Here is a 56038-nt window from a genome sequence, read left to right on the forward strand (position 1 = left end):
CCGGGGCGTCGCGAAGCTGCGGGCACAGGGCGCGCGCCCTGGCGATCAGGGCGTCGATCCGGTCGTCGGGATCCAGGTGGCCGTAGTCGTTTTCCGAGGTTGATCCGACCGCCACCGTTCCGTCCGCATGGGGCACGATATGCAGCCCGTCGGCGAAGACCTGCGGCGCGTCGGGGGCGGCGTGGCGCAACAGCGCCGACTGGCCCTTGACGCCCTTGCCGACCGGGCGGCCAAGCGCGCGCGACAGGTCCGCAAGCCCCGGCGTGCCGGTGGCCCAGAGAACCGGGCCGGTGAGCAAGCCAGGTTGCTGGCCTTCGACGATCTCTCCGCCCCGGTTGCGGATTGCGACGGCAAGCGCCGCGCCCGCCGCGCGGGGGGACAGGCGCGCGGTCAATCCGTCGAACAGCCACAGGCCCGAGGGGCTGACGGGGATCAGATCCCCGGCCGGCGTGTCGGTCAGGCGCAGGGCGCAGCCGTCAAGCCAGCGGGCGGCGGCGGCGGCGATGCGGTCTTGCAGGCGGTCGGCGGCGGCGACGGGTTGCAGGCGGCCGGTGCGGGCATAGCCGCTGGGCAGGCCCGAGGCGGCCTCGACCGCCGCCCAAAAGGCCGGGGCCATCAGCAGGCTGTCCAGCTGGAACTGCTTCTTGGCGTTCCAGTTTTCCGGCGCGTGCGGGGCCAGGGCGCCGACATGACCGCCCGATGATCCCGCGCCGATCCGCGCGGCCTCGAACAGGCGGACGGGGGCGCCGCGCCGGGTCATCTCCCACGCGCAGGCCAGGCCGAAGATGCCGCCGCCGATGATCGTGACGCTTGTCAAGGCCCCTGCCTTTCCCCTAGCTACTGTCATGAGCGCGTTACCCGATCCCGATCCCGCCCGCCACCCGCAGCTTGACTGGCGCGAGGGCGGCGTGCCGGTGTCCACCCGTTTCGACGATCCCTATTTCAGCCTTGCGGGCGGGCTGGCCGAGACCCGGCACGTCTTCCTGGACGGCAACGCGCTGCCCGCGCGGCTGCGGCCTGGGTTCCATGCGGCGGAACTGGGATTCGGGACCGGGCTGAACTGCCTTGCGCTGGCGCAGGTGGCGGCGGTGCCGGTGGTGATGACCAGTTTCGAGGCCTGGCCGATGACCGTTGCGCAGCTGGAACAGGCCCATGCGGCCTTCCCCGAACTGGCCGATCTGGCGGCGCAGTTGCGAGCGGGCTGGGGCGGCGAGGTGATCCGCGTGGGGCAGGTGGAACTGCATCTGCGGATCGGCGACGTGGCGCGGACCCTGCCCGCGTGGCAGGGTGGGGCGGATGCCTGGTTCCTGGACGGCTTTTCGCCCGCCAAGAACCCCGAGATGTGGCGCGACGAGATCATGGCGCATGTCGGGCGCTGCACCGCGCCGGGGGGCAGCTTCGCCACCTATACGGCGGCGGGCGGAGTGCGGCGCGCCCTGGCCGAGGCCGGGTTCCGGGTCGAGCGCCGCCCCGGCTTCGGCCGCAAGCGGCACATGAGCGTCGGCGTCAAACCCTAGCGCCCGACCGGCGGGATGCGGGTCGGGGCATAGACGGCCTCGGGGTGGGGCGGGTGGCCATGGGTGCGCGCCCAGAACCCCGGCCCGCCCAGCCGCAGGAAACGGGGCAGGGCCAGCAGCGCCCCGGCCACGAAGCCTCCGGCATGGGCCCAATAGGCCACCCCGCCCTGATCGCCCGGCGTGGCATAGCCGCCGAAGATCTGGATCGCCAGCCAGACGCCCAGGACGATCCAGGCGGGCAGGGTGAAGACCTTGAAGAAGACGATGAAGATCGCGACGATATCGACCTTTGCCCGGGGAAACAGCAGCAGATAGCCGCCCATCACCCCGGCGATCGCCCCCGATGCGCCGACCATCGGAATGGGCGACAGCGGCTCGGCCAGGGTCTGCGCCGCCGCCGCCGCAAGACCCGCTGCCAGGTAGAAGGCCAGAAAGCCGACATGGCCCAGCTGTTCCTCCATGTTGTCGCCGAAGATCCACAGGAACAGCATGTTGCCCGCAAGATGCAGGAGTCCGCCATGCAGGAACATATGCGTCAGCAGGCCCCACAGCAGTTCGCCATGCGTCACCGCCAGGGGATAGAGCGCCAGCCGCGCCCACAGCATCTCGCCTCCTGTCAGGGGCGAGGTCAGCAGGAACAGCGCGATATTGGCCGCGATCAGCCCACAGGTGACCCAGGGGGTTTGCTGCGACGGGTTGTGGTCGCGGATCGGGAACACCGGGTCAGGTGCCGCTGGACGGGATCAGGGCGATGCGGACCTTGCCCTCGGGGTCGATCAGGGCAATGCCGTCCGCCGTGCCGCGCGCGGCGGTGATGCTGCTCAGGGCGGTGGCGAAGCGCGTCTCGGCCAGGTTGCGGTCGGCCTCGACGCAGGCCATGCGCGTCATCACCATGCCGCTGACGGCCATCGCCCCGCCGCTTTCGGTCAACTGGCCGCTGTAGCGGTTGCAGGGCGCGCGGCCGCTGACGCGTCCATCCGCGCCCACGTCCAGCGTGACGCCTGCGGGGGCGGTTGCGCCGTCGATGCGGGCGACGGTGAAGCTGCTGCCGGGCTGCAGCATGGCCACCGACCGTTCGCCCGCGTCCTGGCAGGCGGCAAGGCTGGCGATGGCGGCAAGGCCGGCGATCGTTCGGGCGAAGGGCATCGGGAACCTCCTTGGTCGGGGCAAGCATCGCGCGGCCCGCCCCCGGACGCAAGCCGGGCCTGTTCGGGGCGCGGCCGCTGCGCTAGCATCCCGCGAACCGCAAGGGGGGATTCCGATGACCAGCATGACCGACCGCAAGAACGCCGCCATTTCCCGCGGCGTTAGCATGACGACGCAGATCTATGCCGACCGCGCCGAGAATGCCGAGATCTGGGACAGGGACGGCAACCGCTATATCGACTTTGCCGCCGGAATTGCGGTGGTGAACACCGGCCACCGCCATCCCAAGGTGATCCAGGCCGTGCGCGCGCAGCTGGACCGCTTCACCCATACCTGCCACCAGGTCGTGCCTTATGAAAACTATGTCGCCCTGGCGGAACGTCTGAACGCGCTTGTGCCGGGCGATTTCGACAAGAAGACCATCTTCGCCACCACCGGGGCCGAGGCGGTGGAAAACGCCGTCAAGATCGCCCGCCATTACACCGGCCGTCCCGGCATCGTCAGCTTCGCGGGCGGCTTTCACGGGCGGACCTTCATGGGCATGGCGCTGACCGGCAAGGTCCAGCCCTACAAGGCGGGCTTCGGGCCGATGATGCCCGATGTCTGGCATCTGCCCTTCCCGAACCCGCTGCACGGCGTCAGCAAGGAAGACGCGCTGAAGGCGCTGCAACAGCTGTTCAAGGCCGATCTGGAGCCCGCCCGCGTCGCCGCGATCATCGTCGAGCCGGTGCAGGGCGAAGGCGGCTTCTACGAGGTGCCGCCCGGCTTTATGGCCGAGTTGCGCGCGCTGTGCGACCATCATGGGATGCTGCTGATCGCGGACGAGGTTCAGACCGGCTTCGCCCGCACCGGCAAGCTGTTCGCGATGGAGCATCACGGCGTCGCCGCCGACCTGGTGACCATGGCCAAGGGACTGGGCGGCGGGCTGCCGATCAGCGCCGTCACGGGCCGGGCCGAGGTGATGGACAGCCCCGACCCCGGCGGCCTGGGCGGCACCTATGCGGGCAATCCGCTGGGGGTGGCGGCGGCCCATGCCGTCCTGGACGTGATCGAGGACGAGGGTCTTTGCGACCGCGCCACCCGCCTGGGCCAGCGGCTGAAGCAGCGGCTGGCCGCCGCGCGCGACCGGATCCCGCAGATCGCCGACATCCGCGGCCCCGGCTTCATGAACGCGGTCGAATTCACCCTGCCCGGCAGCGACAGCCCCAATCCCGACTTCACCAACCGTGTCCGGGAAGAGGCGTTGAGGCGCGGCCTGATCCTGCTGACCTGCGGGGTCTACGGCAACGTGGTCCGCTTCCTGGCGCCGCTGACGATCCCGGACGCGGTGTTCGAGGAGGCGCTGGACATCCTGGACGAAAGCCTGTTGGCGGCACGGGGATAGTCACGCGGCCAGCGACATCGCCGCCCCCGCCCCCGCCGCCAGCGGTACCACCGCCCAGGACGGAGCCTTCCATAGGGTCAGCGCCAGAAAGCAGGTCAGGGCCAGGGCGAAATCGGCCCGGCCCGCGATGGCGCTGACGAAGACCGGATCATAGAGCGCCAGACCCAGGATCCCCACGACCGCCGCGTTGGCGCCCGCCATCGCCGCCTGCGCGCCCGGTTGCCGACGCAGCCGGTCCCAGAAGGGCAGGGCGGCGGTCAGGATCAGGAAGCCCGGCAGGAACAGCGCCAGAAGCGCGATGACCGCCCCCGCGACGCCGTTGGGCGGAACGGCCATCAGCGCGCCCAGCCAGGCGGCGAAAGTGAACAGCGGGCCGGGAACCGCCTGCGCCAGGCCGTATCCGGCCAGGAAAGCGTCGGGGGCGATCCAGCCGGTCGCGACCGTCCCGGCCTCCAGCAGCGGCAGGACGACATGGCCGCCGCCGAAGACCAGCGACCCGGCACGGAAAAAGCTCTCGGCCAGGGCGAATCCCTGGTCCCAGGGCGCCAGCAGCGGCAGGGCGGCCAGCAGCGCCGCGAACAGGATCAGCGCCGCCAGTCCCGTCCGCCGCGAGACGTGGGCCGCGAAGACCGCCGGGGCCGGGGCGCTGCCCGCGCGGCACAGGACCAGCCCCGCCGCCGCGCCTGCGGCGATGGCGCCCATCATGCCCACCGATCCGGGCAGCAGGATCAGCACCAGGACCGCCGCCAGGGCGATGCCCGCCCGCGTCCGGTCGGGGCAGAGGCTGCGCGCCATGCCCCAGACGGCCTGGGCGACAATGGCGACCGCCACGATCTTCAGCCCGTGGACAAGGCCCGACGCGGCCTCGCCGCCGCCCAGGCCCAGCCCGGTCAGCGCCAGGCCCGCCAGCAGCAGGGCCGAAGGCAGGGTGAAGCCCAGGAACGCCGCCACGGCCCCCGCCCAGCCCGCGCGCATCAGCCCCAGGGCAAAGCCCACCTGGCTTGAGGCCGGTCCGGGCAGGAACTGGCACAGCGCCACCAGATCGCCATAGGCCGCATCCGACAGCCATCGCCGCCGGATCACGAATTCGTCGCGGAAATAGCCCAGATGGGCCACCGGCCCGCCGAAGGATGTCAGGCCCAGCTTCAGGAACACCAGGAAAACCTGGATCGGCGTGCTGCGGGCGGGCATGGGCAGGCTTCCCTTGATCGGCGGCATCGCGGGTTTCTTGCACGGGCGGGCGCGGCAGGGCAATGGGGGGCGCCGGAACAGGAGGGGGCATTTAAGCCTTGTCCTCGGCCCGCGACGATTGTCTTTAGGGCCGAAGCCTTACAGAGCGCGCAAGGAACAGGCGATGGCGGAACGCAAGTGCATCGGGGTGATCCTCGGGTCGATCCGAGAGGGGCGGATCAACGACCGGGTGGCCTTCTGGGTGATCCGCCAGCTTGAGGGGCAGGGCTTCGCCACGCGGACGATCGACCCCGCCGACCCCGACCTGCTGCCGGTGCAGACCGGCGATGCCCAAGCTATCGGGCGGCTGCGGCAGCGGATGGCGGATCTGGACGGCTTCGTCATCGTGACCCCCGAATACAACCATGCCGAACCGGGCCACCTGAAGACGCTGATCGACAGCGTGACCGCCGAATGGTGGGCGCGGCCGGTGGGGCTGATCGGCTATGGCGGCCTTTCGGGCGGGCTGCGCGCGGTCGAGGCGCTGCGCATCATCCTGGCGGAACTGCACACGGTCACCCTGCGCGACACGGTCAGTTTCGCCTCGCCCTGGCGGCGGTTCGACGAGTTGGGCCATATCACCGACCCGAACGAGGCCGCGGCGGCCGAAGCGGCAATGGCGGTCTTTGCGCATCGGCTGGAATGGTGGGTCGACGCGCTGGCCGATGCCCGCCGCGCCCGCCCCTATCATCCCCGGGACGACGGCTGATGGACCGGCTGCTGGCCGATCCGCGAAGCTGGGGGCTGATGCTGGCCGCGACGCTGACGGTGATGTCGAACGCGACGATCACTCCGTCCCTGCCGGGGCTGGAGGCCGCTTTCGCCGATGATCCGCTGGCGCCCACCATCACCCGGCTGCTGATCACCGCGCCGTCGCTGCTGGTCGCGGTGGTGGCGCCGCTGGCCGGGGTTCTGGCCGACCGCCTGGGCCGCCGCCGTCCGCTGCTGTGGGGGCTGGCGATCTATGCCGTGGCGGGAACGGCGGGGCTGTATCTGCCGACGCTGGAGACGATCCTGGCCAGCCGCCTGGCGCTTGGCCTGGGGGTGGCGCTGATCATGACGGCGCAGGCGGCGTTGGTCGGCGATTACTTCGACGGTCCGGCGCGCGGGCGGCTGATGGGATACCAGATGGCCGCGACCAACCTGGGCGGGCTGGCTTTCGTCACGACCGCGGGGCTGTTGGCCGCCAGCGATCCCCGGCTGCCCTTCGCGATCTATGGCCTGGCCGTGCCGCTGTTCCCGCTGCTGTGGCGCATCCTGCCCGAACCGCCCCGCCACGGATCCGCGCGCGGCCCTGCGGCCGCCCCGGATCTGCCCGCCGATCCCGGCTGGCGGATGGTCGCCGGGGTCATGGCCGGGGCCGCCGGGCTGACCTTCGTGATCTTCTATGCGGTGCCCACGCAACTGCCCTATCACCTGCGGGGAATCGGGCTGGAGGATCCGCGCCATGCGGGCACGGTGATGGGGGCGATGATGGCCTCGGCCGCCGTGATGTCGGTGATCTCGGGCCTGGTCCGGCTGGGCCGGATCGCTACGCCGGTCCTGGGCTATCTGATGCTGGCCCTGGGCTTCGCCGCGATCGCCCTGGCGCATGGGCTGGCGATGGCGATGGCGGGCGCGGCGCTGATCGGGGCGGGGCTTGGCTTCTGCATGCCGACCTTCATCACCACGGCGCTGAACGCCGCCCCCGCGCGCTATCGCGGGCTGGTGTCGGGGCTGATCACCTCGGCCATTTTCCTGGGGCAGTTCCTGTCGCCCCTGGCATCGACGCCCCTGGTCGCTCATCTGGGCTATGCGGGGGCCTTCCTGACCGGGGCGGCGGGCTTCGGTCTGCTGGCCGTGGCGCTGGTCGCGATCCTGCGGCGGCAGGCCCCCGCGCTGCATGTGAAAAGGACTGCCGAATGACCGCGATCATCCAGATCGACAACCTGTCCAAGCAATACGACAGCGGCACCCGCGCGCTGAGCGATGTGTCGCTGGACATCCACGAAGGCGAGATCATCGCCCTGCTGGGTCCGAACGGCGCGGGCAAGACGACGCTGATCTCGATCATCTGCGGGCTGGTGGTGCCGACCGGCGGCACGGTCCGCGTGGACGGGCACGACATCCGCACCGACTGGCGCGCGGCGCGCAAGCTGATCGGCCTCGTGCCCCAGGAAATCGCGCTGGAACCGTTCGAGAAGGTGATCACCGCAGTCCGCTTCACGCGCGGCCTTTACGGCGAAGGCCCCGACGAGGCCTATATCGAAAAGGTGCTGCGCAGCCTGGCGCTGTGGGACAAGCGCGACGCCATGACCCGCGAATTGTCCGGCGGCATGAAGCGGCGCGTGCTGATCGCCAAGGCCCTGGCGCACCGGCCCAAGGTCTTGTTCCTGGACGAACCCACGGCGGGCGTGGACGTGGCGCTGCGCCGCGAGATGTGGGAGGTCGTGGACCAGCTTCGCCGCGACGGCGTGACCATCATCCTGACCACCCATTACCTGGAAGAGGCCGAGGAAATGGCCGACCGCGTGGGCGTCATCAACAAGGGCCGGCTGCTGCTGGTCAAGCCCACGCACGAGTTGATGGGCGAATTCGGCAAGAAGACCCTGACCATCGAACTGTCCGAGCCTTTGACCATGATCCCCGACGAACTGACCGGCCGGGGTCTGCGGCTGTCGCTGGACGGCCGGGCGCTGACCTATGAATACGACACGCGGGCGGAACGCACCGGCATCGCGCATCTGCTGGGCGATCTGGCCGCGCAGGGGATCATGGTGCGCGACGTATCGACCCGGCAGTCCAGCCTGGAAGAGGTGTTCATCGCCCTGGTCAGCGAACCCCGGCAAGAGGTGACGGCATGAGCGCGATCAACTGGCCCGGCGTCTGGGCGATCTTCCATCACGAGATGACGCGCTTCTTCCGCACCGTCATGCAGTCGCTGCTGTCGCCGGTCCTGTCCACGGTGCTGTATTTCGTGGTCTTCGGCGCCGCCATCGGCGGGCGCATCCAGTCGGTCGAGGGCGTGGCATACGGGGCCTTCATCGTCCCCGGCCTGATGATGCTGACGATCCTCCAGCAATCGGTCAGCAATGCCAGCTTCGGCATCTATTTCCCGAAATTCAGCGGCACGATCTATGAATACCTGGTGTCCCCGGTCGGCTGGATCGAGGTGACGCTGGGCTTCGTCGGCGCCGCCGCCATGAAGGCCGTGCTGATCGCCCTGGTGATCCTGCTGACCAGCTTCTTCTTCGTGGGCGTCCATATCCTGTACCCGTTCTGGATGCTGGCATTCCTGGTGCTGACCGCCACCGGCTTCAGCCTGCTGGGCTTCATCATCGGGCTGTGGGCCAAGTCGTTCGAGCAGTTGCAGATCGTGCCGATGATGGTCATCACGCCGCTGGTTTTCCTAGGCGGCGCCTTCTATTCGTCCGACATGCTGCCGCCCTTCTGGGAGGCGGTGGCCAAGCTGAACCCGGTGCTCTATCTGGTGTCGGGCTTCCGCTGGTCGTTCTTCGGGCTGGCCGACGTGCCGGTCGGGGTGTCGCTGGTGGCCGTCAGCCTGATGATCCTGGCCTGCTGCCTGGCGATCCGCTGGATCTTCGCGACCGGCTGGCGGCTGCGGGAATGATCAGCCGCAGATCTTCGTCTGCGGATCCAGCCGCACATAGTCGCGCGCCGACAGCACGGTCATCTTCATCGATCGGTTCCAGCCGCCGAACCAGCGGTCGCGGATGCCGCCGCGATAGAAATTGCCCATGATCTCGTCCACCAGAGGCGGGATGAACTGGGTGTTCGGAATGCGCGGCGCGTGAAAGCCGATGCGCGCGTCGGGAAACAGGCAGGCATTCGGCATGGTGGTCAGGATCGTGCAGGCCGACCGGCAATAGCCCCGGATCCGCACGGTCTTGCCGGACCGCGCCAGCCTTTCGCGCAACTGCACGGTCTGGATGACATTGCCGCCGCGATGGTCGTTCACGTCGATGAAGCGGCCGCGATCGACGATTTCGGCCTGGCTGGCGAAAGGCAGGGCGGCCAGAAGGGCGGCGGCAAGGATCGGGAAAAATCGGGTCATGCGCCCATCTTGCCGATTGGCCGGGGCGAAGGAAATCACGTTCCGGCGAAGCCGCCGTCAGGCCAGGGCGGCCTGCTGTGCCATGGCCATGTCCGCCATGATCATCGACCCCAAGACCAGGGCCACCACGATCCATCCGACAATCTTTTTCATGGCCCTAAGGGTGGGGTGACAAAGGGATTTTGAAAACCCCCGCGCAGGCCCGCTCGCGCGATTGTCAGGGGCGGGGCGTCTCTGCTCTTTTCCGGCGGCTGCGAATCGCCTATTTGCGGCGGATGCACATGAACCCGCCCGATCTGCGCCCCGACCTGGCCCGCGCCCGCATCCCCGAGGAGCGGCGCGATGGCCAGCCGACCATCGGCATGGTCAGCCTGGGCTGTCCCAAGGCGCTTGTGGACAGCGAACGCATCCTGACCCGCCTGCGGGCCGAGGGCTATGCGATCAGCCCCGACTACAAGGGCGCGGACGCGGTGATCGTGAACACCTGCGGCTTCCTGGACAGCGCCAAGGCCGAATCGCTGGACGCCATCGGCGAGGCGCTGCGCGAGAACGGCAAGGTTCTGGTCACCGGCTGCCTGGGCGCGGAACCCGAATACATCACCGGCGCCCATCCCAAGGTTCTGGCCGTCACCGGCCCGCATCAATACGAAGCCGTGCTGGACGCCGTCCATGCCGCCGTGCCGCCCCAGCCCGATCCCTTCATCGACCTGCTGCCCGCATCGGGCGTCAGCCTGACGCCGCGCCACTACAGCTATCTGAAGATTTCGGAAGGCTGCAATCACAAGTGCAGGTTCTGCATCATCCCCGACATGCGCGGGAAACTGGTCAGCCGCCCCGCCCATGCCGTGATGCGCGAGGCTGAAAAGCTGGTGCAGGCGGGGGTGCGCGAACTGCTGGTCATTTCGCAGGACACCTCGGCCTATGGGCTGGACCGCCGCCATGAAACCGAACGCGGCCACCGCGCGCATATCACCGATCTGGCCCGCGATCTGGGCGGGCTTGGGGCCTGGGTGCGGCTGCATTACGTGTATCCTTATCCGCATGTCCGCGACCTGATCCCGCTGATGGCCGAGGGGTTGGTGCTGCCCTATCTGGACATCCCCTTCCAGCACGCCCATCCCGATACGCTGCGCCGCATGGCCCGCCCCGCCGCCGCCGCCCGCACCCTGGACGAGATCGCCGCCTGGCGCGCCGTCTGCCCCGACATCACCCTGCGGTCCACCTTCATCGTGGGCTATCCCGGCGAGACCGAGGCCGAATTCCAGACCCTTCTGGACTGGCTGGACGAGGCGCAACTGGATCGCGTCGGCGCGTTCCAGTACGAGAACGTCAAGGGCGCACGGGCCAACGACCTGCCCGACCATGTGCCGGACGACGTGAAGCAGGACCGCTTCGACCGCTTCATGGAAAAGGCCCAGGCGATCAGCGAAGCCAAGCTGCAAGCCAAGGTGGGCCGGCGCCTTGAGGTGATCGTGGACAGCGTGGACGACCAGGGCGCCACCTGCCGCACCAAGGCCGACGCGCCCGAGATCGACGGCAACCTGTTCATCGACGAGGGCTTCGAGGGCCTGACCCCCGGCGACATCGTGACCGTGACCGTGGACGAGGCGGGCGAATACGACCTTTGGGGCCGTTTGTGACGCTGCGCAACCGGCTGCCCGCCTTCATCGCCGATCATTACGAAGTTCACGAATGGCGCCATGCCAGCGCCATCCTGGCCCATGACTTTCCCGACGAATGGCGCGACATCATCGACGTGCTGACCGCCTTCCGCCTGCGGCGCGAATGGATCGAGGTGGCGGGCGGCAACAAGTCGCGCGTCTCGGCCTTCATCGACGGATTCCTGGACAGGCGCGGCTGGCGCGAACGGCAGTTCCGCACCGGCATCGTGGTCGATGACGCGCTGAAGGAAAGCCCCACCCACAAGGTCGACTGCTTCAAGAACGGCATCGGGCTGGAGATCGAGTGGAACAACAAGGATCCCTTCTACGACCGGGATCTCAACAATTTCCGCCTGCTGTTCGACCTGCGCGCGCTGTCCGTGGGCGTGATCGTCACCCGCGCCGACGAATTGCAGCAGATCTTCCGCCAGCTTGGGCGCGGTTCGTCCTATGGCGAATCCACCACGCATATGTCGAAGCTGCTGCCGCGAATTGAAGGTGGCGGCGGGGCGGGCTGTCCGCTATTGGTGTTCGGGATCACCAAAGCCCTTTACCTGGACACCGGAGGCCCCGTTGAGCAGCGCGTCTGACGATCTTCTGGCCACCGCGGGCGCGGTCAAGTTCGGCACCATCCTGGCCGATCCGCCCTGGCAGTTCCAGAACCGCACCGGCAAGATGGCCCCCGAACACAAGCGCTTGTCGCGCTATCCGACCATGGGCCTGGACGAGATCTGCGACCTGCCGGTCGAGGCCATCGCGGATGCCCGGTCCCATCTTTACCTGTGGGTGCCCAACGCCCTTCTGCCCGAAGGGCTGAAGGTGATGGAGCATTGGGGCTTCAAGTACAAATCCAACCTGATCTGGTACAAGGTCCGCAAGGACGGCGGCCCCGACCGGCGCGGCGTCGGCTTTTATTTCCGCAACGTGACCGAGATTCTGCTGTTCGGTGTGCGCGGCAAGGATGTGCGCACGCTGGATCCGGGCCGGACCCAGGAAAACATCATCGCCACGCAGAAGCGCGAGCATTCGCGCAAGCCGGACGAGCAATACGGCCTGATCGAGTCCTGTTCCTGGGGGCCGCGGCTGGAGATGTTCGCCCGCGGCCCGCGCCAGGGCTGGACCGTCTGGGGCAACCAGGCCGAGGAATACGAACCCGACTGGCCGACCTATTCCAACCATTCCCAAAGCAATGTCGTCAAGCTGCGGGGCGACTGAGCCGGCGGCCGGGCGCATCCTGTCGCTGATCACCGTCAGCCCGGCCTTCGACCCCAACGGCCGGCCCCGCAAGCCCGGCGCGCTGTGCATCGGCGCCCAGAAGGCGGGAACAAGCTGGCTGGCGCAGATGCTGGGCCAGCACCCGCAGGTCTGGATCCCTCCGTTCAAGGAGGTCCAGTTCTTCAACCACCGCTTCATTCCCGGCCATCGCCAGTGGATCGGCTGGCATTACCGCAACAAGCCCGACGAGATCCGCGCCCGGCACAAGGCGCGCGGGTTGCCGATGCCGCCGGAACTGGACGCGTATCTGGACGGGCTGACGCGCGGACAGATGTTTCACAACCATTGGTACAAGCGCGTCTTCGCCCCGGCGCCCGCCCAAGCCATGCCGATGGACTTTACCCCCGAATATGCGTCCCTGCCGGACGATGGCGTCGATTTCGTGGCAAACGTCCTGCCCAGGGCGCGGGTGATCTATCTGGTCCGCCACCCGGTGGACCGCGCGGTGTCGCAACTGCGCATGAACCTGCGCCGCGAGGGGCGCAATCCCCAGACGCTGGCCGACTGGCTGGCCGAGATCGACAACCCCGTGCTGCACGAGCGGGGCGATTACGCCCGCTATCTGCCCCGCTGGCAGGCGCGTTTTCCCGACATGCTGGTGCTGCCTTTTGGGCGCATCGCCCGCGATCCGCAGGGTGTGATGGATATGGTCGAAGCCCATCTGGGCATCGGTCCCTGGGCCTATGCCAATATGGCCGAAAAGGTCTTTGCCAACCCCAATCCGGTCCAGCCGCCGCTCGAGGCGATCACGGCGCTGACCGAACGCTTATGCCCGCAGATCGACTTTCTGAACAGCCATCTGGGCACCGATTTCACGGCCCAGACGCGATGAAGCGGCTCTGGTTTGTGATGCAGATTGTCAGCGTCGCCTATGCACTGGCCGTGATTTCAGGCGGCTTGGCTGCGCGGACTCTCGGGTCGTTCAATAGTTCCCGTATCGGCTGCTACTGGACAGACGCCATGTTCGTTTTCGTGGAATGCGGGCCGGACGCCTGGCTGGGGACCATACGGGGGTTTTGGTACAATCTGTGGCTGATCGCCCTGTTCGGGACGGGGCTGCCGTTCAATCTCGATCGCCTCCAGTACTTTTTGCTGCCGTTCCTTTCCACCCTTCTAGCCCTTCTCGGCGTGGTGACGATCCTGTGGCGGGTCTTCCGCTTCTTTCACTCTTTGTTCAAATAACCTACATAGCACCAAAGTTTGCAGGAGATTCCGATGGCGTCCTATCAGTTCGTCTACCACATGGACGGCGTGTCCAAGACCTATCCCGGCGGCAAGAAGGTGTTCGAGAACATCCATCTCAACTTCCTTCCGGGCGTCAAGATCGGTGTCGTCGGCGTGAACGGCGCCGGGAAATCGACGCTGCTCAAGGTGATGGCGGGGATCGACAAGGATTTCCAGGGCGAGGCCTGGGCCGCCAAGGGCGCGCGCGTCGGCTATCTGTCGCAGGAACCCTGGCTGGACCCGCAACTGAACGTGCGCGGCAACGTCATGGAAGGCGTCAAGGCCAAGCAGGCCAAGCTGGACCGCTATAACGAACTGGCGATGAACTACTCGGACGAGACGGCCGAGGAGATGGCGCGGTTGCAGGACGAGATCGACGCCGAGAACCTGTGGGATCTGGACAACCAGGTCGACATCGCGATGGAGGCCCTGCGCTGCCCGCCCGACGACGCCGACGTGGAAACCCTGTCGGGGGGCGAACGCCGCCGCGTGGCCCTGTGCAAGCTGCTGCTGGAAGCGCCCGACATGCTGCTGCTGGACGAGCCGACCAACCACTTGGACGCCGAAACCATCGCCTGGCTGCAAAAGCACCTGATCGAATACAAGGGCACGATCCTGACCGTGACCCACGACCGCTATTTCCTGGACGACATCACCAGCTGGATCCTGGAACTGGAGCGCGGCCGGGGCATCCCGCACGAGGGGAACTATTCCAGCTGGCTGGAAGCCAAGGCCAAGCGCGTGGCCCAGGAAGCGCGCGAGGACAAGGCCAAGCAGAAGGCCATGGAAAAGGAACTGGAATGGATCCGCGCGGGCGCCAAGGCGCGCCAGGCGAAATCCAAGGCCCGGATCTCGGCCTATAACAAGATGGCCGACGAATCGGTCAAGGAACTGGTCGGCAAGGCGCAGATCGTCATCCCGCACGGCCCCCGCCTGGGCGGCAAGGTGCTGGAGGTCGAGGGCCTGAAGAAGCACATGGGCGACAAGCTGCTGATCGAGGATCTGTCCTTCAGCCTGCCGCCCGGCGGCATCATCGGCGTGATCGGCCCGAACGGCGCGGGCAAGTCGACCCTGTTCAAGATGATCACCGGGCAAGAGGCCCCCGACGAAGGCACCATCACCATCGGCGAGACGGTGAAGATGTCCTATGTCGACCAGTCGCGCGACAGCCTGGACCCGGAAAAGACCGTGTGGGAGGAGATCTCGGGCGGTGCCGAGGTGATCGAACTGGGCGACGCGCAGGTCAACAGCCGCAACTATGTGGGATCGTTCAACTTCAAGGGCGGCGACCAGCAGAAAAAGGTGGGCCTTCTGTCGGGCGGCGAACGCAACCGCGTCCACATGGCCAAGCTGCTGAAATCCGGCGGCAACCTGCTGCTGCTGGACGAACCGACCAACGACCTGGATGTGGAAACCCTGCAAGCCCTGGAAGCCGCCATCGAGAACTTCGCAGGCTGCGCAATCATCATCTCGCACGACCGCTTCTTCCTGGACCGGCTTTGCACGCATATCCTGGCGTTTGAAGGCGATGCCCATGTCGAGTTCTTCGAGGGCAACTTCGAGGATTACGAGAAGGACAAGGTGCGGCGGCTGGGGCCGGACAGCATCGAGCCGAAGCGGGTGAAGTATAAGAAGTTTACGCGGTGAGGTCGAACCAACCAAAGTTTCAGGTCTTGTGTAGCTTTCAACTTTTCGGTTCTAAAGTTGAAAGTTGCATCTGAACCCTAAACTTTGGTTGCCTCATGCGTTACGATACGTTCACCAATCCCGCCGGGCGCTTCGTTCCGACCCTTGACGGCATCAGGGCCTTCGTTCCCAATCCCTTGCCTCCGAACTTGGACATGGCGGCAATCGCCGATTCCCTTGGGGATGCGCGGGCTGCTTTAGGAGAGTTGCGGGGCGCCTGCCGTCGTCTGCAAAACCCCATGATCTTGATCCGGCCCTTGCAGCGACGGGAGGCGCTGACATCGTCAGCTATGGAGGGAACCTATTCCACTGACGATGAACTGGTCCTTGCCGAGGCTGGCCTGGCGCCCGCGCCAAGCGACGATACCCAAGAGGTCGCAAACTTCGTGCGCGCCTTGTCGGGGGCGCTGTTTCGGATCGGCGATGAACCCATCACCAACCGGCTGATCCGGGATGCCCATCGAGTCCTGATGACACGGCTTAGCCGCTATCGCGGGGCGCATCGTCATCCGGGTGAATTCAAGCGCGATCAGAACATGATCTGGGGTGCCGATCTTCGCACCGCCCGCTTCATTCCGCCGCCGCCCCGAGATGCGTTGGACTGCATGACAGATCTGGAACGCTATATTAATCGCGAACCGAAACCTCACGCCGGCGAAGCCCTGCTGGACCTTGCTTTGGTCCATTATCAGTTCGAAACCATTCATCCTTTCGCCGATGGAAATGGACGGGTTGGGCGGATGCTGATTTCGCTGATGGCTGTCAGTACCGGTCTGCTGGACTCGCCCGCGCTATATCTTAGCCCGGCTATCGAGCAGGAGAAAGATGCCTATATCGATGCGATGTATGCCGTGTCGGCCCGCAGCGAATGGACTGCATGGATCGACTTCTTCTGTCAGGCAGTCTGCCGATCCTGTCATCAAACGATCGAGACGATCGACCGGCTGATCGATCTTGAGCAGGATTATCGAAACAGGATTACGGCCATCAAAAGCGGGAATGCAGCAACGATTGTTTCCATGCTGTTCGAATCACCTGCAATCACACCGGGCCGAGTAGCGGAACGGTTGTCCATCAGCGACATGGGCGCGCGCAAACTGCTGTCCCGCATGGCTGAACTGGGACTGATCCAGGAAGTCGCGGGATTGTATCCCAAGGCCTATATTGCGGAAGGGATCATTGCAGCTGCACGTGGACGCTAGGTCACGCTCTCGGCGGTCTTCTTCTGCAAAGACTAACATGCGTGGCAGTCATTATTAAGGCAGCAGCATATACATGCGCAACGCCTTCCGGCGTTGCGCATCCGTCAAGCATTCACCGGCGGCTTGCCGGGGCAGTTGGCCAGCACCACCGGGCCGGTGGCCGTGGTGTCCGGCGCGACGACCGCGCCGGGGGCGGCAAGCACCGGGCCTGCCAGCAGGCAGGCGGTCAGGGTGGTCAGGGCAAGTCTTTTCATGCGCAGTCCTTTCCTGTGGGGACAGCCAAGCCTGACCCGAATCGGTTGAACCGCAAACACACAGCCGCGTTACCGGACCTTGCCCGTCCAGCCCGGCGGGCGCCTGCCCACCCAGTCGAAGAACCGCCGCAGCTCGGGATGGGCGCGCAGGGCCTCGGTCGTGGAGTAGGTGCGGGCCAGTTCCGTCTCGGTCAGGGTCTTGTGGATGGTCTTGTGGCAGACGTGGTGCAGCAGCACCGTTTCGCCGCCCTTGCCGCCGCGCAGCTTCGGGATCAGGTGGTGGCGGCTTTGCGGGACGCCGGGCGGGATCGGGCGCAGGCATAGCGGGCAGATCGGGTCGTCCGCCACGGTGCTCAGCCCTGGGCCAGGATCCGGTCGAAACTGCATAGCGCCATCCCGGCATCGGACAGGTAATCGAAATGCCGGTCGACGGCGCGTGCCACATCGGACCGGCTGGCCTTGGACATGCCGCGCTTGCGCAGGATCTCGGGCGCGTGGCGGGGTGTGTCGTTGTCGCCGCGATGGGTGACGATGTTGGGGAAATGCGGGTCGGTCACGGCCACCAGCCGGGTCGGGATGGCGTAATGGCCATAGTCGAAGACCGTGCGCGACGAATGGCGGATCGCGGCGCCCGCGCTGAAGAACGGGCTGAACCAGTTATAGACCCCCTCGGTGGGGCCGTCCGTGACGCAATAGAAGATCGACGGAAAGCTGACCGCGAAATGGGCGTTGCGCCACAGGCTGGCGGCGTGGCGGCGCAGGCGGCGGATATAGTCGCGCGAGACGCAATCGTCGTCGTCCAGCCGGAATTGCACCGTATCGGCCAGATCCATCCCCAGATCCGCGGACACCTCTTGGATCGCATCCGAGATATGGGTGGGCGGCAAAAACCGCAGGATCGCCTGGTCCACGCCGCGGCAGATATCCTCGAGCCGGGCACGATACGGGTCCGGCATCCGGTCCGAGGACACCACCAGGAACCGGAAATCCGCGTCGCTCTGGTTGGCCAGCGACCGCAGCGTCAGATGTTCGAAGGTCGCCAGCCGCGATTCCAGCCGCCGGGATGCGAACAGATCGCGGGACTGGTCCAGATAGATCGCCTCCAGGGCCTCGTCGGGCTGGTTGCGATAGGCCTTCCAGTCCCCCCGGCCCAGCATGGAAAACCGGCAGACCCCCAGGATCCTGACATCGCGGTCGTTCATTCCATGCCCCCTTGGCCTGCCCGTCAGCGCAGCGGTTTGCGGACCAGATCGACCTCGTGTTTCGACCGGCTGAAGGCCAGGCTGTCGGCCATCTCGGCCTCGGTCGGACCCTGCCAGCCCCTTTTGTCGTCGATGAAACCGTGATCCTGCAAGCCCTGCGCCAGGGTGTCGTGGTCAAGCTCTCCCCAGCTCAGGTGGTTCGAGGCGGCGGCGCCATCCTCGATCCAGTTCGCCGCAAGCGCGTCGATGATGACCGGATCGCGTCCGGTCATGCCGTTGATCTGGGCCGCGATGGAGCGATGGGCGTTGTTGTCGCGGCGCAGGATGAAGGCGATCCGCTTGGACGGATCGGCGACCATGCCCGCGATATGGAAAGCCGAGCTGTCGACGCCCACGATATGGGTGGCGGATTTGTAGAAGCGCAACTGATCCGCCAAGGCCATCCGCTCCGGGTGCATGATCGTATAGCCCCGCGCGGCCATGTTGCGTTCCAGCACCTTTTCGCACAGCACGCCGCCGCGCCCGTTGAAGCGGGTGCGCGAGACATAGATCCGGCGCGGCGTATCCTGGGGCAGGGCCTGAGCCATCCGCGCCATGGTGGCCCGGAATTCCGGGGTTCCCTGGGCGATTCGTCCCAGGCCGAAGCCCTGGCCGGGGATCACCAGCTCCTCGACCCGGATCGGCGTCTGGGCAATGCCTTCCGGGGCCCGGACGCCCAGAAGCGACCAGAAATCCGTCTGGTAGGACTGGAATTTCACCAGCTTGTCGTGCTTCGGGACGAACAGCACGCTGTCGATGCCGGGCTGGTCGAAGCCCCAGCAGCGGGACATGGTCTCGGTCATGAAATGGCCGAAATGGCCGTAATAGAGCCCGCCCCACAGATGCCGCCCCGGCAGAACAGCGGACGGCCTTTCCGCGCTTTCGACGGCTCGTGTCATGCGCACGCCGTCCCGCCAGGTCGAGGCGTGAAGCACGTCCTGCCCGTCCCCGGTCGTAACCCCGCAGAAAGGGCGGCCGACAAGTTCCGTCGGAGGAAAGATCCAGGCGTTCGCCACGGTGACGATCTCTCGGGACCAGCCGCAGCCGGGAAGCGGTTCGCTCATCGCATGTCCTTGCCTGCAAGGGCACGGGCCGCCCTCTGCCTTGCGGCTGTGTTAGCCGCTTGGGCGTGGCGATTGAAGCGGGATCCTTGCGGGGGCCGTCATGCCCAGTCCCAGGGCCGGGTGAATTCGCCCAGCTTCGCCCTGACGGCGTTTTCGTCCACGCTGCCCTCGCGGGCAAGCCGCGCCACCAGGCCGCGCTTCTTGTCCTCGACCACCTCGGCGACATGGGCGCCGGTGCCGGACAGGGCGGCGTCATAGACGCGCTTGATGGCCAGGCGGCGCAGGTCGGGCTTGAAGATCTTGCCCACGGCGGTCTTGGGCAGTTCGGGCAGGATCTCGATATGCTTGGGAATCGCGGCGCGTTCGTGGATATGGGCCTTGGCGTGTTCCAGAAGGTCGGATTCCGTCACCGAGGCGCCCGCCACCAGTTCCACATAGACGCAGGGCAGTTCGCCCGCGAAGCTGTCGGGCTGGCCGATGGCGCCCGCGAAGGCCACGGCGGGATGGGACAGCATCGCCTCCTCGATCTCGGCGGGGTCGATGTTGTGGCCGCCGCGGATGATCAGATCCTTGGCGCGGCCCGTGATCCACAGATAGCCGTCCGCGTCCAGCCGACCCAGGTCGCCGGTGCGCAGATAGATGTCCTCGGCGAACAGGTGGTGGTTCTTGTCGGCCTCGGTATAGGTCGATCCGGGGAACACGCCGGGATTGGCGACGCAGATTTCGCCCACCACATCGGTCGGGCATTCGTGGACGCGGCCGCTGTCGTCATGGTTCAGGATGCGGACATGGCTGTAGGGCAGGGGGATGCCGACGGATCCGACCTTCTTGATGCCGTCCACGGGGTTGCAGCTGACCAGGCAGGTCGCCTCGGTCAGGCCATAGCCTTCGGCGATCTCGACCCCGGTGGCGGATTTGAAGCGGTTGTAAAGCTCGATCGGCAGGGGGGCGGAACCCGAGATGGCGGTTTTCAGCGAGGACACGTCGGCATTGACCGGCCGCTGCATCAGCGCGGAAATGGCGGTCGGCACGGTGATCAGGAAGGTCGCCTGCCAGCGTTCGATCAGTTTCCAGAAATTGTCGAAGACGCCCTCGCCCCGGTATCCGGCCGGGGTCGGCATCACCACATGCGCGCCGGACGCGATGCAGGACATCAGCACCGGATAGGCCGCGAAGACATGGAACATCGGCAGGGGGCACATCAGCACGTCGGTTTCGTCGAAGAGCAGCGTTCCCCCCAGCCAGCCGTTATAGATCATGCCGGAATACTTGTGCTGCGCGACCTTGGGCGTGCCGGTGGTGCCGCCGGTGTGGAAGAAGGCCGCCACGCGGTCCTGCTGCACATCCTCGAAATCCAGGCGGGTGTGCTTCTCGGCACTGGTCGCGGCCTCGAAGTTCAGCACCTTGGCCTTGTGGCGGGGCTTCACGCGCGGGCGGATCAGCGGCACGATGAACCGCTTGAGCCCGCGCAGGTGACGGTTCAGGTCGATCTCGATCACATGGGTGACGCCGGGGGCATTGGCCACGGCCTCGGCGGCCTTCTGGGCGACATCGGTTTTCGGGAAGGCGCGCAGCGTGACCAGCACCTTGGCGCGGGTTTCGCGCAGGATGCCCGCGATCTGCTGGGCGTCCAGCAGGGGATTGATCGGGTTGACGATCCCCGCCGTCGCGCCCGCCAGAAGAACCACCGGGGTTTCGATGCTGTTGGGCAGCAGATAGGCCACCGTGTCGGTGGGGCCGACGCCCAGCTTGCGCAGCAGGTTGGCGGTTTCCGTGACGCGTTCCAGCAATTCGCGCCAGGTCAGGGTGGTGGCGTGGTCGCCCGGACCGGACAGAAGCTGGAAGCTGATCGCGGGCCGGTCGGGAAAACGTTCGGCCGTGCGGGCCAGAAAGCCGTAGATCGTGACCGGAAGATCCCGCGCCTGATACGGCATCTCGGCTTCCAAGGCGTTGCGGTCGTCATAGCTGATGAAACGGGTCATCCATCCTCCCCCAGTCCTGGGACCACCCTCCTGATCCCGCTTTTGCATACCATGGGCCATGGGCGGGAAAGGCGGCAAGAGGCTTGGCGCCCCGCTGCGTCAGGACGCGGCGTCAGGACATGGCCGACGCCGCGTCAGGGTTCTCAGCCTTGCGGGATGCGCAGGGTCTGGCCGGGATAGATCTTGTCGGGATCGGTCAGCATGGGCCGGTTCGCCTCGAAGATGGCGTTGTATTTGCTGGCATTGCCCAGATAGGCCTTGGCGATGGCCGACAGCGTCTCGCCCTTCTTGACGGTGTGGAAGACCGGCGCCTGCCCGGCCTCGGCCCCGGCGCCTGTCTCCGGCAGGTCGGCCTCGACCTTGGCGATGCCCTCGATATTGCCGACGGCCAGCACCAGCTTTTCCAAGGTCTCGCGGTCGGCGCCTTTGCTGTCGATCCTGACGGTATCGCCGCGCAGGGTCAGGTGCACGTCGTCCTTGTCCAGGTTCAGCGCGCGCAGTTCCGCCTTGAGCGCCGCGACCTTGCGGGCCGTGTCGGGATCCTGGGCAGGCTTGCCGGCTGCGGCGGCGGGTTGCGAGGCAGGCTTTGCTTCGGCGGCTTCGGCCTTGCCGAAGACCGATTTCCCGGCGTCCTTGACGAAATCCCAGATGGCCATGCTGCGTCCTTTCAAGCATGTTACGGAACGATTTGAATAAAAACGCGGGCTTTATGCAAGCGTTCCATCTGGTCATTCCGCAATCCCAGACCCATATGACAATCGTGCATTGTTAATCCATTCATAATTTCACCCGTAGGATGCACATCGCTTCGAAAGGTGGAACCCCGATGACACGATTTCCCTTGCTGTCCGCTGCCGCCCTGTGCGGTGCCATCCTGTCCGGCTGCGCGCAAACCGCCCCCGATGCCCGCAGCGGCGATCCCCATGCCATGCAACTGATGTCGGCGGGCCAGGCGACCTGCCTGGCCACCACGCCCGGCCAGAACGAACAGGGCGCGGCGGCCACCAATGCCCTGCGCCGCAGCGCGGGCCTGCCCCCCGTGCGGCCCAGCCCGGTCCTGGCGCAGGTCGCGGCCCGGCACGCCTGCGACATGGCGCAGCGCGGCCGCATGACCCATCTGGGCAGCAAGACGACCGGGCCCGGACCGCGCGTGAAGGCGGCGGGCTATGCCCCTTCGGTCACGGCGGAAAACATCGCCGCCGGGCCGTTCTCGCAAGGCCGCGTGCTTGCGGAATGGAACGGATCCTCCGGGCACCGGGCCAATATCCTGATCCCGCAGGTCCGCGATTACGGGATCGGCCAGGCCATCGGGCCGGACGGCAAGACGCGGTTCTGGGCGGCGGTCTATGCCGCGCCCCGGTAAGCGGTTCGCCGGTCAGGCAGGGTCCGGCAGGGTGGGCATGTCCATGAACTGCATCCGCGCCAGCCGGGCGTAAAGCCCGCCCTCGGCCACCAGGGCGTCGTGGGTACCCTGGGCCACGATCCGGCCGCCGTCGAAGACCACGATGCGGTCGGCCTTCTTCACCGTGGCCAGCCTGTGCGCCACGACGACCGTGGTGCGGCCTTCCGACAGACGGTTGACGGCTGCCTGGACCAGCGATTCGGATTCCGCGTCCAGGGCGCTTGTCGCCTCGTCCAGCAACAGGACCGGGGCGTCGCGCAGGATGGCGCGGGCGATGGCGATGCGCTGGCGCTGCCCGCCCGACAGCATGACGCCGCGTTCACCCAGCGGCGTGTCGTATCCCTGGGGCAGGGTGCTGATGAAGTCATGGGCATGGGCGGCGCGCGCCGCCGCCTGGACTTCGGCGGGCGAGGCGTCGGGGCGACCCAAGCGGATGTTTTCCAGGGCGGTCGTCGCGAAGATCACCGGATCCTGTGGAACCAGGGCGATGGCCTGCCGGAAATCCGCCCGCGCCATGTCGCGCAGGTCGATGCCGTCCAGGGTGACGCGGCCCGACTGCGGATCCCAGAACCGTTGGATTAGCTGAATGACCGTCGTCTTGCCTGCGCCCGACGGGCCGACCAGGGCCACCGTCTCGCCGGGCTGGATCGACAGGCTGACCCCCTCCAAGGCCGAGACATCGGGCCGGGTGGGATAGTGGAAGCCGACCTCTTCCAGGGTGATCCGGCCGCGCACCGGGCGGGGCAGGGGAACAGGGCGCGGGGGATCGGTCAACGCGTCCTCGGCCGCCAGCAGTTCGCCCAAGCGTTCGGTGGCGCCCGCCGCGCGCTGCAACTCGCCCCAGATCTCGGACAGGGCGCCGGTCGATCCGGCAACCAGGATCGCATAGATCACGAACTGCACCAGCTGCCCGGCGGTCATCGCCCCGGCCTGCACGTCGCGCGCGCCGACCCACAGCACGCCGATCACCCCCGCGAAGATCAGGAAGATCACGATGGCCGTCATCAGCGCCCGCGTGCGGATCCGCGTCAGCGCCACGTCGAAGGACCGTTCGGTCACGTCGTCGAAGCGCGCGATGCTGCGGCCTTCATGCGTATAGGCCTGCACCGTCTGCGCGGCCAGCAGCGTCTCGGACGCGGCCCCGGACGACGCGGCGATCCAGTCCTGGGCCTTGCGCGACAGCCCGCGCAACCGGCGGCCCAGCACGATGATCGGCACCAGGATCACCGGGATGATCAGCAGGACCAGCCCCATCAGCTTCAGCGACGTGAAGGCCAGCATCGCCATGCCGCCCGCCAGGATGATCATGTTGCGCAGCGCGATGGACAGCGACGATCCGATCACCGACTGGATCAGCGTGGTGTCGGTGGTGATGCGCGACAGGATCTCTCCGGTCATCACGCGTTCGAAAAAGGCGGGGGACAGGGTGATGACGCGGGCGAAGACCGCCTTGCGGATATCGGCCACGACCCGCTCGCCCAGCCGGGTGACGAAATAGTACCGCGCCGCCGTGCCCAAGGCCAGCAGCGCCACGATGATCAGCGCGGCGCCGAAATATTCGTCCAGCAGCCCGGCGCCGTCGTCGAAATTGTCCACCACCCGGCGCACGGCCAGGGGCAGGACCAGGCTGATCGCCGAGGTCGCGGCCAGCGCGAACAGCGCCAGCACCACCTGCACGCGATAAGGCCGCAGGAACGGCCACAGCGCACCCAGGGCGCCCACGCGCCTGCTGGAGGGCCGGTCGGAGATGATCGTCGTGCCGCGTGCCATGTCTGCCTTGTCCGGTAGCTGCGCCCCCCATGCGTTTAGGGGCTGGCGGCGGTCAGGACAAGCGCGGGGCGCCCGGCATCAGCCGTCCGTCCGCAAGCTGGTCGGCGATCCCGTCCACCGCCAGGGCCAGCTTTTCGTCGATGACATGCAGGTATTGGGTCCAGTCCGACAGGTGCTGCAAATCCGCCGCGCCGTCTGAAATGCCGCGCAATCCGATCAGCGGAACCCCGAAATGCTGGGCCGCGCGCAGATGGGCGAAGGTTTCCATGTCCACCATGTCCTCGGCCACGGAATCATAGGCGGTGCCGCTGACGATATTGGCGCCGGTGGACAGGGTGGCCGTGGCGATCCCGTCGACGCGGTGGGGCAATTCGACGCGGACCGGCAGGTCCAGGAACGGCGTGCGCCCCTTTTCGAATCCCAGGGCCGAGGCGTCCATGTCGCGATAGGCGACTGCGGTGGCCTGATAGACCTCGGCCTGTTCCAGCCGCGCCGACCCCGCCGATCCCAGCGACACGATCAGCCGGGGCAGGGCGGGCATCGCCGCCAGGGCTGCGGTCAGTTGCACCGCGCCCTCGACCGGGCCGATGCCGGTGATCAGCGGGTCGATCCGGGCGCGCAGGGCCGGGCCGTATTCTGCCTTGGCCGCCATCACGAACAGGACGGGAATGTCGGCGATCAGGGTGGGGGTCATGGTCATGGAACCTCTGGCGCTGGCCGGGCAGGGGTGGCACAGGCGGCGGCGCGCGGTCAAGCATTGGGTCTTGCGGGGCGGCGGGCAACCGTGGCAAGGGCGCGCCATGGGCAAGGTCAGCGATCTTTATCGGCAGCGCGTGGCAGAGGGCCGGATCCGCCCCGACGCCGCGCAGCAATCGGTCCTGCCGCACCTGGACCGCGTGCTGGACGATATCGCCGCCGCGCCCGCGCCGGAAAAGCGGTCGGCCTGGCGGGCCTTCCTGGGCGTCGGCAGCCCGCCGCCCGCGCCCGCCGCCCGTGGGCTGTATCTGTGGGGCGGGGTGGGGCGCGGCAAGTCGATGCTGATGGACCTGATGGCCGAGGCGGCGACCGTTCCCGTGCGGCGCGTGCATTTCCACGAATTCATGCAGGAAATCCAGGCCGGGCTGAACCGCGCCCGGTTGCGGGGCGACCGGGACACCGTGCGCCCCGTCGCCATGGAGGTCGCGGCCAAGGTCCGGCTGCTGTGCTTCGACGAGATGCAGATCACCGACATCGCCGATGCGATGATCGTCGGGCGGCTGTTCCAGGTGCTGCTGGAACAGGGGGTGGTGATCGTCACCACCTCGAACCGGGTGCCCGAGGATCTGTACAAGCACGGGCTGAACCGGCAGCTGTTCCTGCCCTTCATCGACCTGATCCGCCAGCGGCTGGAGGTCGTGTGCCTGGACAGCCAGGTCGATCACCGGCAGGGCAGGACGGCGGGCGGGCAGGTGTGGTTCTGTCCCGCCGATGCCGCCGCCAAGGCGGCGATGGACGGGATCTGGGACGAATTGACCGGCGGCGAGGGCGCGCCGCGCCGGATCGAGGTCGGCGGGCGCGGCTTCGACCTGCCGCTGTTCGCGGAGGGCGTCGGGCGCGCCGGTTTCTGGGATCTGTGCGGCAAGCCGCTGGGACCGGCGGATTACCTGGCGCTGTCGCGCGCGGTTCAGGTGCTGATGATCGACGCCATCCCCCGCCTGTCGGCGTCGAATTACAACGAGGCCAAGCGTTTCGTGACCCTGATCGACGCGCTGTACGAGGCCAAGGTGCGCCTGATCGCCAGTGGCGCGGACGAGCCGGAACAGCTTTATAACGAAGGCGAAGGCAGCTTCGAATTCGAACGCACCGCCAGCCGCTTGCGGGAAATGCAGGACGCGGATTGGGGGCAGCAGGCGGACTGACCGCCTTTCCCCTGATCAGCCGTTCTCGCGCAGCACCCGGCCCGCCAGATACAGCGATCCGCAGATCAGGATCCGCGCCTTGGGGTCGCGGCCCGCGATCGCCGCGATCGCCGCCCCCGCATCCGCCGCCACCCCCGAGATCATGCCTACGCTGGCTGCCACCCCCGCCGTTGTCTCGGCCGGCAGGGTGTTCGGTTCGCCCGGAATATCGATGGCGGTGAGGGAACAGGCATGGGCGGCCAGCGGGCGGAGGTAGCCCGCGATGTCCTTGGTGTTGAGCATCCCGCAGACCAGATGCGTGGGGCGCGGCGGCATGGCGGCCAGGGTCGCGGCCAGGGCCTCGCCCCCCGCAGGGTTGTGGCCGCCGTCCAGCCACAGTTCCGCTTGGGGACCGGCCAGATCGACCAGCGGGCCGTGGCGCAACCGCTGCATCCGGGCGGGCCATTCGGCCTGCGTCACCGCCGCGCGGGCCTGGGCGGCCGTCGCGCCCAGCTGACGCAGCGCGGCAAGGGCCGTACCCGCGTTCTGGATCTGGTGCGGGCCGACCAGGTTCGGCAGCGGCAGATCCCACAGGCCATGATCGTCCTGATAGATCATGCCGTCGCGATCCGGCGCGGCCATCCAGTGCTGGCCATGGGCGAAGACCGGCGCGGTCAGGCCGGATGCCCTGGCCTCGATCACCCGCAATGCCTCGTCCTGTTGCGGGCCGACGATCACCGGCACGCCGCGCTTGATGATGCCTGCCTTTTCGGCGGCGATCAGCGGCAGGGTGTCGCCCAGGTATTGGGTGTGGTCGATGCTGATGGGGGTGATCACCGTCAGGCGCGGGGCGTCGACGACATTCGTGGCGTCCAGCCTGCCGCCCAGCCCGACCTCGAGCAAGGTATAGTCGGCGGGGACGCGCGAGAAGGCCAGGAAGGCGGCCGCCGTGGTGATCTCGAAGAAGGTGATCGGCTGGCCTGCGTTGGCCGTTTCGCATTCTTCCAGAATGGCGGCGAGGGCGGCTTCGGTGATCAGATCGCCCGCCAGGCGAATGCGTTCGTGAAAACGCGCCAGATGCGGCGAGGTATAGGCGTGGACCCGGACGCCCCCGGCCTGAAGCCCGGCGCGGATCATCGCCTGGGTGCTGCCCTTGCCGTTGGTGCCCGCGACATGGATCACCGGCGGGATGCGGCGTTCGGGATTGCCGAGCGCCGCCAGCAGCCGGTGCATCCGGTCCAGCGACAGGTCGATGACCTTGGGATGCAGCGACATCAGGCGGTCGAGGATGGCGTCGGAATGGCTCATGCAGCTGAAAGCCGGGGGCCAGCCCCCGGACCCCCTGGGGTATTTGGACAAAGAAGAGGCTATCCGGCCTGCGCGGGTTCGGGCCGGGCGGGTTCCGGGGCGGGCGCGGGCAGGTCGGCGCGGGTCGGGGCGGGCATCCGGCCCACCATCCGCAGGATCGAGATCAGCTCGTCGCGCAGATGCTTGCGATGCGTCACCCGGTCCAGCATCCCGTGTTCCAGCAGATATTCGGCGCGCTGGAAGCCCTCGGGCAGCTTTTCGCGGATGGTCTGTTCGATGACGCGGGGACCGGCGAAGCAGATCAGGGCGTTGGGTTCCGCGATCTGGATGTCGCCCAGCATGGCATAGCTGGCCGTCACGCCGCCCGTCGTGGGATGGGTCAGCACGACGATATAGGGCAGGCCCGCTTCCTTCAGCATTTCGACCGCGACGGTGGTGCGGGGCATCTGCATCAGCGACAGGATGCCTTCCTGCATCCGCGCGCCGCCTGCGGCGGAGAACAGCACCAGGGGCCGCTTGGTCTTCACCGCCCGTTCGGCGGCGGCGATGATGGCGTTGCCGACATACATGCCCATCGACCCGCCCATGAAGCTGAAATCCTGGGCGGCGGCGACGATGGGGGTGCGGCCGATCTCGCCCTCGGCCACCAGCATCGCCTCTTTCTCGCCCGTGGCCTTCTGCGCGGCCTTCATGCGGTCGGGGTATTTCTTCTGGTCGCGGAAGCCCAGCGGGTCGGCGATGGGTTCGGGCACCTTCACTTCGAGGAAGGCGCCGCCGTCGAACAGCGCCGTGAAGCGGTCGCGCGGGCTGATCGCCAGGTGGTGATCGCAATTCGTGCAGACGTTCAGGTTGTCCGACAATTCGCGGTGAAACAGCATCGTCCCGCATTCGGGGCATTTCGTCCACAGGTTCTCGGGCACCTCGCGGCGCGAGAACAGCGAATTGATGCGCGGACGGACATAGTTGGTGATCCAGTTCATTCGCGGGCGGCCCCTGCTGCTTTCAAGCCCCCGAGATAGGCCGCGACGGGGGGAATTGCAATTGCCGCGGCGGGCGGGAATGATGCGCGGCATGTGGGCCTCGTTTCTTGTCATCCTTCACACGACGGTCACGCTGGCCCTGATCGCGCGCGTCCTGATCCGCCCGCGGCTGGACCCCTCGGTGCGGCTGGCCTGGATCATGGTGATCGAGGCGGTGCCCCTGGTCGGCATCCTGGCCTATGTCCTGTTCGGCGAGGTGCGGATGAACCAGGCCGAGGTCCAGCGCATGGCGGACGTGCGCGACCGGCTGACCAACCTGCGCGTCCCCAACCCCGCCGTCATCGCCGAGCCGCCCGATTATGCCCAGCCCGTGGTCGCCGCCAATGCGGCCGTGGGCGGCATGTCGGCGCTGTCGGGCAACCGCATCCACCTGCTGGAGGAAAGCGACGGCGCCATCGACCGGCTGATCGACGCCATCGACCGGGCCAGGGACCATGTCCATATCCTGTTCTACATCTGGCTGCCCGACCATTCCGGCCAGAAGGTCGCCGATGCCGTGGCCCGCGCCGCGCAGCGCGGCGTCGAATGCCGGGTGATCGTCGATGCCCTGGGGTCGCGCCTGCTGGTCCGGTCGCCTCTGTGGACCCGAATGCAGGAGGCCGGGGCCGAATGCGTGACCGCCTTTCCCTGGGGGCTGCCCTTCATCAGCGTGCTGTTCCGCAGGCTGGATCTGCGCAACCACCGCAAGATCCTGGTCGTGGACAACGCCGTTGCCTTTTCGGGCAGCCGCAACTGCGCCGACATGGCCTTTGCCATCAAGCCGCGCTTCGCGCCCTGGGTCGATATCCTGATGTCGGTCGAAGGCCCCGTCGTGCGGCAGTTCCAGTCGGTCTTCCTGGGCGACTGGATGAGCTATACCGGCAAGGATCTGGGCGACATGCTGCAACCCGTGGCGCCGGTCGCCGATCCCGGAGAGGTCGCGCAGGTCATCCCCACCGGACCGGACCGGCGGCAGGGGTCGATTTCCGACTGCCTGGCGGGGATGCTGCACGCGGCGCGCGACCGGGTGGTGATCACCACGCCCTATTACGTGCCCGACGTGGCCCTGGACGCCGCGATCCGCGCCGCCGCGCGGCGGGGGGTCGAGGTGACGATGATCCTGCCCGGCCGCAACGATTCCCTCGTCGTCGGCGCGACCAGCCAGGGCTTCTATTACGGCCTGCTGTCGGCGGGCGCGCGGATCATGCTGTTCCAGGACGGGCTGCTGCATTCCAAGATCCTGACGGTCGACGGCCGCATGGGCATGGTCGGCAGCGCCAACCTGGACCGCCGCAGCTTCGAACTGAACTATGAGGTGAACATGGCCGTCTTCGACCACGAATTCGTCGGCGAACTGGACGCGCGGCAGGACAGCTATGCCGAGCGGTCGCGCGAGATCACCCTGGAGGAGGTGCGCAATTGGTCGATCCTGCGCCGCTTGCGCAACAACCTGCTGGCTCTGGCCTCGCCGCTGCTGTGATCCTGGAACCCGACGACATCGCGCGGCGGCTGGCAGACCGGGACGGCTGGTCGCTGTCGCCGGACGGTAAGGCCATCACCCGGCGCTTCGACTTCAAGGGCTTCGCCAAGGCGGTCGAGATGGCGAACCTGGCCGGCTGGCTGGGCAACAAGCGCGGCCATCACCCCGATGTGGCCTTCGGCTGGGGCTATTGCCAGGTGTCCTTCACCACCCATGACGCGGGCGGGCTGACGGATGCCGATTTCGCCGCCGCCGCGCATCTGGACGCCCTGCTGTCGTAAGGCTTGTCCGCGCCGCGCCCGCAGTCTATCGACGCGGGGCAGGGTTGGGGTTACCTATGGTCACGCGTCTGCTGGATATCTTCGGCCTGAACCGGCGCCGCCCCGACTGGGCGCGTCTGGCCGAGCGGCTGGACCGCAGGCCGCGCCCTGTCGACCCCGCTTTGCGCGACGAGGCGCGGACCCTGCACCGCTGCCTGTCGCGCTTTCTGCACGCCTCGGATCCCTGGATGCTGCGCAAGACCGGGCTGGCGGATGACGACCTGCCCCCCGGCACCGACTGGCACTGGCGGCCGCGCCTGCTGTGCGGGCAGATCAGCCCGCAGGCGGCGGTGTCCCCCGGCACCGGCCATCCGCTGGGCGATGACGCGGCGCTGTGGCACGATTGCCCGCACCGGGCGTTGATCCTGCGCCAGTCGGCGCGCCCGCGTCCGGGCCAGGCCGCCTGCTATGCCCTTCAGATCGAGGTGATGGGCACGTCCTGCGGCTTCCTGTCCCTGGCCCTGGATCTGCCCCAGGATGCCCTGGCGGCCCTGGGCGCCGACCGGATCCTGCAACTGGATGCGGTCCTGGATGCCGAACGGCCGATCACCGTCTATGCCCGCATCAACCTGGTGCAGGGTCCGAATACCGAATCCATGCTGCGCCAGTTGGGTCCCCCGGTCGAGGGGACAAGCGCGCGCCGCCGCGCGGAATTCGATCTGGCCTATGCCGATCTGGCCAGCCGCCCCGTGGAACGGGCCTGGCTGGATCTGATCCTTGAAGCGCCGCGCCTGAACGCGGTCTGCATCAACGACCTGCTGCTGTCGCATCGTGCGCGGGCGCAGGTCTGAAAGGTCGCGCGATGACGTTCGAGGATCACGGCGTAGCGGGCGGTTGCTGGACCGGGGCCTTGCGGGCGGACCGCCAGCCCGACCCGCCCTGCGTGGTCCATCGCGGCGCCGTCGTGGCCCAGGCCCGGCTGCGCGATGCCGGGCCGGGCGTCTGGGCGGTAGAGGCCGACCTGCCCGGCACCGTCATCGACCAAGGCGCGCATGGCCTGCTGTTGGTGGCGGGCGAGCCGGGCGCGCCCGGCTCGCAGGTGCTGGCCCGTCTGACCCTGGTGTCGGGGCAGGTGGCGGGCGACGAGCTGCTGGCCGAGGTCGCGCATCTGCGCGCCGAACTGGATCTGCTGAAACGCGAATTCCGGCGGCTGGCCGCGGGCGGCTGAGCGGCTGTCACCCGGCTGTCACGCTTTCTTGCGAAAAGCCGGGGCCGTGGCTATATCGGCCCTTTCGCTTTCGACCCCAAAGGTTCCGCATGGCCGTGATGCAGACGCCCTTCTACCTGATCGACAAGTCCGCGTTGCGCCGCAACATGGAAAAGGTCGCGCATCTGCGCGAGGCGTCGGGGGCCAAGGCTCTGCTGGCGCTGAAATGCTTCGCCACCTGGTCGGTGTTCGACCTGATGCGCGACTACATGGACGGCACCACGTCCTCGTCGCTGTTCGAACTGCGCCTGGGGCACGAGGAATTCGGCAAGGAAACGCACGCCTATTCCGTCGCCTGGGCCGATCACGAGATCGACGAGGCGATTTCCTATGCCGACAAGATCATCTTCAACAGCCTGGGCCAACTGGACCGTTTCGGCGGCAAGGCGGCGGGGATCACGCGCGGGCTGCGGCTGAACCCGCGCTTTTCGACCAGCGGCTTCGACCTGGCGGATCCGGCCCGCCCCTTCAGCCGGTTGGGCGAATGGGATCTGCCGCGCCTTGAGGCGGCCCTTGACCGCATCAGCGGCGTGATGATCCATTACAACTGCGAGAACCGCGATTTCGACCTGTTCGACCAGCAGTTGACCCGGATCGAGACCGAATTCGGCGCCATCCTGAAGCGGCTGGACTGGGTCTCCCTGGGCGGCGGCATCCATTTCACCGGCGAGGGCTATCCGATCGACCGCCTTGCCGACCGGCTGAAATCCTTCCAGGACCGTTTCGGCGTCCAGGCCTATCTGGAGCCGGGCGAGGCCAGCATCACCGGCACCACCACGCTGGAGGTCAGTGTGCTGGACATCATCGACAACGGCAAGCAGGTCGCCATCGTCGACAGCAGCATCGAGGCGCATATGCTGGATCTGCTGATCTACCGCGAGACCGCCAAGCTGCCGCAATCGGGCGATCATGCCTATCAGATCGCGGGCAAGACCTGCCTTGCGGGCGACATCTTCGGCGAGGCCCGGTTCGACCGCCCGCTGGCCGTCGGCGACCGCATCAGCATCGCCGACGCGGCGGGCTATACGATGGTCAAGAAGAACTGGTTCAACGGCGTCGCCATGCCCGCCATCGCTATCCGGGAAGACGACGGCACCATTCGCACCGTCCGCAGCTTCCCCTATGAAGACTACAAGTCCAGCCTGTCGTAAGGCACCCTCTCTGCAACCCCGGAAAGGATCCGTAATTGGCCAAGAAGAACGTCCTGATCATCGGCGCGGGTGGCGTCGCGCAAGTCGTGGCGCATAAGGTGGCGCAATCGGCCGCCGAATTCGGCGCCCTGCACATCGCCAACCGCACGCAGTCCAAGGCGGATGCGATCATCCAGACCCTGCGCGACAAGGGCCACCGGATGCCCTTCGCCAGCCATGCTCTGGACGCCATGGACCCTGCGGCGGTCGAGGCGCTGATCCGGCAACTGGACGCCGGGATCGTCATCAATGTCGGGACGGCCTTTATCAACATGACGGTGCTGGAAGGCTGCATCCGCGCGGGCGCGGCCTATATCGACACGGCCATCCACGAGGATCCCGCCAGGATCTGCGAAACGCCGCCCTGGTACGGCAATTACGAATGGAAGCGGCGCGATGACGTGGCCAAGGCCGGGATCACCGCGATCCTGGGCGCGGGTTTCGACCCCGGCGTGGTCAACGCCTATGCCCGCCTGGCCGAGGATGAATATTTCGACAAGATCGACAGCATCGACATCGTGGACATCAACGCCGGTTCCCATGGCCGCTGGTTCGCCACGAATTTCGACCCCGAGATCAATTTCCGCGAATTCACCGGCACCGTCTATTCCTGGCAGGGCGGCGAATGGCGCGAGAACAGGATGTTCGAGGTGGGCCGCGAATGGGATCTGCCGGTGGTCGGCAAGCAGAAGGCCTATCTGTCGGGCCATGACGAGGTTCACAGCCTGTCGGCCCGCTATCCCGATGCCGATGTGCGCTTCTGGATGGGCTTCGGGGACCATTATATCAACGTCTTCACCGTCTTGCAGAAGCTGGGCCTGCTGTCCGAACAGCCGGTCAGGACCGCCGAGGGGCTGGAGGTCGTGCCGTTGAAGGTCGTCAAGGCGGTGCTGCCCGATCCGGCCAGCCTTGCGCCGGACTATACCGGCAAGACCTGCATCGGCGATCTGGTCAAGGGCAGCCTGGACGGCAAGCCGGGCGAGGTCTTCATCTACAACGTCGCCGACCACAAGCAGGCCTTCGAGGAGGTCGGATCGCAGGGCATCAGCTATACGGCGGGCGTGCCCCCGGTCGCGGCGGCGATCCTGGTCGCGCGCGGCACCTGGGACGTGAAGAAGATGGCCAATGTCGAGGATCTGCCCGCCCGGCCCTTCCTGGAACTGCTGGGGCGGATGGGCCTGCCGACGCGTGTGATCGACGCGACGGGCGATCACCCGATCTGAACCGCCCGCGTCGCGGTCTTCCCACGGCGGCCCGGAACGACCGGGCCGCCGCTTGCGTTCGGCGCGGTGGCAAGTGCGTGGGGGCGCGGGAATCATGGCCGAGAAATTCAGCTTTCCGCGCTTCCGGCCCGACAGCAGCGGTGCCAGCGGGCGCGCGGCCAACTGGGCCGTCATCGGCATCTTCCTGATTCTGGCCTTTGCCGCCATCGCCGCCGGGCGCGATTTCCTGATGCCGGTCACGCTGGCGGCGCTGTTGTTCTTCGTGTTCACGCCGCTGCGCCGTCTTGCCCGCCGCCGGGGCATCCCCGACGCGCTGACCGCCACGGCCGTCAGCCTGGGGCTGGTGATCGCCATCGCCCTGATCGCGTTGGGCGCCAGCGGGCCGATCAACCAGGCGGCGCAGAACCTGCCCACGATCAAGATCCGGCTTGAGGACAAATTCAGCGACCTGCGCGAATCCTTCGCGGAACTTCAGCAGGCCGCCGAGGAGATCGAGAACGTCCAGTCAGGCGGCGAAGACCCGCCCGCCGTCATCGCGGTCGAACAGGATGGCGACAGTCCGCTGACATCCCTGATGAAATTCACCCCGGCCATCGCGGGCCAGGTGGTCTTCACGCTGTTCCTGCTGTTCTTCATGCTGGCCTCGGGCGATCTGCTGTATCTCAAGATCGTGCAAAGCTTCGATTCCATGGCGGAAAAGCGCAGCGCCTATCTGGCCCTGCGCCAGATCGAGGATTCGCTGGGCAATTACCTGGGCGCCATCACCATCATCAATGCCGGGCTGGGGCTGGCGGTCGGGCTGGCGATGTTCGCCTGGGGAATGCCCGGCGCGCTGCTGTTCGGGATCGGCGCCTTCATCCTGAACTTCATCCCCTATCTGGGCGCGATCATGGGCGTCGCCACCTCGGGCATGGTCGCCCTGGTGGTGATGCCGGGGATCTTCTGGCCGCTGATGGTCGCGGGCAGCTATATGCTGCTGACCTCGCTGGAAGGGCAGGTGATCACGCCCTATTTCGTGTCGCGGCGGTTGCAGATGAACACGGTGGTGGTGTTCCTGGCCGTGGCGCTGTGGGCCTGGCTGTGGTCGGTGATCGGCATGATCATCGCCGTGCCGGTCCTGGTCGTGCTGCGCGTCTTGGCGGAATACGTCCCCGGATGGGAGAAGTTCGGCAACTTCCTGGCAGGCGAAGACCCCCCCGCCATCGAGGACGAGGACGAAGAGGAAGCCCGCGACATCATCGAGGCCGGCAGCGAGGCCGAGGACGAGCCCGCCGCCCGCGAAGTCACCGCCGAGGTGGTGGCCGAGGGGGACGCGAAGCCCTGACCCGAACGCCGCAGCGGATTTTCCAAGCGGCAGAAAATTTTTTCACTCTACTTGGAAACAGGTCCGGCCTGCCGTAAAGCAAGGCGCAAAAGTGTGCGATGGCATACCGTTGCCCGACCCAAGGAGATGATCCAGATGAGCGTGACCCCCTATACCCAAAGGCATGGCCTGGACGTGGCCACCGAGCTTGCGGATTTCGTGGAAAACCGCGTTCTTCCCGGCACCGGGGTGGACGCGGACCGCTTCTGGTCAGGCTATGCGGATCTGCTGGCCGAGTTTGCGCCCGAAAACCGGGCGCTGCTGGATCGCCGCGCCGAATTGCAGGGCCGGATCGACGCCTGGCACAAGGCGCGCGGCAACCAGCCCTGGGATGTGGCGGCCTATCGCGCCTTCCTGACCGAGATCGGCTATCTGGTGCCCGAGCCTGCGCCCTTCGCCATCGAAAACGGCCGGATCGACCCGGAAATCGCCCAGGTCGCAGGCCCGCAACTGGTGGTCCCGGTCAGCAATGCCCGTTTCGCGCTGAACGCCGCCAATGCCCGCTGGGGATCCCTGTATGACGCGCTGTATGGATCCGATGTGCTGGGACCGCCCCCCGCGCCCGGCCCCCTGGACCCCGCGCGCCGCGACGCCGTGGTGGCCCGTGCCGCGCGGTTCCTGGACGAAACCTTCCCCCTGACCACGGGCAGCCATGCCGAGGTGTCGGGCTATCGCGCCGATGCCGACGGTCTGAAGGCGATCCTCGGCGGGGACGAGGCGGCGCTGCGCGATCCCACCGCCTTTGTCGGAACGCATGTCGCGGGCAAGGACACGGGCTTTGTCCTGCGCCATAACGGGCTGCATGTCGAACTGGTCGTCAACCCCGACCATCCCATCGGCGCGGCCTCGCCCTCGGGCCTGCGCGATGTGGTGGTGGAAGCCGCGCTGTCGGCCATCCAGGATTGCGAGGACAGCGTGGCGGCCGTCGATGCCGAGGACAAGGTCGGCGTCTATGCCAACTGGCTGGGGCTGATGAAGGGCGATCTGACCGACAGCTTCGAAAAGAACGGCAAGACGATGACCCGCCGTCTGGCCGCCGACCGTATGGTCACGCGCCCCGACGGCAGCGCCGTCACCCTGCCGGGCCGGGCGCTGCTGCTGGTGCGCAATGTGGGCCTGCTGATGACCACCGACGCGGTGCGCCTGAACGGCCAGGACACGCCCGAGGGGCTGATGGACGCCATGGTCACCGTGGCCTGCGCGATCCATGATCTGCGCAAGACCGACGGCCCCCGCAACAGCCGCGTCGGCGCCATCTATGTCGTCAAGCCCAAGATGCACGGCCCGGACGAGGCTGCGTTCGCCGACCGGACCTTCACCCGCGTCGAGGAAATCCTGGGCCTGCCCGCAAACACCGTCAAGCTGGGCCTGATGGACGAGGAGCGCCGCACAAGCGCCAACCTTGCCGCCTGTATCCAGGCGCTGCGCAACCGGCTGTTCTTCATCAACACGGGTTTCCTGGACCGCACGGGGGACGAGATCCATACCTCGATGCAGGCGGGGGCCTTCGCCGGGCGGGACGCCACGCGCAAGTCGGGCTGGCTGAAAGCATACGAGGACCGCAACGTCCTGATCGGACTGAACGCCGGGCTGCGCGGGCGCGCGCAGATCGGCAAGGGCATGTGGGCCAAACCCGACGCCCTGGCCGAGATGCTGGAGACCAAGATCGCCCATCCGCAGGCGGGCGCCAGTACCGCCTGGGTGCCCAGCCCCACGGCCGCGACCCTGCACGCGCTGCATTACCACGCCGTCGATGTCGCCGCGCGCCAGGACGAACTGGCGGGCCAGCCGGTCCCCGGCCTGGACGCCCTGCTGACCCCGGCCCTGGTCGGCGACACGCCGATCCCGCAGGACGACATCCTGCGCGAACTGGACAACAGCGCGCAGGGGATCCTGGGCTATGTCGTCCGCTGGGTGGACCAGGGCGTCGGCTGTTCGAAGGTGCCCGACATCGACGACGTGCCGCTGATGGAGGATCGCGCCACCTGCCGCATCAGCGCGCAACTGCTGGCGAACTGGCTGGAACAGGGGCTGGTCGGCCGCGATCAGGTCGAGGACGCGCTGCGCCGCATGGCGCTGAAGGTCGATGCGCAGAACGCGGGCGATCCCGGCTATACCCCGATGGCGCCCGGCTTCGATGGCCCGGCCTTCCAGGCCGCCCGCGACCTGGTGCTGACCGGGACCACGCAGCCCTCGGGCTATACCGAACCGGCGCTGCACGCCCGGCGCAGGCAGGCCAAGGCGCTGCGGCGCGGCTGATGACGGAAAACCGCCGGGGCGACGGCTCCGGCGGTTCTTCTTGGGGGCAGGGCGGGATCAGCCCTGCTTCTGGAACTCCAGCTGCCGGACCAGCCACAGCGCCACCACCGTGGCGACCGCGCCCGACAGCAGGTACAGGCCCGCCGCGAACAGCCCCAGCGTGGTCGACAGGAACAGCGCGGTCAGCGGCGCAAGGCCCGCCCCGAACAGCCAGCCCAGGGCCGAGGCGAAGGCGGAATCGGTATAGCGGTTGCGGCTGTTGAACATCGACGCCAGCGCGCCCGAGGACTGGCCGAAGCTGATGCCCAGGATCAGGAAGCCCGCGATCATATAGACCGATTCCCCGGTCTTGCCGCCTTGCAGCAGCAGCGGCGCCATCAGGCTGAAGACGCCGATGGCGACCGCGCCCCATATCAGCACGCGGCGGCGGCCGAACCGATCCGACAGCCAGCCCGACAGCAGAATCGATCCCAGGCCGAAGGCCGCGCTGACCGCCGTGAGGTTCAGGAAGAAGGTCAGCGTCTCGCCGGTATAGAGATACACCCAGGACAGCGGGAACACGGTCACCATGTGGAACATCGCGAAGCTGGCCAGCGGCACGAACGAGGCCAGCCAGATCGCGCGCCAGTCGCTGCGGAAGGTCTGGCGGATCCGGGTGGGCTGCAACTCGCGGGTCTCGAACGCCTCCTGGAACTCGGGCGAGGCGATGATGCGCAGGCGCGCGAACAGCGCCACCACGTTGACCGAGAAGGCCACGAAGAACGGATAGCGCCAGCCCCAGTCCAGGAAGTCCTGTTCCGACATGTTCGAGACCAGGAAGGAAAACAGCAGCGCCGCGACGATCAGCCCGATGGGCGCGCCAAGCTGCGGAACCATGGCGTAGAAGCCGCGCTTCCGTTCCGGCGCGCTCAGCGCCAGCAGGGATGCCAGGCCGTCCCAGCTGCCGCCGATGGCCAGGCCCTGGCCGATGCGCAGGACCGCCATCACCACGATCGCCCATTCGCCCATCACCGCATAGGACGGCACCAGCCCCATCGCCACGGTGGACGTGCCCAGCAGGAACAGCGCCAGCGTCAGCTTGGCCACGCGCCCCTGCTTGCGGTCGACATACATGAAGATCGCCGTGCCGACGGGCCGCGCGACGAAGGCCAGCAGCACCAGCCCGAAGGACAGCAGCGTCCCGGTCAGCGGGTCCGCAAAGGGAAACAGCCGGGCCGGAAAGACGATGACCGCGGCGATGGCGAAGACGAAGAAGTCGAAGAATTCCGACGTGCGCCCGATCACCACGCCCACCGCGATGTCCGAGGGCGAGACGTGGATCTGGTCGGCGTCGTTGCCGGGACCATGACGGGACGGGGTTGCGGTCGATGTCACCATTGCATGAACCACCTCGGGTTGCGCCAGACGGCATGAAGGCAAGGCAGGCGACATCCATCGGGATTCGCTTGGCCCGGACTGCATCTTACAGAATGCCCGAAATGGACACGCGACAAATTGTCTTATGTTTGACTTAAGTCATGGCGGATAATCGAACCGCCTAAATCAGCGTCGCCGTCCGAACAGCCGAAGCGATTCGCGGCCAAACGGGGTCATCACCGACATGACACATCCTTTCAAACGTCTTTGCTGGCTTTCGCCCCTTCTGCCGCTGGCCGGGTGCGAGGCCGTGGTGCTGCGGCCGTCGGGCGACATCGCCGCCCGGCAGGCGCATCTGCTGGTGCAATCGACGCTTCTGATGCTGATCATCATCGTGCCGGTCATGGCGCTGACGGTGTGGTTCGCCTGGCGCTATCGCGCGTCGAACCGCAAGGCGACCTACAATCCCGACTGGGACCATTCGACCAAGCTGGAACTGGTGATCTGGGCGATCCCGCTGCTGATCATCGTCTGCCTGGGCGCGCTGACCTGGGTCGGCACGCATCTGCTGGATCCCTATCGCCCGCTGGACCGGATCAGCGCGGAAACGCCGGTCGACAACCGGCAGCCGTTGCAGGTGCAGGTGGTGGCGATGGACTGGAAATGGCTGTTCATCTATCCCGAACAGGGCGTGGCGGCGGTCAACGAACTGGCCGTGCCGGTCGACCGTCCGGTGGAATTCACGCTGACCTCGACCTCGGTCATGAACGCCTTCTACATCCCGGCGATGGCGGGGATGATCTATGCCATGCCGGGGATGCAGACCACGCTGCACGGCGTCTTCAACGAGGCGGGCGAATACCAGGGTCTTGCCTCGCATTATTCCGGCCACGGTTTTTCGGGGATGCGGTTCAAGGCCCGTGCGCTGGACGACGCGGGCTTCGACGCCTGGGTCGCGCAGGCCCAGGCCGGTGGCGAGGCCCTGGACCGCGCCCGCTATCTGAATCTGGAAAAGCCCAGCGAGAACGTGCCGCCCATGACCTTCGCCCAGGTCGATCCGCAACTGTTCAGCCGCGTCGTGAACATGTGCGTCGAGGAAGGCCGCATGTGCATGGCCGAGATGATGGCCCTGGACGCCCAGGGCGGGCTTGGCCTGCCGGGCATCGCCAATGTCGCGGCGCTGTCCGATCCGGGGCGCGGCACGCCCCGCCCGGTGCTGGGCCTGCCGCCCTTCCAGGTCAGCGGCATCTGCACGGTCGAGGAACTGGACCGGATGCTGGCAAGCGCCCCCGCCGCCCCTCAGCCGCGCGACCCGTCGCCCCTGCGCGGGCGGGGTCTGGATGCGCCCCAGGGCATTTTGGGCCTGGGCCTGATTCCGAACCGACTGACCCAATCCGTGCCGCAGGTCGGCGCCGAGCAGAACCTCTAGAGGCGTTACGATGGCGATCCCTTCCGACATTCCCACCACCTTCCTTCTGGGCCGGCTGGACTGGCACGCGATTCCGGCCGATCCGATCGTCTGGGTGACTGGCGTCGTCGTCGCCATCGGCGGCGCCTGGCTGATGTGGATGCTGATCAAGCACCGGCTGCTGGGCTATCTGTGGCACGAATGGTTCACCTCGGTCGATCACAAGAAGATCGGCATCATGTATGTCGTGCTGGCCTTGGTGATGTTCGTGCGCGGCTTCGCCGACGCGATCATGATGCGGCTGCAACAGGTTCTGGCCTTCAACGGATCCGAGGGCTATCTGAACGCCCATCACTACGACCAGATCTTCTCGGCGCATGGCGTCATCATGATCTTCTTCGTGGCGATGCCCTTCGTCACCGGCCTGATGAACTTCGTCGTGCCCTTGCAGATCGGCGCGCGGGACGTGTCGTTCCCGTTCCTGAACAACTTCAGCTTCTGGATGACGGTCGGCGGCGCGGTGCTGGTGATGATGTCGCTGTTCGTGGGGGAATTCGCGCAAACCGGCTGGCTGGCCTTCCCGCCGCTGTCGGGCATCGGCTACAGCCCCTATGTGGGCGTCGATTACTACATCTGGGGCCTTCAGGTCGCCGGGGTCGGGACCACGCTGTCGGGCATCAACCTGCTGGTGACGATCATCAAGATGCGCGCGCCCGGCATGACCATGATGCGGATGCCGATCTTCACCTGGACGGCGCTGTGCACGAACATCCTGATCGTGGCCTCCTTCCCGGTGCTGACGGCGACGCTGGTATTGCTGTCGCTGGACCGTTACGTCGGCACCAACTTCTTCACCAACGATCTTGGCGGCAACGCCATGATGTATGTGAACCTGATCTGGATCTGGGGCCACCCCGAGGTCTATATCCTGATCCTGCCGCTGTTCGGGGTCTATTCCGAGGTCGTGGCGACCTTCACCGGCAAGCGGCTGTTCGGATACACCTCGATGGTCTATGCGACGGTCTGCATCACCATCCTGTCCTATCTGGTCTGGCTGCACCACTTCTTCACGATGGGGTCTGGGGCGTCCGTCAATTCGTTCTTCGGGATCACCACCATGATCATCTCGGTTCCCACGGGGGCCAAGATTTTCAACTGGCTGTTCACCATGTATCGCAGCCGCATCCGGTTCGAGCTGCCGATGATGTGGACCATCGCCTTCATGCTGACCTTCGTGATCGGCGGCATGACGGGCGTTCTGCTGGCCGTGCCGCCCGCCGACTTCGTGCTGCACAATTCCTTGTTCCTGGTGGCGCATTTCCACAACGTCATCATCGGCGGCGTGCTGTTCGGCCTGTTCGCGGCGGTTTATTACTGGTGGCCCAAGGCCTTCGGTTTCCGGCTGGATCCGTTCTGGGGCAAGGTCAGCTTCTGGTTCTGGGTGGTGGGCTTCTGGGTCGCCTTCGCGCCGCTGTATATCCTGGGCCTGATGGGCGTGACGCGCCGGGTGCGGGTCTTCGACGACCCCAGCTTGCAAATCTGGTTCGGCATCGCCGCCTTCGGCGCCGTGCTGATCGCCATCGGCATCGCCGCGATGTTCATCCAGTTCGGCGTGTCCATCAGGAACCGCGACGCGCTGCGGGACGAAACGGGCGATCCCTGGGACGGGCGTACGCTGGAATGGGCGACCTCCTCTCCGCCGCCCGCCTATAACTTTGCCTTCACGCCGGTCAGCCATGGGCTGGACGCCTGGTGGGACATGAAGCGCTTCGGTCAGACCCGCCCTCGCGCGACCTATGTGCCGATCCACATGCCGAAGAACACCGGGGCAGGGGTCATCATCGCCGGTCTGGCCACCGTCTGCGGCTTCGCGCTGGTCTGGTATATCTGGTGGCTTGCGGCGCTGTCCTTCGCGGGCGTGGTGATCGCGTCCATCGTCCATACCTTCAACTATGCGCGCGATTATCACATCCCGGCCGAGGAGGTGCGCGAGACCGAAGACGCGCGCGACCGCCAGCTGGCAAGCGTGGGGGCCTGATCCATGAGCACCGTTTCCCAACATCCCCCCGGCGATTTCTGGGAGGTCGAGCCGCACCACCATCACGAGGGCGCCTCGACCGGCATCGGCTTCTGGGTCTACCTGATGAGCGACTGCCTGATGTTCGCGGTTCTCTTCGCGGTCTTCGGCGTGCTGGGCAGCAGCTATGCCGCCGGGCCGGGGCCGAAGGATCTGTTCGACCTGGAACTGGTGGCGCTGAACACCGCCTTCCTGCTGCTGTCCTCGATCACCTACGGCTTCGCTATGCTGGCCATGGTCAAGGGCCGCAAGGGCGGCACGCTGGGCTGGCTGGGGGTGACGCTGGTCTTCGGCCTGGCCTTCCTGGCGGTCGAGCTTTACGAATTCCACCACCTGATCCACCTGGGCGCCGGGCCGCAGCGGTCGGCCTTCCTGTCGGCCTTCTTCGCGTTGGTGGGCACCCACGGGCTGCATGTCGCCTTTGGGTGCCTCTGGCTGGTCACGCTGATGATCCAGGTCGGCCAGCGGGGGCTGATCGACGCCAACCGCCGCCGCCTGTCCTGCCTGTCGATGTTCTGGCACTTCCTGGACGTGATCTGGATCGGCGTCTTCACCTTCGTCTATCTGCTGGGGATGATCTGATGAGTTCGATTGAGGCCCAGGGCGACAAGCACCGCGCCGACCGCCGCGCGGATTCGCATGGCGATCGCCATGATGACGGCCACGACCACGGCAGCGTCCGGTCCTATCTGACCGGCTTCGTCCTGTCGGTGGTCCTGACGGCGATCCCCTTCGCGCTGGTGATGGGCGGCGGCTTCGAAAGCCGGCTGCTGACCGCCGCCGTGGTGGTCGGGCTGGCCTTCGTGCAGATCATCGTCCACATGGTCTACTTCCTGCACATGAACACCCGCAGCGACGAAGGCTGGACCATGATGGCGCTGATCTTCACCGTGGTGATCCTGGTCATCGTCCTGGCCGGGTCGCTGTGGGTCATGTATCACATGAACACCAACATGATGCCGCAGATGGATCACGAGGCGCTGGGCCTGGGGTCGTGACCGCCCGCCGCCGCCCCGTCGCGGTTCTGGTCGCCGCGGGGATCGTGTTCGTGATCCTGCTGGGACTCGGCGTCTGGCAGGTCCAGCGGCTGGCCTGGAAGACCGACCTGATCGCCCGCGTGGACGCGCGGGTGGCGGCGGCCCCGGTGGCCGCGCCCGGTCCTGCCGAATGGGATGCGCTGACCGAGGAGAACGCCGAATACCGCCGCGTCACGGTGGCGGGGGATTATCGTCCCGACAGCGACGTGCTGGTGCAGGCGGTGACCGAACGCGGGCCGGGCTTCTGGGTGATGACGCCGCTGCGGACCCAGGATGGCTGGACCGTGCTGGTCAACCGGGGCTTCGTCGCCGCCGACCGCCGCGACGACCGGCCCCTGCCTGCGGGTGCGCAGACCGTGACGGGTCTGTTGCGGCTGTCCCAGCCGGGCGGGGCCTTCCTGCGCGCCAACGATCCTCGGGCGGGCCGCTGGTATTCCCGAGACACCCAGGCCATCGCCGCCACGCTGGGCCTGCCGCGGGCCGCACCCTATTTCATCGACGCCGACCGAGCGGGCGGGGGGCAGCAGCCGGTGGGCGGAATGACGGTGATCGCCTTTCGCAACAACCACCTGTCCTACGCGCTGACCTGGTTCGCGATGGCGGGCCTGCTGGCATTTCTGACCCTGCGCGTGCTGCGCCGCTGACGGGCCTTTGTGCGGGATCATCCCGCGGGGGGCGGGATTTCAGACCAAAGTGGCAGGTAAATTCCCCCTTTTCGGCTGGATTTCAGTCGTTTGCGGCGGCAGTCTGGTCCCGTTCCAGCGCGAGGGAGGAAGCGATGGACGACCTGTCCGAACAATCCCATGCCGTCCGGCGACTGGGGGCCGAGATCGGCGCCACGCTGATCGGCCATGCCGTCCTGGTTGAACGGCTGCTGATCGCGCTGCTGGCCGGGGGCCATGTCCTGATCGAGGGCCCGCCCGGCATCGCCAAGACCCGCGCCGTCAAGGCGCTTGCCGCGCATCTGCCCGGCAGTCATGCGCGAATCCAGTGCACGCCCGACCTGCTGCCCTCGGATCTGACCGGCACGCAGGTGTTCCGGCCGGAAACCGGCGGCTTCGACTTCATCCCCGGCCCGATCTTCCACAGCCTCGTCCTGGTGGACGAAATCAACCGCGCGCCCCCCAAGGTGCAATCCGCCCTGCTGGAGGCCATGGCCGAAGGGCAGGTGACCTCGGGCGGCACCACGCGGCCCTTGCCCGATCCCTTCATGGTGGTGGCGACCCAGAACCCCATCGAACACGAAGGCACGTTCCCGCTGCCCGAGGCGCAGTTGGACCGCTTCCTGCTGCACCTGCGCCTGGACCTGCCGGGGGCCGAGGCAGAGCGCGCCATCCTGGATCTGGTCGAGGCCGAGGCGGTCGCCCCCATCGCTGCGCGCGGCACGATGATCGCGGCCGCTGATCTGGCCCAGGCGCGGGCCGAGGTGGCGCGGATCCATCTTGCCCCCGCGCTCAAGGATTTCATCGTCCGGCTGGTCATGGCGACCCGGCCGGGCGGGGCGGTGGCGGAATGGGTGGAACATCCGGTCTCGCCGCGCGGCACGCTGGCGCTGGCGGCCGGGGTCCGGGCGCGGGCCTGGCTGCACGGCCGCGACCACGGCCTGCCCGAGGATGCCGAGGCCCTGGCCGCCGACGCCCTGTCCCACCGCCTGATCCCCGCCTGGTCGGCCACCGGCGAAGGCCGCACCAGCCGCAGCCTGGTTGCCGACATCCTGCGCGAGGTCCGCCCGTGGTAGCCCTGCCTGCGGGCTTCCCCGACGCTCCGGGCATCCGGCTGACCGCCGCCGAACTGCTGGCCTTGCGCGATCAGGCGACCGGCCGGGGCAAGCATCGGCCCCTGACGCGCCGGGCCGGGGCGGTTCCCGCGCGGATGCCGGGCGCCGGCATGGATCTGCGCGAAATCCGCGCCTATGTCGCGGGCGACGATCCCCGGCGGCTGGATCCGGCGGCGACCGCGCGCACCGGCCATCCGCATATCCGCAGCCTGCACGAGGATCGCGACGACACCGTCCTGCTACTGGCCGATTTCCGCGCGCCGATGCTGTGGGGCACGGGCGCGGCGCTGCGCTCGGTCCGCGCCGCCCGGCATCTGGCGCAGGCGGGCTGGACCGTCGCGCTGCGCGGCGGGTCGGTGGCGGCGCTGATGGCGGGAACGCGGCTGGCGGAACTGCGCGGATCGGGCGGTGACGGGCAGATGGCCGCTGTCTGCCACGCCCTTGCGCGCCAGCACGATCAGGCCCTGGCCGCCCCCGGCCATGCGCCCCTGTCCGAGGCCCTGGCCCGCGCCATGCGCCTGTCGCCCTCGGGCGGGCGGGTGCTGGTCGCGACCTGCTTGGACGGGTTGGAGGGCGCCGAACCGGCCCTGGCGGCGCTGGCCCGGCGCCGGTCGGTCACGCTGGCGCTGATGCTGGACGACGCGGAAATCCGCCCGCCCTTGGGTCCGCTGGCGGTCAGCGACGGACAGCACAGCCGCCTCGCCCGCCTGGCCGCCCCCGACCTGTCCGCCGAAGTGACGCGCCTGCGCGCCCTGGGTGCCACCGTGGCCGAGATCGCGCCATGACCCGCGACGAACTGCTGGCCCGGCTGTCGCCGCCCCGCCTGCCCCTGGACATGGCGGCGCTGGGCTGGCGAGAGATGCTGGCGCTGGCGGGGATCGGGCTGCTGGCAGGGCTGGCCGTTGCGCTGCTGCTGCGCCCGCTGCTGGCGCGCAGGCCGTCGCGGCGCGCGCTGATCCGGGCCACGCGCGGCCAGCCGCCGCAGGACCGCATCCTGGCCATCGCCCGGATCCTGGGGCGGCTGCCCGACCCGCTGCGCCCCGCCGCCTATGGCGCGGCGCCCGCCCCCGACGACGCGACGCTGGAACGCATCGCCCTGCGCCGGGGCCGCAGGTGAGCCTCGCCTGGCCCTGGCTGCTGGCGTTGCTGCCGCTGCCGCTGATCCTGCGGCGCCTGCTGCCGCCCTTGGCCGTGCCCCGTCCCGCGCTGGCGGTGCCCGCCCATCTTCTGCAAGCGGCCCGTCCGGCGGGCGGGCGGATGCGCGCGCCATGGTTGGCGGGGCTGGCCTGGATCGCCCTGGTCCTGGCCCTGGCCGGACCCCGGATCGAGGTCGCCAGCGACGTGATCCCGGCATCGGGCCGCGACATCGTTCTGGTCATCGACCTGTCGGGCAGCATGTTGAAGACGGATTTCTTCCTGGACGGCCAGCCGGTCACGCGGCTGGACGCGGTCAAGCGCACCGCCTCGGCCTTCGTGGCGGCGCGGCGGGGCGACCGGATCGGACTGGTGATCTTTGGCGAGCGCGCCTATTTCGCGGCCCCCCTGACTTTCGACGTGGACGCCGTGGCCCGCGCCATAGACGAGGCGCAGATCGGCATTTCCGGGCGCGGCACCGCGATTTCCGACGGGCTGGGGCTGGCCGCCAAGCGGCTGGCGCGCAGCGATGCGCCGACGCGGGTGATCGTGCTGCTGTCGGACGGGGTGGACACGTCCGGCACCGTGCCTGCGGTCGAGGCCGCGCGGCTGGCCCATGACCACGGCATCCGGGTCCATTCGATCGCCCTCGGCCCCGAGGATCTGGAAAACCAGCCGCAGTCCCGCGATGCGGTGGACGTGGCGACGCTGCGGGCGGTGGCCCAGGTCTCGCAGGGCGAAAGCTTCCGCGTCCGCGATGCCGCCGATTTGCAGGCCATGGCGCGAAGCCTGGACCGGCTGGAGCCGAACCCCTCGGCCCGGCCGCCGATGCGGCTGTGGCAGCCGCTGTGGGTCTGGCCCGCCGCCGTCGCGGCGCTGTGCCTGGCGCTGATCGCAGGGGGGCGGCGCGGATGGACGGGCTGATCCTGCTGCGGCCCTGGTGGCTGCTGGCGCTGCTGCCGCTGGCGGGGCTGATCCTGCTGCGGGCGGCGCGCGCGCCCGATGCGGGCGGCTGGGAACGGGTGATGGGGCGCGACATGCTGCGGGCGATGCAGGCGCTGGGCGCGCTGGGCGGGCGGCAGCCTTTGTGGATGCGGCTGCTGGCGCCGCTGGCGCTGGCGGCGCTGATCTGCGGGCTGGCGGGTCCGGCGGTGCCGCGCAGCGATGCGCCGGTGCTGGCCCAGGCCGATGCGGTGGTGCTGGCGCTGGATCTGTCGCCATCCGTCGCCCAGGGGCCGGGGCTGGACCAGGCCAAGCTGGCGGCGGCGGGCCTGGCGCAGGCGCTGTCGGGCCGTCCCGTGGGCCTTCTGCTGTTCTCGGGCGAGGCGTTCACGGCGGCCGCGCCCACCCTGGACGTGGGCAGCTTGCAGACCCAGATCGGCGTCCTGGACGGCGACACCATGCCCGCCGGGGGCAGCCGCCCCGCCGCTGCCATCGGCATGGCCGCGCAGATGCTGGCCGGTCTGCCGCGCGCCGACCTGGTGCTGATTTCGGACGGCGGCGGCATCGACAGGCAGGCCGTGGCCGAGGCCGACCGGCTGGCCGCGCAGGGCGTCCGGCTGTGGGCGCTGCGCCTGACCGAGCGCGCCGCCGAAGCGCCCGCCGCCCCCCCCGAGGCGTTGGACCGGCTGGTGCGCGGGGGCGAGGCGATGGACTGGGACCGCATGGACCGTCTGGCCGCGCGGCTGGTCCGCAGCGGCGGATCGGTCCGCGATCCGGTCCTGCAAGCCCTGCAATACCGCGACCTTGGCCCCTGGCTGGCGATGCTGGCCCTGCCCCCGCTGCTGGTCATGCTGCGGAGGCTGGAATGAGGCCCGCGCTGATCGCCCTGGCCGGGATCGCGGCGCTGGCCGTCGCGGGACCGGGCGCGATGGGGCGGCTGGCGCTGCATGCGGGATGGGACCGCCCGGCGGCATGGCTGCTGTCCGACCCGGCGGCGCGGGGCGTGGCGCTGTATCGGCTGGGCGATTACGCGGCGGCGGACGCGGCCTTCGCCAGGGCGGGGCGGTCGCAGACCTATAACCGGGGGCTGTCGCTGGCGGCAGTCGGGGATTATCCGCTGTCGGTGGCCTATTTCGACGCGATGCTGTTTGCCAATCCCGCCGACGAACAGGCCCGCGCCAACCGAGACCTGGTCGCGGCGATGTATCCGCCGCACCGGGGCGAGTCCGTGGTGCCGGGCCGCATCAAGGGCGCGGGCGGCCTGCCTGCGGGGCAGAAGCCGATCTCGGAGCTGCTGGCCACCGCCGCAGGGCCGGAACAGCGCGAGGGCCGGGTCGAGGCCAGGGGTCTTGCCGCGACCGACCAGTGGCTGGACACCATTTCCGACGATCCCGGCGAATTCCTCAAGCTGCGCATCCGCGCCGAATTCGACCGCCGCGCCGCGTTGGGCCTGATCCGCCCGCAAGAGGGCGACCCATGGTGATCCGCATCCTTCTGGCCTGGCTGCTGACGGCGGGCGCCGCTTCGGCGCAGGGCGACACGCGGCTGATGATCCTGCACGACCACGGCAACCCCGTCGTGTCCGAGATGGTCGAACTGACGATCCGGGGCGAATACGACCTGACCGTCTCGCGCGAGAAGATGGAGTTTCCGAATTCGCCCGACTACGACTGGATCCAGACGGCGCGGGACGACTGGCACAAGGAACGCGTCCAGGGCCGACTGCTGCAAATCTTCGAACGCAAGATAGCGCTGTTTCCGCGCCGCGACGGCCCGGTGACGGTCGGGCCGATCAGCCACACCCTGACCTATGTGACGGCGGATGGCGGACGCGCGGAAACCACCGTGACCGCCGCGCCGGTCACCCTGTCGGTAAAGCCCTTCCCGGCGGATGCCCCGCCGCTGTCGGCGCGGCAGTTGACGGTGAAGGACGAGCTGTCCGCCGAACCCGGCCGCCTGAAAAAGGACGAGATCCTGACCCGCCGCGTCACGGTCGAGGCGTTGGGCACGCTGGCCCACCAGCTGCCGCCCCGGCCCGACCTGTCCGAACCCTGGCTGATCCTGTTCAGCCAGCCCGAGATCCGCGAGACCGTTCTGACCGAGGCCGGGCCGGTCGCGCGCGTCGTCTGGGAATGGCAGTTGCGCCCCCGGACCGGCGAGCCCGCCATCCTTCACGCCGAGGCGTTTTCCTGGTTCGACACCGACAACCGCCATGTCGAGGTCGCGCCGCTGAAGCCCATTCCCTTCGGCTTCGCGGGCTTCGGATCGAACTTCGGCGCCTCGGACCAGGTGGCCTGGCGCAACTGGCCGCTGGCCTTGTCGGCACTCGGCGGGGGGATGGCGGCCGCGCTGGGCCTGATGCTGCGGGGCCGGGGGCTGCTGCCCTGGGACGCGATGGCCGCGCGTCTGCGCCGCCTGCTGCCCGGTCCGCACCGGCGGGCCATGCGCCTCGCCGCCGAACGGCGCGACCTGGCGGCTCTGCGCGCCGCCGCCGCCGCCCATCTGCACTGGCGGCGCCAGCCCGCCCCGCCGATCCTGGCCGACCTGGACCGCCAGCTTTACGCCGCCGCGCCCCCGCCCGGCTTCGACGCCCGCCGCTGGCTGGCGGCGTTCCAGCGGACGTTGCGGCAGGCGTGATCATCGAAGGCTTGCCAGCCGCGCGGCCTTGGGCCACCCTTCACGTCATGCAAACCCGCGTCCAAGGCGGGGACGACAAGAACAGGGAACCATCATGAGACATCTGCTGACCCCCCGCGCCATCCTGCTGGCCTCGGCCCTGGCAATCGCGCCCGCCGCCTGGGCCGAGACGCCCGCCGACACGCTGGTGGTGGCCCATACAATCGACGACATCATCAGCCTGGATCCGGCGCAAAGCTTCGAATTCTCGGGCAATGACGTGAACCAGAACACCTATGACCGTCTGGTCGATTTCGATCCGATGGACATGGAGGCGGGCTTCAAGCCCAGCCTTGCCGAAAGCTGGGAAGTGTCCGAGGACGGCATGTCCATCACCTTCCGAATGCGCGAGGGCGTGAAGTTCCATTCCGGCAACCCGGTCCGGGCCGAGGATGCCGCCTGGTCGCTGCAACGCGCGGTCCAGCTGAACCTGACGCCCGCCTTCATCCTGACGCAGTTCGGCTTCACCGCCGACAATGTCGAGGACAAGATCACCTTCGACGACACCAGCCTGACCCTGCACCTGGACAAGCCCTATGCGCCGTCCTTCGTGCTGAACTGCCTGACCGCGAATGTCGCCAGCGTGGTCGACAAGGAAACCGTCATGGCGAATGCGGGCGACGATCTGGGCAATACCTGGCTGTCGAACAACGCCGCCGGATCCGGCCCCTATACCCTGACCGCCTGGCGCCCGAACGAGGCCGTGCAGCTTGCCGCGTTCGAGGAATACTGGCAGGGCGCGCCGACGATGAAGCGGGTGATCGTGCGCAACGTCCAGGAAAGCAGCGCACAGCGGCTGCTGCTGGAACAGGGCGACATCGACGTGGCCCGCAACCTGTCGCCCACCGATGTCGATTCCATCGCCAGCGTCGAGGGCGTCAAGATCCAGGACGAGCCGCGCGGCCGGATCCTGTATATGGGCCTGAACCAGAAGGATCCCGTGCTGTCGAACCCCGCCGTGATCGAGGCGATGAAGCATCTGGTCGATTACGACGGCATCGCGGGCAGCTTCCTGAAAGGCATGTTCGTTCCGCACCAGTCCTTCCTGCCCTCGGGCTATCTGGGCGCGCTGGACGACAATCCCTGGACCTATGATGTCGAGAAGGCCAAGAAACTGATCGACGATGCGGGCATGTCGGGCAAGACCATCGTCACCAAGGTCCGCGACCTGCGCGAATATACCGACGTGGCGCAGGCACTGCAGGCATCCATGGCCCAGGCCGGGCTGACGCTGGAAATCCAGCAGATGACCGGCGCGCAGGTTCTGGACGCCTATCGCGCACGCGAGGTGCCGGTCTTCATCGGCGAATGGGGGCCGGATTATTCGGACCCGAACACCAATGCCGCGACCTTCGCCTTCAACCCCGACAACAGCGACGAGGCCAAGGCCACCGGCCTGCTGGCCTGGCGCAATGCCTATGCCGTGCCCCAGGCGATGAACGAGGCCACCCTGGCCGCGACGCTGGAGCAGGATGCCGAAAAGCGCGCCCAGATGTATATCGACATCCAGAAGCAGTATCAGGCCGAGGCGCCGATCGTGCCGTTGTTCCAGCGGATCGAACCCACCGGCCTGCGCGAGAACGTCCAGAACTGGAACTCGGGCCGGTCGGTCGCCTCGGTCATGTATCGCCAGGTGACGAAGGGCGAATAGGCCTTGGCCGTGCCCGACACCGACGGAGGGGCGGCGGCACCGCCCCCCGACCACCGCGCCGCCGCCCGCCGCCGCCGCGTCCGCAGCATCGGAGGGACGCTGCTGTCGCTGGTCCTGACGATGCTGGGCCTGCTGCTGGTCACCTTCATCATCGGCCGGGTGATGCCCATCGACCCGGTGCTGAAGGTGGTGGGCGACCGCGCCACCCAGGCGCAATACGACGCCGCCTATCAGGCGATGGGGCTGGACCAGCCGCTCTATGTGCAGTTCGCGCGCTATCTGGGCGACGTGCTGACCTGCGATTTCGGGCGCTCCATCTCCACCGGGCAGCCGGTGGTGAACGACATCCTGCGCGTCTTTCCGGCGACCTTCGAACTGGCGACGCTGGGCACGCTGATCGGCGTCTTCGTCGGCGTGCCGCTGGGCGTGGTCGCCGCCGCGCGCCGGGGCGGGATCGTGGATCAGGTGGCCCGCGTGGTGGCGCTTGTGGGCTATTCCATGCCGATCTTCTGGCTGGGGCTGATGGGGCTGCTGCTGTTCTACGGCATCCTGGGCTGGGTCGGAGGGCCGGGGCGGCAGGGGATCATCTATGACGGCATGGTGCCGACCGTGACCGGCCTGATCCTGGTCGATTCGCTGATCGCGGGCGACTGGGCGGCGTTCAAGGACGCGTTCAGCCATATCATCCTGCCCGCCAGCCTGCTGGGTTATTACAGCCTGGCCTATATCAGCCGCATGACCCGCAGCTTCATGCTGGAACAGCTGTCGGCCGAATACATCACCACCGCCCGCGTCAAGGGCCTGTCCGAACGGGCGGTGATCTGGCGCCACGCGTTCCGCAACATCTCGATCCCGCTGGTCACCGTGATCGCGCTGTCCTTCGGGTCGCTGCTGGAAGGGTCCGTCCTGACCGAGATCATCTTTTCCTGGCCCGGCCTGGGCCAGTACATCACCAAGGCGCTGCTGTCGGGCGACATGAGCGCCGTCCTGGGCGGGACCGTGGTGATCGGCACCTGCTTCGTGGCGCTGAACCTGCTCAGCGATATCCTGTATCGCTTCCTTGACCCGAGGTCGAAATGAACGCCGCACGCCGGAACTGGCTTCTCTCCGACGCGCCGCAGACCCGCAGGCAGGCCCGGCTGGGCGCGCTGTATCAGGGCTGGCTGACCTTTCGCGCCAACAAGCTGGCGATGTTCGGGCTGATCGTGCTGATCGTGCTGATCGCGATGGCGGCCCTCGCGCCCTGGCTGTCGCCGCAAAGCCCCTTCGCGCAGGACCTGGCGAACCGGCTGCAACCGCCATCCGCCGCGCATTGGCTGGGCACCGACCACCTGGGCCGGGACATCCTGTCGCGGCTGATCCATGGCTCGCGCATCACGCTGTTCATCGTCGGCACCGTGGCGCTGATCGCGCCGGTGATCGGGCTGTTCATCGGCACGGTGGCGGGCTTTGCGGGCGGCTGGGTCGATCAGGTGCTGATGCGGATCACCGACATCTTCCTGGCTTTCCCCAAGCTGATCCTGGCCTTGGCCTTCGTCGCGGCCCTGGGGGCCAGTATCACCAACGCCGTGCTGGCGCTGGCCCTGACCGCCTGGCCGCCCTATGCGCGGCTGGCGCGGGCGGAAACGCTGACGATCCGCAACGCCGACTATATCGCCGCCGCCCGGCTGCAAGGCGCGGGGCCGCTGCGGCTGCTGGTCAGACATATCTGGCCGCTCTGCGTCAGCTCGCTGATCGTGCGGGTGGCTCTGGACATGGCGGGGATCATCCTGTCGGCGGCGGGCCTTGGCTTCCTGGGCCTTGGCGCGCAGCCGCCGATGCCGGAATGGGGGGCGATGATTTCGGATGGGCGGACCTATATCCTGGACTTCTGGTGGGTCGCCGCCATGCCGGGAATCGCGATCTTCATCGTCTCGATGGCCTTCAACCTGCTGGGCGACGGGCTGCGCGACGTGCTGGATCCCAAGGGGGCCAAGTCATGACGCTGCTGTCCGTCCGGAACCTGCGCGTGACCTTTCCGACCCGGCAGGGCACCTTCGAGGCCGTGCGCGGCGTCAGCTTCGACCTGGGCCGGGAACGGCTGGGCGTGGTGGGCGAATCGGGGTCGGGCAAGTCGATGACCGGCCGCTCGATCCTGGGCCTGGTCCGCCCGCCGGGCCTCGTCACCGCCGACCGGATGCAGCTTGAAGGCCAGTCCATCCTGAACCTGCCCGAACGCAAGATGCGCAAGATCCGGGGCAGGCGGATCAGCATGGTGATGCAGGATCCGAAATTCAGCCTGAACCCGGTGATGTCCATCGGCGACCAGATCGTCGAGGCCTATCGCCTCCATGCCGGCGGCGCCCGCGCGGCGGCCCGGCAAAAGGCGCTGGACATGCTGGCCGCGGTGCAGATCCGCGACCCCGAACGGGTGATGCAGGCCTATCCGCACGAGGTCTCGGGCGGGATGGGCCAGCGGATCATGATCGCGATGATGCTGGCCCCCGATCCGGAAATCCTGATCGCGGACGAGCCGACCAGTGCGCTGGACGTTTCGGTCAGGACCGAGGTTCTGAACATCATGGACCGCCTGGTCCGCGACCGGGGCATGGGGCTGATCTTCATCAGCCACGACCTGAACCTGGTCGCGCAATTCTGCGACCGGGTGCTGATCATGTATGCGGGCCGGATCGTCGAAACGCTGGCCGCGCGCGACCTGCACCAGGCCCGCCACCCCTATACCCGCGGCCTGCTGAACAGCCTGCCGCGCCTTGACGCGCCGCAGGACCGCCTGCCGGTCCTGCAACGCCAGGACAGCTGGCGCGACGGCGACCCGATCGCCGAAAGCCTGGAAACCGAATTTCCCGGAGGGCTCTGATGCTTCTTCTTTGCCCAAATACCCAGCCTCCACGGTCCCGCCCATGCTGACGGTCGAACACCTGAACGTCTGGTTCGGCCATCCTCCGGCCCGCGTGGATGCCGTGAAGGACGCGGGCTTCACCGTGGCCCCCGGCGAAAGCTTCGGCCTGGTGGGAGAATCCGGCAGCGGCAAGTCCACGATCCTGCGCGCCATCGCCGGCCTGATCGACACCTGGTCCGGCCGGATCGAGGTCGCGGGCCAACCCGTCGCCGCCCGCCGCCGCGACCGGGCCTTCTACAAGACCGTGCAGATGGTCTTCCAGGATCCCTATGCCAGTCTGCATCCCCGTCATTCGGTCGATGCGGTCCTGTCGGAAGCGCTGCGCCTGCAAGGCATGGACGACATCGACCGCCGGATCGCCCGGCTGCTGGACGACGTGGGCTTGGGGCGCGGCTTCCGCTTTCGCTATCCCCACCAGCTGTCGGGCGGGCAGCGCCAGCGCGTCGCCATCGCCCGCGCCCTGGCGGCCGAGCCGCGCCTGCTGCTGCTGGACGAACCCACAAGCGCGCTGGATGTCAGCGTGCAGGCGGAAATCCTGAACCTGCTGTCGGACCTGCGCGCCGAACATGGGCTGACCTATGTGATGGTCAGCCACGACCTGGCCGTGGTGGGCCATATGTGCGACCGGCTGGCCGTCATGCAGCAGGGCCGCATCGTCGAGGTAATGACGGTCGAGGATTTGCGCCGGGGGGCCGCGCGGCAGGATTATACCCGGCAGTTGATCGCCGCCTCGGCCGGGTACCAACGCGCCTGAAGGCCCGATACCGGCGGCGGCGCGGCCTTGCGCCTCGGCGCGTGATCGCTAACGTGCGCGCGAACGGACGAAAGGATTCCCCATGAAGCGCGTGACACTGGGCGGCAGCGATGTCGAGGTCAGCGAAATCTGCCTTGGCACCATGACCTTCGGCAACCAGACGGCCGAGGCGGACGGCCACGCCCAGATCGACCGCGCGCTGGATGCGGGGATCTCCTTCCTCGACACGGCCGAGATGTATCCCGTGAACCCTGTCCGGCGCGAGACCATCGGCCTGACCGAAACCATCCTCGGCAATTGGCTGGCGCGGCGCGGCAACCGCGACCGGGTGGAAGTCGCCACCAAGATCACCGGACCCAGCCAGATGGTGCGCGATGGCGCGCCCTTCGATGGCGCCATCGTCGCGGCGGCCATCGACGCCTCGCTGGAACGGCTGCAAACGGATCGGATCGACCTCTATCAACTGCACTGGCCGGTGCGGGGCAGCTATGCCTTCCGGCAGAACTGGGGTTATGACCCCTCGAAGCAATCGAAACAGCAGACCCTGGACCACATGGCCGATGTGCTGGGCGCGCTGTCGGCGGCGCGACAGGCGGGCAAGATCCGGGCGGTGGGCCTGTCGAACGAATCCGCCTGGGGCCTGACCCGCTGGTGCGACACGGCCGACCGGCTGGGCGCCCCGCGCATGGCCTCGATCCAGAATGAATACTCGCTGCTCTATCGCCTGTACGACACCGATCTGGCCGAGGTCGCCGTGAACGAGGATGTGACGCTGCTGGCCTATTCCCCGCTGGCCGCCGGGCTGCTGTCGGGCAAGTATTCCGGCGGCGCGATGCCCGACGGCAGCCGCGCGGCGGTGGACAAGGCGACGGGCGGCCTGGGCAACCTGGGCGGGCGCAAGACCCCGCAGGGGGTGGCCGCGACCGAGGCCTATCACGCCCTTGCCGCCGAACACGGCTGGGATCCGATCCACATGGCGATCGCCTGGC

General features: G+C 67.8%; 57 protein-coding genes (2 of these 57 cut by a window edge). 41 read left to right on the top strand and 16 right to left on the bottom strand.

Annotation, left to right across the window (positions count from 1 at the left end; genetic code table 11):
- On the bottom strand, nucleotides 1-847 hold the 5' portion of the coding sequence (locus tag PARHAE_RS08330) for an NAD(P)/FAD-dependent oxidoreductase (protein WP_126154147.1). It extends 203 nt beyond the left edge of the window; 847 of the gene's 1050 nt are visible here — the first part of the coding sequence; its start codon is at nucleotides 845-847; the stop codon falls past the left edge of the window.
- Between PARHAE_RS08330 and mnmC2 the strand changes: the two genes are divergently transcribed.
- Nucleotides 846-1517 (top strand): tRNA (5-methylaminomethyl-2-thiouridine)(34)-methyltransferase MnmC2, encoded by a 672-nt coding sequence (mnmC2, locus tag PARHAE_RS08335; RefSeq protein ID WP_126154148.1) that lies wholly within the window; start codon nucleotides 846-848, stop codon nucleotides 1515-1517. The genes PARHAE_RS08330 and mnmC2 overlap by 2 nt on opposite strands.
- Here the strand turns inward: mnmC2 and PARHAE_RS08340 are convergent.
- Nucleotides 1514-2236 (bottom strand): rhomboid family intramembrane serine protease, encoded by a 723-nt coding sequence (locus PARHAE_RS08340; RefSeq protein ID WP_126154149.1) that lies wholly within the window; start codon nucleotides 2234-2236, stop codon nucleotides 1514-1516. The two genes, mnmC2 and PARHAE_RS08340, sit on opposite strands and share 4 nt — an antisense overlap.
- A 4-nt stretch (nucleotides 2237-2240) precedes the next feature.
- Nucleotides 2241-2663, bottom strand: coding sequence for an META domain-containing protein (locus tag PARHAE_RS08345; RefSeq protein ID WP_164555185.1), 423 nt, complete (start codon nucleotides 2661-2663; stop codon nucleotides 2241-2243).
- 115 nt (nucleotides 2664-2778) lie between these two features.
- Here PARHAE_RS08345 and PARHAE_RS08350 point away from each other — a divergent pair, with 115 nt between their 5' ends.
- Nucleotides 2779-4047 carry a 4-aminobutyrate--2-oxoglutarate transaminase gene (locus PARHAE_RS08350; RefSeq protein WP_126154151.1) on the top strand — a complete coding sequence of 423 codons (1269 nt, stop codon included), beginning with the start codon at nucleotides 2779-2781 and terminating at the stop codon, nucleotides 4045-4047.
- Here the strand turns inward: PARHAE_RS08350 and chrA are convergent, their stop codons facing one another.
- A complete protein-coding gene (gene chrA, locus PARHAE_RS08355) occupies nucleotides 4048-5238 on the bottom strand; it encodes a chromate efflux transporter (protein WP_126154152.1) in 1191 nt (396 codons plus the stop codon).
- A 163-nt stretch (nucleotides 5239-5401) separates the two neighbouring features.
- Between chrA and PARHAE_RS08360 the strand changes: the two genes are divergently transcribed.
- The 4 genes from PARHAE_RS08360 to PARHAE_RS08375 are packed head-to-tail and all read left to right on the top strand — an operon-like array spanning nucleotide 5402 to nucleotide 8887.
- The gene (locus tag PARHAE_RS08360; protein ID WP_126154153.1) at nucleotides 5402-5986 is read left to right on the top strand and encodes an NADPH-dependent FMN reductase; all 585 of its coding nucleotides are present in this window, start codon (nucleotides 5402-5404) and stop codon (nucleotides 5984-5986) included.
- Nucleotides 5986-7182, top strand: coding sequence for an MFS transporter (locus PARHAE_RS08365; RefSeq protein ID WP_241232727.1), 1197 nt, complete (start codon nucleotides 5986-5988; stop codon nucleotides 7180-7182). Before PARHAE_RS08360 ends, PARHAE_RS08365 begins: the two co-directional genes overlap by 1 nt.
- Entirely contained in the window at nucleotides 7179-8120 is a 942-nt protein-coding gene (locus PARHAE_RS08370; protein WP_126154154.1) for an ABC transporter ATP-binding protein, read from the top strand. Before PARHAE_RS08365 ends, PARHAE_RS08370 begins: the two co-directional genes overlap by 4 nt.
- Before the next feature lie 5 nt (nucleotides 8121-8125).
- On the top strand, nucleotides 8126-8887 hold the full coding sequence (locus PARHAE_RS08375; protein ID WP_420899395.1) for an ABC transporter permease: 762 nt from the start codon (nucleotides 8126-8128) through the stop codon (nucleotides 8885-8887).
- Here PARHAE_RS08375 and PARHAE_RS08380 read toward each other — a convergent pair whose 3' ends face one another.
- Complete coding sequence (locus tag PARHAE_RS08380; protein WP_126154156.1) at nucleotides 8888-9331, bottom strand: hypothetical protein; 444 nt, start codon at nucleotides 9329-9331, stop codon at nucleotides 8888-8890.
- Nucleotides 9332-9606: 275 nt separating this feature from the next.
- On the opposite strand from PARHAE_RS08380, the gene rimO reads away from it, so the two are divergent.
- From rimO to PARHAE_RS08415, 7 genes are all read left to right on the top strand, one after another.
- Nucleotides 9607-10971 carry a 30S ribosomal protein S12 methylthiotransferase RimO gene (gene rimO, locus PARHAE_RS08385; RefSeq protein WP_164555186.1) on the top strand — a complete coding sequence of 455 codons (1365 nt, stop codon included), beginning with the start codon at nucleotides 9607-9609 and terminating at the stop codon, nucleotides 10969-10971.
- A complete protein-coding gene (locus tag PARHAE_RS08390) occupies nucleotides 10968-11582 on the top strand; it encodes a BglII/BstYI family type II restriction endonuclease (RefSeq protein WP_126154157.1) in 615 nt (204 codons plus the stop codon). The genes rimO and PARHAE_RS08390 overlap by 4 nt, the downstream gene beginning before the upstream one ends.
- On the top strand, nucleotides 11566-12207 hold the full coding sequence (locus tag PARHAE_RS08395; protein WP_206436902.1) for an MT-A70 family methyltransferase: 642 nt from the start codon (nucleotides 11566-11568) through the stop codon (nucleotides 12205-12207). The genes PARHAE_RS08390 and PARHAE_RS08395 overlap by 17 nt, the downstream gene beginning before the upstream one ends.
- The gene (locus PARHAE_RS08400; RefSeq protein ID WP_126154159.1) at nucleotides 12182-13099 is read left to right on the top strand and encodes a sulfotransferase family protein; all 918 of its coding nucleotides are present in this window, start codon (nucleotides 12182-12184) and stop codon (nucleotides 13097-13099) included. The genes PARHAE_RS08395 and PARHAE_RS08400 overlap by 26 nt, the downstream gene beginning before the upstream one ends.
- A 17-nt stretch (nucleotides 13100-13116) precedes the next feature.
- Nucleotides 13117-13449 (top strand): hypothetical protein, encoded by a 333-nt coding sequence (locus PARHAE_RS08405; RefSeq protein WP_206436898.1) that lies wholly within the window; start codon nucleotides 13117-13119, stop codon nucleotides 13447-13449.
- A gap of 33 nt (nucleotides 13450-13482) precedes the next feature.
- Nucleotides 13483-15138 (top strand): energy-dependent translational throttle protein EttA, encoded by a 1656-nt coding sequence (gene ettA, locus PARHAE_RS08410; RefSeq protein WP_126154161.1) that lies wholly within the window; start codon nucleotides 13483-13485, stop codon nucleotides 15136-15138.
- Nucleotides 15139-15233: 95 nt separating this feature from the next.
- On the top strand, nucleotides 15234-16379 hold the full coding sequence (locus tag PARHAE_RS08415; protein ID WP_126154162.1) for a Fic family protein: 1146 nt from the start codon (nucleotides 15234-15236) through the stop codon (nucleotides 16377-16379).
- 104 nt (nucleotides 16380-16483) lie between these two features.
- On the opposite strand, the gene PARHAE_RS21035 is transcribed toward PARHAE_RS08415, so the two are convergent.
- The 6 genes from PARHAE_RS21035 to lysM form a co-directional block, all read right to left on the bottom strand.
- Nucleotides 16484-16633, bottom strand: a complete 150-nt coding sequence (locus tag PARHAE_RS21035) for a hypothetical protein (protein ID WP_164555187.1) — start codon at nucleotides 16631-16633, stop codon at nucleotides 16484-16486.
- 69 nt (nucleotides 16634-16702) lie between these two features.
- Nucleotides 16703-16981, bottom strand: coding sequence for an HNH endonuclease family protein (locus PARHAE_RS08420; RefSeq protein ID WP_420899394.1), 279 nt, complete (start codon nucleotides 16979-16981; stop codon nucleotides 16703-16705).
- Nucleotides 16982-16986: 5 nt separating this feature from the next.
- Nucleotides 16987-17835, bottom strand: a complete 849-nt coding sequence (locus PARHAE_RS08425; RefSeq protein WP_126154164.1) for a glycosyltransferase — start codon at nucleotides 17833-17835, stop codon at nucleotides 16987-16989.
- A 23-nt stretch (nucleotides 17836-17858) separates the two neighbouring features.
- On the bottom strand, nucleotides 17859-18938 hold the full coding sequence (locus tag PARHAE_RS08430; protein ID WP_126154165.1) for a glycosyltransferase family 61 protein: 1080 nt from the start codon (nucleotides 18936-18938) through the stop codon (nucleotides 17859-17861).
- Nucleotides 18939-19036: 98 nt separating this feature from the next.
- Nucleotides 19037-20920: an acyl-CoA synthetase gene (locus PARHAE_RS08435; RefSeq protein ID WP_126154166.1), complete on the bottom strand. Its 1884-nt coding sequence runs from the start codon at nucleotides 20918-20920 to the stop codon at nucleotides 19037-19039.
- Between the two features lie 143 nt (nucleotides 20921-21063).
- The gene (gene lysM / locus PARHAE_RS08440; RefSeq protein ID WP_126154167.1) at nucleotides 21064-21576 is read right to left on the bottom strand and encodes a peptidoglycan-binding protein LysM; all 513 of its coding nucleotides are present in this window, start codon (nucleotides 21574-21576) and stop codon (nucleotides 21064-21066) included.
- Nucleotides 21577-21746: 170 nt separating this feature from the next.
- Here lysM and PARHAE_RS08445 point away from each other — a divergent pair, with 170 nt between their 5' ends.
- A complete protein-coding gene (locus PARHAE_RS08445) occupies nucleotides 21747-22283 on the top strand; it encodes a CAP domain-containing protein (protein WP_241232728.1) in 537 nt (178 codons plus the stop codon).
- 12 nt (nucleotides 22284-22295) lie between these two features.
- Here PARHAE_RS08445 and PARHAE_RS08450 read toward each other — a convergent pair whose 3' ends face one another.
- On the bottom strand, nucleotides 22296-24092 hold the full coding sequence (locus PARHAE_RS08450; RefSeq protein ID WP_126154168.1) for an ABC transporter transmembrane domain-containing protein: 1797 nt from the start codon (nucleotides 24090-24092) through the stop codon (nucleotides 22296-22298).
- Nucleotides 24093-24144: 52 nt separating this feature from the next.
- Nucleotides 24145-24786 (bottom strand): 5'-methylthioadenosine/S-adenosylhomocysteine nucleosidase, encoded by a 642-nt coding sequence (locus PARHAE_RS08455; protein WP_241232729.1) that lies wholly within the window; start codon nucleotides 24784-24786, stop codon nucleotides 24145-24147.
- A 106-nt stretch (nucleotides 24787-24892) separates the two neighbouring features.
- Between PARHAE_RS08455 and zapE the strand changes: the two genes are divergently transcribed.
- Complete coding sequence (gene zapE / locus PARHAE_RS08460; RefSeq protein ID WP_126154219.1) at nucleotides 24893-25990, top strand: cell division protein ZapE; 1098 nt, start codon at nucleotides 24893-24895, stop codon at nucleotides 25988-25990.
- 15 nt (nucleotides 25991-26005) lie between these two features.
- Here the strand turns inward: zapE and PARHAE_RS08465 are convergent, their stop codons facing one another.
- Together PARHAE_RS08465 and accD are read right to left on the bottom strand one after the other, a co-directional pair.
- Nucleotides 26006-27277 carry a bifunctional folylpolyglutamate synthase/dihydrofolate synthase gene (locus PARHAE_RS08465; RefSeq protein ID WP_126154170.1) on the bottom strand — a complete coding sequence of 424 codons (1272 nt, stop codon included), beginning with the start codon at nucleotides 27275-27277 and terminating at the stop codon, nucleotides 26006-26008.
- Between the two features lie 59 nt (nucleotides 27278-27336).
- Nucleotides 27337-28257, bottom strand: a complete 921-nt coding sequence (gene accD, locus PARHAE_RS08470) for an acetyl-CoA carboxylase, carboxyltransferase subunit beta (RefSeq protein WP_126154171.1) — start codon at nucleotides 28255-28257, stop codon at nucleotides 27337-27339.
- A gap of 82 nt (nucleotides 28258-28339) precedes the next feature.
- Here accD and cls point away from each other — a divergent pair, with 82 nt between their 5' ends.
- From cls to PARHAE_RS08510, 8 genes are all read left to right on the top strand, one after another.
- Complete coding sequence (cls, locus tag PARHAE_RS08475; RefSeq protein WP_241232730.1) at nucleotides 28340-29776, top strand: cardiolipin synthase; 1437 nt, start codon at nucleotides 28340-28342, stop codon at nucleotides 29774-29776.
- Nucleotides 29773-30057: a 4a-hydroxytetrahydrobiopterin dehydratase gene (locus tag PARHAE_RS08480; RefSeq protein ID WP_164555188.1), complete on the top strand. Its 285-nt coding sequence runs from the start codon at nucleotides 29773-29775 to the stop codon at nucleotides 30055-30057. The genes cls and PARHAE_RS08480 overlap by 4 nt, the downstream gene beginning before the upstream one ends.
- Nucleotides 30058-30113: 56 nt before the next feature.
- The gene (locus tag PARHAE_RS08485) at nucleotides 30114-30887 is read left to right on the top strand and encodes a DUF6478 family protein (RefSeq protein ID WP_126154174.1); all 774 of its coding nucleotides are present in this window, start codon (nucleotides 30114-30116) and stop codon (nucleotides 30885-30887) included.
- 11 nt (nucleotides 30888-30898) lie between these two features.
- Nucleotides 30899-31264, top strand: a complete 366-nt coding sequence (locus tag PARHAE_RS08490; protein WP_126154175.1) for a hypothetical protein — start codon at nucleotides 30899-30901, stop codon at nucleotides 31262-31264.
- Nucleotides 31265-31353: 89 nt separating this feature from the next.
- A complete protein-coding gene (gene nspC / locus PARHAE_RS08495) occupies nucleotides 31354-32454 on the top strand; it encodes a carboxynorspermidine decarboxylase (protein ID WP_126154176.1) in 1101 nt (366 codons plus the stop codon).
- A gap of 35 nt (nucleotides 32455-32489) precedes the next feature.
- Nucleotides 32490-33716 (top strand): saccharopine dehydrogenase family protein, encoded by a 1227-nt coding sequence (locus PARHAE_RS08500; RefSeq protein ID WP_126154177.1) that lies wholly within the window; start codon nucleotides 32490-32492, stop codon nucleotides 33714-33716.
- A 94-nt stretch (nucleotides 33717-33810) separates the two neighbouring features.
- The gene (locus PARHAE_RS08505) at nucleotides 33811-35040 is read left to right on the top strand and encodes an AI-2E family transporter (RefSeq protein ID WP_126154178.1); all 1230 of its coding nucleotides are present in this window, start codon (nucleotides 33811-33813) and stop codon (nucleotides 35038-35040) included.
- A gap of 141 nt (nucleotides 35041-35181) precedes the next feature.
- Entirely contained in the window at nucleotides 35182-37338 is a 2157-nt protein-coding gene (locus PARHAE_RS08510) for a malate synthase G (RefSeq protein ID WP_126154220.1), read from the top strand.
- A 57-nt stretch (nucleotides 37339-37395) separates the two neighbouring features.
- Here PARHAE_RS08510 and PARHAE_RS08515 read toward each other — a convergent pair whose 3' ends face one another.
- Complete coding sequence (locus PARHAE_RS08515) at nucleotides 37396-38715, bottom strand: MFS transporter (protein WP_126154179.1); 1320 nt, start codon at nucleotides 38713-38715, stop codon at nucleotides 37396-37398.
- Nucleotides 38716-38938: 223 nt separating this feature from the next.
- Here PARHAE_RS08515 and cyoA point away from each other — a divergent pair, with 223 nt between their 5' ends.
- From cyoA to PARHAE_RS08605, 18 genes are all read left to right on the top strand, one after another.
- On the top strand, nucleotides 38939-40123 hold the full coding sequence (gene cyoA / locus PARHAE_RS08520) for a ubiquinol oxidase subunit II (protein ID WP_126154180.1): 1185 nt from the start codon (nucleotides 38939-38941) through the stop codon (nucleotides 40121-40123).
- 10 nt (nucleotides 40124-40133) lie between these two features.
- On the top strand, nucleotides 40134-42140 hold the full coding sequence (gene cyoB / locus PARHAE_RS08525; protein ID WP_126154181.1) for a cytochrome o ubiquinol oxidase subunit I: 2007 nt from the start codon (nucleotides 40134-40136) through the stop codon (nucleotides 42138-42140).
- 3 nt (nucleotides 42141-42143) lie between these two features.
- Nucleotides 42144-42761, top strand: coding sequence for a cytochrome o ubiquinol oxidase subunit III (gene cyoC, locus PARHAE_RS08530; RefSeq protein ID WP_126154182.1), 618 nt, complete (start codon nucleotides 42144-42146; stop codon nucleotides 42759-42761).
- Entirely contained in the window at nucleotides 42761-43177 is a 417-nt protein-coding gene (gene cyoD, locus PARHAE_RS08535) for a cytochrome o ubiquinol oxidase subunit IV (protein ID WP_126154183.1), read from the top strand. The genes cyoC and cyoD overlap by 1 nt, the downstream gene beginning before the upstream one ends.
- A complete protein-coding gene (locus PARHAE_RS08540) occupies nucleotides 43174-43860 on the top strand; it encodes an SURF1 family protein (RefSeq protein ID WP_126154184.1) in 687 nt (228 codons plus the stop codon). The genes cyoD and PARHAE_RS08540 overlap by 4 nt, the downstream gene beginning before the upstream one ends.
- 134 nt (nucleotides 43861-43994) lie before the next feature.
- Entirely contained in the window at nucleotides 43995-44954 is a 960-nt protein-coding gene (locus tag PARHAE_RS08545) for an AAA family ATPase (RefSeq protein ID WP_206436899.1), read from the top strand.
- Nucleotides 44948-45778, top strand: a complete 831-nt coding sequence (locus PARHAE_RS08550) for a DUF58 domain-containing protein (protein WP_241232732.1) — start codon at nucleotides 44948-44950, stop codon at nucleotides 45776-45778. Before PARHAE_RS08545 ends, PARHAE_RS08550 begins: the two co-directional genes overlap by 7 nt.
- A complete protein-coding gene (locus tag PARHAE_RS08555) occupies nucleotides 45775-46110 on the top strand; it encodes a hypothetical protein (protein ID WP_126154185.1) in 336 nt (111 codons plus the stop codon). The genes PARHAE_RS08550 and PARHAE_RS08555 overlap by 4 nt, the downstream gene beginning before the upstream one ends.
- Nucleotides 46107-47051: a VWA domain-containing protein gene (locus PARHAE_RS08560; RefSeq protein ID WP_126154186.1), complete on the top strand. Its 945-nt coding sequence runs from the start codon at nucleotides 46107-46109 to the stop codon at nucleotides 47049-47051. The genes PARHAE_RS08555 and PARHAE_RS08560 overlap by 4 nt, the downstream gene beginning before the upstream one ends.
- On the top strand, nucleotides 47039-47938 hold the full coding sequence (locus PARHAE_RS21870) for a VWA domain-containing protein (RefSeq protein WP_126154187.1): 900 nt from the start codon (nucleotides 47039-47041) through the stop codon (nucleotides 47936-47938). The genes PARHAE_RS08560 and PARHAE_RS21870 overlap by 13 nt, the downstream gene beginning before the upstream one ends.
- Nucleotides 47935-48552, top strand: coding sequence for a hypothetical protein (locus tag PARHAE_RS08570; protein ID WP_126154188.1), 618 nt, complete (start codon nucleotides 47935-47937; stop codon nucleotides 48550-48552). Before PARHAE_RS21870 ends, PARHAE_RS08570 begins: the two co-directional genes overlap by 4 nt.
- A complete protein-coding gene (locus tag PARHAE_RS08575) occupies nucleotides 48546-49706 on the top strand; it encodes a BatD family protein (protein ID WP_126154189.1) in 1161 nt (386 codons plus the stop codon). Before PARHAE_RS08570 ends, PARHAE_RS08575 begins: the two co-directional genes overlap by 7 nt.
- Nucleotides 49707-49800: 94 nt before the next feature.
- Nucleotides 49801-51396, top strand: coding sequence for an ABC transporter substrate-binding protein (locus tag PARHAE_RS08580; RefSeq protein ID WP_126154190.1), 1596 nt, complete (start codon nucleotides 49801-49803; stop codon nucleotides 51394-51396).
- An 87-nt stretch (nucleotides 51397-51483) separates the two neighbouring features.
- Nucleotides 51484-52476, top strand: coding sequence for an ABC transporter permease (locus tag PARHAE_RS08585; protein ID WP_277600657.1), 993 nt, complete (start codon nucleotides 51484-51486; stop codon nucleotides 52474-52476).
- On the top strand, nucleotides 52473-53378 hold the full coding sequence (gene nikC / locus PARHAE_RS08590; protein WP_126154191.1) for a nickel transporter permease: 906 nt from the start codon (nucleotides 52473-52475) through the stop codon (nucleotides 53376-53378). Before PARHAE_RS08585 ends, nikC begins: the two co-directional genes overlap by 4 nt.
- A complete protein-coding gene (locus tag PARHAE_RS08595) occupies nucleotides 53375-54253 on the top strand; it encodes an ABC transporter ATP-binding protein (RefSeq protein ID WP_126154192.1) in 879 nt (292 codons plus the stop codon). The genes nikC and PARHAE_RS08595 overlap by 4 nt, the downstream gene beginning before the upstream one ends.
- A 43-nt stretch (nucleotides 54254-54296) precedes the next feature.
- Nucleotides 54297-55049 (top strand): ABC transporter ATP-binding protein, encoded by a 753-nt coding sequence (locus PARHAE_RS08600; protein WP_126154193.1) that lies wholly within the window; start codon nucleotides 54297-54299, stop codon nucleotides 55047-55049.
- Nucleotides 55050-55131: 82 nt separating this feature from the next.
- On the top strand, nucleotides 55132-56038 hold the 5' portion of the coding sequence (locus PARHAE_RS08605; RefSeq protein ID WP_126154194.1) for an aldo/keto reductase. The gene runs 152 nt beyond the window's last position; 907 of the gene's 1059 nt are visible here — the first part of the coding sequence; the start codon lies at nucleotides 55132-55134; its stop codon lies off the right edge, out of view.

It is taken from the genome of Paracoccus haematequi (assembly GCF_900631945.1).
GTDB lineage: Bacteria > Pseudomonadota > Alphaproteobacteria > Rhodobacterales > Rhodobacteraceae > Paracoccus > Paracoccus haematequi_A.

Coding starts and splice junctions, on each gene's coding strand:
- PARHAE_RS08380 (WP_126154156.1), bottom strand. CDS start 9,331: ATGACCCGATTTTTCCCGATCCTTGCCGCCGCCCTTCTGGCCGCCCTG.
- PARHAE_RS08575 (WP_126154189.1), top strand. CDS start 48,546: ATGGTGATCCGCATCCTTCTGGCCTGGCTGCTGACGGCGGGCGCCGCT.
- cls (WP_241232730.1), top strand. CDS start 28,340: ATGCGCGGCATGTGGGCCTCGTTTCTTGTCATCCTTCACACGACGGTC.
- PARHAE_RS08415 (WP_126154162.1), top strand. CDS start 15,234: ATGCGTTACGATACGTTCACCAATCCCGCCGGGCGCTTCGTTCCGACC.
- PARHAE_RS08450 (WP_126154168.1), bottom strand. CDS start 24,092: ATGGCACGCGGCACGACGATCATCTCCGACCGGCCCTCCAGCAGGCGC.
- zapE (WP_126154219.1), top strand. CDS start 24,893: ATGGGCAAGGTCAGCGATCTTTATCGGCAGCGCGTGGCAGAGGGCCGG.
- cyoC (WP_126154182.1), top strand. CDS start 42,144: ATGAGCACCGTTTCCCAACATCCCCCCGGCGATTTCTGGGAGGTCGAG.
- PARHAE_RS08555 (WP_126154185.1), top strand. CDS start 45,775: ATGACCCGCGACGAACTGCTGGCCCGGCTGTCGCCGCCCCGCCTGCCC.
- PARHAE_RS08345 (WP_164555185.1), bottom strand. CDS start 2,663: ATGCCCTTCGCCCGAACGATCGCCGGCCTTGCCGCCATCGCCAGCCTT.
- PARHAE_RS08360 (WP_126154153.1), top strand. CDS start 5,402: ATGGCGGAACGCAAGTGCATCGGGGTGATCCTCGGGTCGATCCGAGAG.
- PARHAE_RS08425 (WP_126154164.1), bottom strand. CDS start 17,835: ATGAACGACCGCGATGTCAGGATCCTGGGGGTCTGCCGGTTTTCCATG.
- PARHAE_RS08570 (WP_126154188.1), top strand. CDS start 47,935: ATGAGGCCCGCGCTGATCGCCCTGGCCGGGATCGCGGCGCTGGCCGTC.
- PARHAE_RS08600 (WP_126154193.1), top strand. CDS start 54,297: ATGCTGACGGTCGAACACCTGAACGTCTGGTTCGGCCATCCTCCGGCC.
- ettA (WP_126154161.1), top strand. CDS start 13,483: ATGGCGTCCTATCAGTTCGTCTACCACATGGACGGCGTGTCCAAGACC.
- PARHAE_RS08515 (WP_126154179.1), bottom strand. CDS start 38,715: ATGGTGACATCGACCGCAACCCCGTCCCGTCATGGTCCCGGCAACGAC.
- lysM (WP_126154167.1), bottom strand. CDS start 21,576: ATGGCCATCTGGGATTTCGTCAAGGACGCCGGGAAATCGGTCTTCGGC.
- PARHAE_RS08580 (WP_126154190.1), top strand. CDS start 49,801: ATGAGACATCTGCTGACCCCCCGCGCCATCCTGCTGGCCTCGGCCCTG.
- cyoA (WP_126154180.1), top strand. CDS start 38,939: ATGACACATCCTTTCAAACGTCTTTGCTGGCTTTCGCCCCTTCTGCCG.
- PARHAE_RS08595 (WP_126154192.1), top strand. CDS start 53,375: ATGACGCTGCTGTCCGTCCGGAACCTGCGCGTGACCTTTCCGACCCGG.
- mnmC2 (WP_126154148.1), top strand. CDS start 846: ATGAGCGCGTTACCCGATCCCGATCCCGCCCGCCACCCGCAGCTTGAC.
- PARHAE_RS08370 (WP_126154154.1), top strand. CDS start 7,179: ATGACCGCGATCATCCAGATCGACAACCTGTCCAAGCAATACGACAGC.
- PARHAE_RS08485 (WP_126154174.1), top strand. CDS start 30,114: ATGGTCACGCGTCTGCTGGATATCTTCGGCCTGAACCGGCGCCGCCCC.
- PARHAE_RS08365 (WP_241232727.1), top strand. CDS start 5,986: ATGGACCGGCTGCTGGCCGATCCGCGAAGCTGGGGGCTGATGCTGGCC.
- PARHAE_RS21870 (WP_126154187.1), top strand. CDS start 47,039: ATGGACGGGCTGATCCTGCTGCGGCCCTGGTGGCTGCTGGCGCTGCTG.
- PARHAE_RS08505 (WP_126154178.1), top strand. CDS start 33,811: ATGGCCGAGAAATTCAGCTTTCCGCGCTTCCGGCCCGACAGCAGCGGT.
- PARHAE_RS08545 (WP_206436899.1), top strand. CDS start 43,995: ATGGACGACCTGTCCGAACAATCCCATGCCGTCCGGCGACTGGGGGCC.
- nspC (WP_126154176.1), top strand. CDS start 31,354: ATGGCCGTGATGCAGACGCCCTTCTACCTGATCGACAAGTCCGCGTTG.
- PARHAE_RS08350 (WP_126154151.1), top strand. CDS start 2,779: ATGACCAGCATGACCGACCGCAAGAACGCCGCCATTTCCCGCGGCGTT.
- PARHAE_RS08465 (WP_126154170.1), bottom strand. CDS start 27,277: ATGAGCCATTCCGACGCCATCCTCGACCGCCTGATGTCGCTGCATCCC.
- PARHAE_RS21035 (WP_164555187.1), bottom strand. CDS start 16,633: ATGAAAAGACTTGCCCTGACCACCCTGACCGCCTGCCTGCTGGCAGGC.
- PARHAE_RS08490 (WP_126154175.1), top strand. CDS start 30,899: ATGACGTTCGAGGATCACGGCGTAGCGGGCGGTTGCTGGACCGGGGCC.
- PARHAE_RS08430 (WP_126154165.1), bottom strand. CDS start 18,938: ATGAGCGAACCGCTTCCCGGCTGCGGCTGGTCCCGAGAGATCGTCACC.
- PARHAE_RS08455 (WP_241232729.1), bottom strand. CDS start 24,786: ATGACCCCCACCCTGATCGCCGACATTCCCGTCCTGTTCGTGATGGCG.
- PARHAE_RS08445 (WP_241232728.1), top strand. CDS start 21,747: ATGACACGATTTCCCTTGCTGTCCGCTGCCGCCCTGTGCGGTGCCATC.
- nikC (WP_126154191.1), top strand. CDS start 52,473: ATGAACGCCGCACGCCGGAACTGGCTTCTCTCCGACGCGCCGCAGACC.
- chrA (WP_126154152.1), bottom strand. CDS start 5,238: ATGCCCGCCCGCAGCACGCCGATCCAGGTTTTCCTGGTGTTCCTGAAG.
- rimO (WP_164555186.1), top strand. CDS start 9,607: ATGCACATGAACCCGCCCGATCTGCGCCCCGACCTGGCCCGCGCCCGC.
- accD (WP_126154171.1), bottom strand. CDS start 28,257: ATGAACTGGATCACCAACTATGTCCGTCCGCGCATCAATTCGCTGTTC.
- cyoB (WP_126154181.1), top strand. CDS start 40,134: ATGGCGATCCCTTCCGACATTCCCACCACCTTCCTTCTGGGCCGGCTG.
- cyoD (WP_126154183.1), top strand. CDS start 42,761: ATGAGTTCGATTGAGGCCCAGGGCGACAAGCACCGCGCCGACCGCCGC.
- PARHAE_RS08400 (WP_126154159.1), top strand. CDS start 12,182: ATGTCGTCAAGCTGCGGGGCGACTGAGCCGGCGGCCGGGCGCATCCTG.
- PARHAE_RS08405 (WP_206436898.1), top strand. CDS start 13,117: ATGCAGATTGTCAGCGTCGCCTATGCACTGGCCGTGATTTCAGGCGGC.
- PARHAE_RS08435 (WP_126154166.1), bottom strand. CDS start 20,920: ATGACCCGTTTCATCAGCTATGACGACCGCAACGCCTTGGAAGCCGAG.